This window comes from Pseudomonas sp. SA233 (genome assembly GCF_054792385.1).
In genome coordinates this window covers 2,690,631-2,746,277 of the sequence record NZ_CP096449.1, presented here as the reverse complement: position 1 = coordinate 2,746,277, position 55,647 = coordinate 2,690,631, and the positions used below count along the sequence as shown (strand labels likewise).

Below are 55,647 nucleotides of genomic sequence, written 5' to 3'. Positions count from 1 at the left end.
AGCATCTTGCGCTCGGCGCGCCGGTCACTGCCGATGATGTGCCAGATGGCCCAGATTTCCAGCAGGATCACAAAGGCCGCGACGATGATCCAGATCGTTCCTATTTCCATGAGCGCTCTCCCATTTGGCATGTAATGGGTTGGGTTGCAGAGGCTGCCGAGGGTTCAGATTGATTTGGCTGGCGGCATGGCACCGCGGCCCTTGTAGGAGCGGCCTTGTGTCGCGATGGGCTGCGCAGCGGCCCCAGGTTTTTTGCCCTACAAAGGACCGCAGGGGGCTGCTATGCAGCCCATCGCGACACAAGGCCGCTCCTACAGGGAGCAGTGACAGCTCTCAATGCCGTGGTGCAGCTTCCAACGCCGCCTTCAACGCCGGCGCATCGGCAAATGCCCGCTGGCTCACCAGCTTGCCCTGTTCCAGTTGCAACCACTGCACCTGGCCATCCTGCCCTGGATAACGGCTGGCCACGCGCCCGTCGCGGTCGAGCAGCACGCGGTAGTTGTAATCGCGCATGGCGGGGATGGCGAACAGCTTGCTGATCAGCGCCGGCATGCGCTGGATGTCGGCAACGAACACCGCATCGCGCGCCTCCAGGTAACCCTTGGGCTGTTCGGCCAGCGCCGCCTTCACCAGCTTGGCACCGTCCATGTCGCGTGCCACCAGCAGGATGTGCGTGCCGGCGGCGAGGCTATAGGCCTGGTCGTACTGGTCGAGCAGCGTCCACGGGGCGAGCTTGTCGCCCTGCTCCAGGGCATTGGCCAACAATGGCATCAGGCAAAGCAACAGGGCAGCGGCGTACTTCATCAAGGTATCCTCAGTGACAGGAGCATCAGCATAGCGGCAACGGGCCAAGCCAGACAGGTTGCCTGAACACGACCTGGAATACGACACGGCCACCCGGGAGATTGTCTTTCCCCCGGCCACCCGCCACACTCTCAAGGCCAGCCAGGAAGCGGAGTCCAGAGTGCCCACGCCACGCCAGTTCAGCAAGAAGACCAGTACCAGCAACATGCTGCGGCTGAAGTCCACCAGCGCCAATGCCCAAGCCCCCTATCGGGTCGATTTCGTATTGCTCGAACACTTCTCCATGGCCAGCTTCACCGTGGCCATGGACGTGCTGGTCACGGCCAACCTGCTGCGCGCCGACAGCTTTCGATTCACCCCACTGTCGCTTGCAGGCGACCGCGTGCTCAGCGACCTGGGGTTGGAGTTGGTGGCTACCGAGTTATCCGCCGAGGCCTTGAAGGAGTTGGACCTGCTGGTGATCTGTGGCGGCCTGCGCACGCCATTGAAGTACCCCGAGCTTGACCGCCTGCTGGGCGATTGCGCGGCCCACGGCATGGCCCTGGGCGGGTTGTGGAACGGCGCGTGGTTCCTCGGCCGCGCAGGGGTGCTGGACGACTATGGCTGCAGTATCCACCCCGAGCAACGCGCCAGCCTGTCCGAGCGCAGCCCGCAGACGCGGATCACCCCGGCCAGCTTCACTCTCGACCGCGACCGCCTCAGCGCTGCCAGCCCCAATGGTGCCATGGAGCTGATGCTCGGCCTGGTGCGCCGGCTGTATGGCGACGGCCTGGCCGAAGGCGTAGAGGAGATCCTGTCGTTCTCCGGTGCCCGCTATCGCCAGGTCGGCCCGGGCGCGAAGAAATCCATGAGCTTGCACCTGCGCACCATCGTCGAGCTGATGGAGAACAACCTCGAGGAAACCCTCAGCCTCGACCAGTTGGCCGCCTACAGCGGGCGCTCGCGCCGACAGATCGACCGCCTGTTCCAGGCCCAGTTGGGCACTTCGCCGCGGCGTTACTACATGGAGTTGCGCGTCACCAAAAGCCGCCGTCTACTGCAGTATTCCGACCTGTCGGTGATGGAAGTGGCAGTGGCCTGCGGGTTTGTTTCGGTGTCGCACTTCAGCAAATGTTATGCGGCTTACTTTGGCTACCCGCCGTCGCGTGAGCAGCGGTTGGGCGAGTGAGCAGGGGAAAATGGCAGGAATGTGTGGCCTGGCGAGGCCTCTTCGCGGGCGCGCCCGCTCTCATAGAACAACACATGACTCATTGGTTCGGCGAGGTCCTGTAGGAGCAGCCTTGTGCTGCGAAGAGGCCGGGGCTGACAAAGCCTGTCTATTGGCTGTACCGGCCTCTTCGCAGCACAAGGCTGCTCCTACAAAGGACGCGTCAGACGAGCGATATTGGTTCTCTGCGCGACAGCGCAGCCCAAAGGGCTGGGCAATCCCCCACAGGATCACCAAAGCATCCACGCGCGATCCCGGCGAGAGCGGGCTCACAAACCCAAGCGCAACGCCTCCCCCACCCCCGCCCCGCGCAAATCGTCCACCGCGCTGACCAGAGCAAAGTTGTAGGCCCCATGCGACCAGTACCGCGCCTCCAGCTGCCCGTCCACGCGCTGCCCGTCCGGCATGCGCCGATAATGATCACCTGGTGAGCGCAGGAACAGGCTGATGCGCTGGCCCTTGCCATCCTCGAACACCAGCAATGCCGCCGGCCCCTGCTCGTTGCTTAGCAGGCGCGCGCCCACCGGCTTGAAGCCGTAGCCCGCCAGGTCCGGCAGGTGGCCAACGCGGCTGAAGTGGCGCCCCAGCCAGTCGCGCAACTGGCCTGGGTCGCTGGCCTGGATATCCAACGCCTGGCTACCGGCAAACAAGCGGTGCGCCTGGACGGCATCGGCCATCGGCAGCTCGGCACGCGCCAAGGTCGCATCGCGCACTTGCCAACCTCCCAGGCCACCTACGCCAAACGCCAGCAGCAGCACCGCCGCCGTGGCCCAGCGGCGCTGGCGGCGTTGGCGCACTTGCCGGCGCAACTGCCCCAGGTCCAGCTGCGCCGCCCCGGGCACTTCGCCGAACCCGGCCAGCGCCGTACGCAGGCGGCGGGCGTCGGCACGCCAACCCTCGACCTTGGCCGCAGCGTGCGGGTTGGCCGCCAGCCAGGCTTGAACCTCGGCCCGGCGCGCAGGCTCCAGGCGCTCGTCGACATAAGCGTGCAGTTCGTCTTCGCTGGGGATCAGGCGCGTCATTTCAGTCTCCGCAAGGCCGGGGGCTGGGGGCTGCCCTCGGTCAGTTCGCGCAAGGCATTGCGGGCGCGCGACAGGCGCGACATCACAGTGCCGATAGGGATGCCCAGGGCCTGGGCGGCCTCCTTGTAGCTCAAACCTTCAATGCTGACCAGCAGCAACAACGCACGCTGTTCTGCCGTGAGCCGGGCGAAAGCCTGCAGGTCGGCCTGGGCCAGGACAATGGCCTCGAGGTTGCCGCCAACCGGCTCGTCATCGCGCTCGCCGCGACCGAACCAGGACAGCCATCGCGCGTGCAGCCGCTCGCGGCGCTTTCCATCAAGGAACAGCCGATAAAGGATGGTGAACAGCCAGGCCCGCAGGGCATCGGCATCACGTTGCTGGTCGCGCCGGCTCAAGGCCCGCTCGACCGTGGCTTGTACCAGGTCGTCGGCGCTGCCCGGCTCGCGGGTCAGCCACACGGCAAAGCGGCGCAGGCGGGCCAGCAGCTCGCGCCACTGGTGGTCGTCCAGATCATGCATGGCAAGGTCCCGGCCTCTGGGGTTGTCAGTGTAAGAGGCAGACGCCTGCGAGGAAAATCTATTCCCGGCCAGGGAATAAGTTTTTCCCTGCGCCGTCGTACCGGCACCTTCACTGAACCGGACAATGACCATGAACTCACCTCTGCACGGCCCGGCCAAGGCCCTGCGCCTGGCCGCCATCGGCGTCGTGATGCTGGGCGCGGGCGCCGCCTTTGCCTATGCCGCCGGCTGGGTTGGCGATACCCGCCTGACCCCACAACGCATCATCGACACCTTCGAAGCCCAGGCCGGGCATTACCCGGGTTACCGCAAGAACCACGCCAAGGGCCTGTGCGTCAGCGGCTACTTCCAGCCCAGCGGGCAGGCCGTCAGCCTGTCCACGGCGCGGGCGTTCAGCCAGCCGCGGGTGCCAGTGATCGGCCGCTTCGCCATCGGCGGCGCCAACCCGTTCGCGCCGGATACCGGCATACCGGTGCGCAGCTTGGCCATCGAGTTGAGTACCGACGACGGGCAGGTCTGGCGTACCGGCATGAACAACCCGCCGGTGCTGGCGGTGAGCACGCCACAAGCCTTCTATGAACAGGTACTGGCGGGGGCACCCGACCCGGCCACCGGCAAACCGGACCCGGGCAAACTGCAGGCGTTTTTCGCCGCCCACCCGGAAAGCGCGGCGTTTCGCCAATGGGCGGCGGGGTACAAGCCCAGCAACAGCTTCGCCAGCACGCAGTACCACAGCATCAACGCCTTCCGCCTGATCGACGCAAGCGGCGCGCCCCACCCCGTGCGTTGGCAACTGGAGCCGCAGACAGCGTTTGCCGCCCTGCCTGCCCAAGTCGATGATAAACAGTTCCTGCAGCACGACCTGCAGCAACGGCTGGCCCAGGGCCCGCTGCGCTGGACGCTGCGCCTGGTACTGGCGGAACCCGGCGATGCAGTGGACGACCCTGCCAGCCCGTGGCCTGCCGACCGACGCAGCGTGGACGCCGGCACGCTGGTACTGGAACAGGTCGACGGCCCCGAGCAAGGGGCCTGCCGCGACATCAACTTCGACCCGCTGATTCTACCCCGGGGCATCCAGGCCTCTGCTGACCCGATTCTCGCCGCCCGTTCGGCCGCCTACTCGGAATCCTTCAACCGCCGCAGCCGCGAATCGCTCGACACCGGAGCCCACCCATGAAAACCGACGCCTTCCACCCCCTCGCCCGCCTGTTGCACTGGCTGATGGCCGTGCTGATCCTGGCCATGTTGTTCATCGGTGTGAGCATGGCCGCCGACCTGTCGCCGCGCCACCCCGTGCTGATCGGGTTGCACAAGGCAACCGGCCTGGCCCTGCTGGTGCTGGTGCTGCTGCGCATCGCCGTTCGCCTGGCCCTGCCCCACCCAGCCCTGCCGCGCGACCTGCCTGCACTGCAACGCTGGGCCGCCGGGGCTTCGCACCTGGTGCTCTACGGACTGATGCTTGCCATGCCGCTGCTGGGCTGGGCCATGCTGTCGGCCGGTGGCTACCCCCGCCCCCTGGGCTTGCCGGCCATTGCCCCCCATGACCTGCAACTGTATGCAGTGCTGCGCCAGGCCCATGGCTGGGCTGGCTACTTGCTGTTCGCCACGGTGCTGGTGCATGTGGGTGCAGCCTTGATGCACGCGTGGGTGCGCCGCGATGGCGTGTTGCGTAGCATGTGGCCTGGCCCGCTGCGCCGCAGCCAATGACGCTCGGCAGCCCGGGGGCTCGACACCGATAACGATTCCCAACAAGATCGGCTTTCTATTTGCCGTACCGCCCTGGACTGCCCTATGAATGTCGCAAAGGATCCTGCCACACTCGCACCCGCCAGTACCCTGGACTTGCGCCCCCTGCTGCTGGCCAACATGGCCTGCACCATGTCGATGATGGCCTTCGTCGCCCTGATCGGCCCGATCGCCCGCCAGCTCGGCATGGCCACCTGGCAAGCCGGGGCCGCCGTGACCGTGGCGGGCGTGGTCTGGGTGCTGCTGGCCCGGCCTTGGGGGCGCGCCGCAGACCGTCTGGGCCGTCGGCGCATCCTGCTGCTGGGCAGCGCCGGCTTCACCCTGGCCTACTGGCTGCTGTGCCTGTTCGTAGAAGGTGCGCTGCGCTGGCTACCGGGGGCGACCCTGGCCTTCATAGGCCTGATGGTCGCGCGCGGCTGTATCGGCGCCTTCTATGCTGCCATCCCGGTGGGCTGCAATGCGCTGATCGCCGACCATGTCGAACCGCAACGCCGGGCCCGGGCCATGGCCTCGCTGGGGGCGGCCAACGCCGTCGGTCTGGTGGTGGGGCCGGCGCTGGCAGCGCTGCTGGCGCGGCATAGCCTGAGCCTGCCGTTCCATATCATGTCGCTGCTGCCGGCCAGTGCCTTTCTTGTCCTGCTTTTCACCCTGAAGCCGCAGGCGCTGCCGCACAGCCATGCTCCAAGCCCGGTGCGGCTGAACGACCCACGCCTGCGTCGGCCCTTGCTGGTGGCGTTCAGCGCCATGCTCAGTGTCACGGTATCGCAGATCAACGTCGGTTTCTTTGCCCTCGACCGCCTGCACCTGGGCCCTGCCGAGGCTGCCCAGGCCGCTGGCATCGCCCTGACCACGGTGGGTGTGGCGCTGATCCTGGCGCAGGTGCTGCTGCGCCAGCTGGAATGGCCGCCGTTGAAGATGATCCGGGTCGGCGCCACGGTTTCGGCCCTGGGCTTTGCCTGCGGCTCGCTGGCCACCACGGCGCCCTGGCTGTGGGCTTGCTACTTTGTCGCGGCGGCGGGCATGGGCTTTGTCTTCCCGGCGTTTTCGGCGCTGGCGGCCAATGCCATGCACGCCTCCGAGCAAGGCGCCACAGCCGGCTCCATCGGTGCTGCCCAGGGCATGGGCGCAGTGATCGGGCCGCTGGCCGGCACCTTGGTTTATGCCGTCGATCCACGCTTGCCATTCCTGGCGGTGGCGGCGCTGTTGCTGCTGGTCGGGTCATGGCCGATGCCGCGCGATCAGCGGGCCTGACAAGCACAGCGCGCAAGCGCGCAGAGTGTGTTTTAATGCGCATCGCTCATTATTATTGACACCTCTGATTACAAGGCGGCTATGGACACGGGGACGCGACTCAAACTGGTGCGTGAACGCAACAACCTCTCCCAACGGGAACTGGCCCGCCGCAGCGGGCTGACCAATTCGACGATCTCGCAGATCGAGCAGAATCGCGTCAGCCCTTCGGTCAGCTCCCTGAAAAAACTGCTCGAAGGCATTCCGATGAGCCTGGCGGAGTTCTTCAGTTTCGACGAGCCGGTGCGCGAAGAGCGCTACGTGTTCCGTGGCGGCGAGCAGCCAGACCTGGGCCGCAACGGCCTGCGCATGCTGCTGGTTGGCGCCAGCGTCGAAGGCCGGCAGATGCGCATGCTGCGTGAACTGTATGCACCGGGTGCCGATTCGGGCGAGCCGATCGTGCATGCCGAGGGTGAGGAGTGTGGCCTGGTCACACGCGGCACCGTCGAGTTGTGGGTCGATGGCCAGGTGAGCGTGCTCAACTCGGGCGACGGTTACTACATCCCCACTACCCTGCCGCACAGTTTCAAGAACATCGGCCCGGACGAGGCCGAAATCATCAGCGCCAACACCCCGGCGAACTTCTGACTGCTTTATGCATGGAGATGGCACCGGCTTTGCCGGTGTTCGCGGCTGAAGCCGCTCCCACAGGAAACGCGCCAACCCTGTGGGAGAGGCGCCTTCAGGTAAGGCTGTCGACACCCTGACGCAGGGCCTCTTCGACAAAGTCCAGGCGGTCCTGCCCGAAGAACATCTCGCCACCGACAAAACAGGTCGGCGCGCCGAACACCCCGCGCTCCACTGCAGCTTCGGTCGCGTGCCTGAGCGCGGACTTCACCTCGTCATCACCCGCCAGCGCGCGAAATGCCTGCGGGTCGAAGCCGCCCTGGCTCAGCGTGTCGTCGAGGACGGCGATGTCGCCCAGATTGCGGCGCTGCGCAAACAGACCATTGAACAGCACCGCCAGCAACGCATCGAACCGCTCCGGCGAACGCAGTTGGGTGCCCATTGCCCCGCGCATCAGGGTCAAGGTATTGACCGGGAACCCCGGCGGCAACCCGAACGGTACCCCGTAGCGCTCGGCGAAGCGCGCCAGGTCGGTGAACATGTAGCGGCCCTTGGCCGGGATCATCACCGGCGAGGCGTTGCCGGTGGCCTGGAAAACCCCGCCCAGCAGCATCGGCCGGTAACGCAGCGTGGCACCCTGGCGCGCACACAGGCCAGGCAGTTGGGTCCAGGCCAGATAGCTGGCCGGGCTGCCCAGGTCAAAAAAGAAATCGACAGTCTTGTTCATGTGGTTACGGTCCTTGCTCGGTAAAGGGGATTACCAACGTTCCATCCAGGGGCGCAGGTCCAGCTCGAAGGTCCAGGCGTCGCGGGGCTGGGCGTGCAGGAACCAGTAGCTGTCGGCGATGTGGGCCGGGTCGAGGATGCCATCCTGGTCCTTGAGGGCGTAGCGCTCGGGGAAAGTGTCACGGATGAAGGCGGTGTCGATGGCCCCGTCAACCACCACGTGGGCGACATGGATGTTCCGCGGCCCTAGCTCGCGCGCCATGCTCTGGGCCAGGGCGCGCAAAGCGTGCTTGGCCCCGGCGAATGCCGCAAAGCCCGCCGCGCCACGAGTGCCAGCGGTGGCGCCGGTGAACAGGATGGTGCCACGCTCGCGCTGGACCATGCGCCGGGCCACCGCCTGGGCGGTGAGGAAACCGGCAAAACAGGCCATCTCCCAGATCTTGAAGTATTTGCGTGGGGTTTCCTCAAGAATGCTACAGGGCACATTGGCACCGATATTGAACACAAACGCTTCGATCGGGCCGATATCACGCTCGATGGTTTCGACCAGCGCCGCCACCTCCTCCTCCTTGCGCGCATCGGAGCCAAACCCGTGGGCCTGGCCGCCGGCAGCACGGATTTCGTCCAGCAGCGGCTGCAACTTGTCAGCCTGGCGCCGGGTAACACAAGCAATGTAGCCCTCACGGGCAAAGCGCTTGGCGATCTCGCCGCCGGTAGCATCCCCCGCGCCAATCACGAGCACCACTTTTTGTTGTTCTGCCATGCCTGCCCCATTAGTGAATGATCGTTTAGTAAACGAACGCTATGTTATGATCGCCGCCATCGTCAAGCCCGCCTGCAGAGGCAACTGAATGCGCTACACCAACGAACACAAGCAGCAAACCCGCGAGCGGCTGCTGGCCAGCAGCGGCGCGCTGGCCAAACGCGGGGGCTTTTCCAGCACCGGCGTAGCCGGGCTGATGAAGGCGATCGGCCTGACCGGCGGAGCCTTCTACAACCACTTCCCGTCCAAGGACGACCTGTTCACCGAAGTAGTGCGGCAGGAATTGTGCAACAGCCCGCTGGCGCGCCTGGCCAACCAGGGCGCCAGTCGCGAACGCCTGGGCCGTTGCCTGCAGCAGTACCTGAGCCTGGCTCACCTGCACAATGCCGAGGGTGGCTGCCCGCTGCCGCCATTGGGGGTGGAGATTGCCCGGGCCGAAGCACCGGTGCGTGCAGTGGCCGAGCATTGGCTGGTGGAGCTGCACCAGGCATGGAGCGCGACCCTGGAAGACAGCGAATTAGCCTGGGTGCTGATCAGCCAGTGCGTCGGTGCCTTGCTGGTCGGGCGCATGCTGGCCACGGAAAGCGTGCAGTCGCAGGTACTGGACGCCAGCCGCCACTTTGTCGAGAAGTCCCTGCATGAAGCGGATTAGTTTACTGCTGGGGCTACTGATGAGCTTGCCTGCACTCGCCGAACAGGCCTGCCCGCCAGGGCAGTACCAGGTGTGCCTGATGGGGTGTTTCTGTGCGCCCATCGACCCCGGCCAGGCCGGGCAAATTTTCAAGGACGTGGAAGTACTGGCTTCGTCCAGCCTGACCTACGCCTTGCAGCAGGCCCGCGACGAAGCCACCGCCAGCGGCGTCGAGCCGATCCCGTTGCATATCCGTGCGCAACTCGAACCTTGGTACGACTTTGCCGTGCTCGACGCGGCGCGCTTCCGGGTGGGTGACGAACAGCAGATGAGCGCGGCCAATGCGCTGCTGCAGAACCCCGATGTGAACGCCGTGACGCTGATCGACACGATCATCTTCCGCCGCCCCGCCGATGCCGAGGACAACGTGGCGTTGTGGGCACATGAGCTCAAGCATGTGCAGCAGTATCAGCAGCTGGGTGTGGAAGAGTTCGCCCGGCGCTACACGCGCAACTACGACGACCTGGAAGCGCCGGCCTACAAGATCGAGGCCGAGGTAGGCAAGGCGCTGCGCGAGCGTGGTTCAGGACAGGCCAGATAAGCCAGGGGCTGCTTTGCAGCCCTTCGCCGGCAAGCCAGCTCCCACAGGGACTGCACAGGCCTTGAGAGCTGTGCAGTCGAGGTGGGAGCTGGCGTGCCGGCGACAGGGCCCTGTCAGGATGCCGCCGAAGCTTTTTCAGCCACCTGCTCACGGCTGGCATAACGCTGCGCCAGCACTGCACAGACCATCAGCTGAATCTGGTGGAACAGCATCAGCGGCAGGATCATCGCGCCAATGCCACTGCCGACGAACAGCACCTGCGCCATTGGCACCCCGGTGGCCAGGCTCTTCTTCGAACCGGCGAACAGGATGGTAATGCGGTCCTCCAGGTCAAAGCCCAGCAGCTTGCCGAGCAGCCGGGTACCGTACAACACCACCGCCAACAAGATTCCGCACACGGCAAACAACCCGGCCAGGTGCTGCGGCGATACCGTGTGCCACAGCCCGGTGACCACCGCCTCGCTGAACGCGGTGTAGACCACCAGCAGGATCGAACCCTGGTCCACCACCTTGAGCCAGCGCGCATTGCGCTTGACCCAGGCACCGATCCAGCGCCGGGCGACCTGCCCGGCCACGAACGGCACCAGCAGCTGCAGGGTGATCTTCAGCACCGCATCCAGACCAGAACCGGTATCACCGCTGGCCCCCAGCAACATCACTACCAGCAACGGCGTGAGGAAGATACCCAGCAGGCTGGATGCCGCCGCACTGCAAATGGCCGCCGGCACGTTACCACGCGCCAGCGAAGTGAAGGCGATGGCCGACTGCACGGTAGCCGGCAAGGCACACAGGTAGAGCACGCCCAGGTAAAGTTCGTTGCCCACCAGCGGCACGAACAGTGGCTTGAACGCCAGGCCCAGCAGCGGGAACAGCACGAAGGTGCAGGAGAACACCAGCAAGTGCAGGCGCCAGTGCCCCGCTCCGGCAATGATCGCCTCGCGCGACAGCTTGGCGCCGTGCAGGAAGAACAGCAGGCCGATGGCCAGGTTGGTCAGCCAACCAAAATACACTGCGCCGTCGCCCGAGCAAGGCAGCACGGTGGCAATCAGCACCACCCCGAGCAAAGCCAGGGTGAAATTGTCGAATAACATGCGCAAATACTTCATCACAGTTTCCGTCTTGTCATTGTGCAAGGGCAGACGATAAGGTCTTCGGTTTTTCGCCGCTAACGCCGGAACCCCCACCGGTGTCGCTCAACGGACACGCTCCAGCACAGGACCCGCTCATGCCCCTCTCCCGCCTGGCTGCACTTGCAGCCGCCATCACTCTCACCCTGGACTACAGTGCCGCCCAGGCCGACGACCAGTTGCAGGCCAAGGTCGACCAGATCATCCGCCCGCTGATGCAGGAGCAAGGCATCACCGGTATGGCCGTGGCCATCTATGCTCGCAACCACGCGCACTACTTCAGCTATGGCGTGGCCAGCAAGGCCGACAATGTGCCGGTCAGCCGCGACACGCTGTTCGAGATCGGTTCGCTGAGCAAGACCTACACCGCCACCCTGGCCGCACTGGCCAGTGCCGAAGGCAAGCTGGACCTTGATGCCCCGGCCAAGCGCTATCACCCGGCCCTTGCCGGCGCCCCCATCGGCGACGCAAGCGTGCTGGAGCTGGGCGCCTATAGTGCCGACTGCCTGCCGTTGCAGTTCCCGGATGCGGTGCAGACGGCGCAGCAGGTGGTCGATTTCTTCCGGCACTGGCAACCCCGCGCCAAACCCGGCACCCAGCGCTGCTACTCGAACCCCAGCCTGGGCTTGTTCGGTGACCTGGCCGCCCGAGCGCAGCATCAGCCGTTCTCCACGCTGATGAGCGAGGGCCTGCTGAAACAGATGGGCCTGGAAAACACCTATCTGCAGGTCCCGGCCAGCGCCCAGGGGTTGTATGCCCAGGGCTACGACAGTGCCGACAAGCCGGTGCGTGTCGGCCCCGGCCCTTACGCCGACGAAGCCTACGGCATCAAGACCAGCGCCAGCGACCTGCTGCGCTATGTGCGCCTCCACATGCAGCCGGAGAAGTTGCCACCGGCGCTGGCACAAGCCACGGCCATCACCCAGCGGGGCTACTTCCAGGTCGGCGCCATGACCCAGGGCCTGGGCTGGGAGCGTTACCCCTACCCGGTCACGCTGGCCACACTGATCGATGGCAACGGCCCGCAGCTAATCCGTGAACCGCAGGCAACCACACGCTTGCAACCAGCCCTGCCGCCGCTGCCGGCAGCCTGGTACAACAAGACCGGCTCGACCAATGGCTTCGGCGCCTACGCCGCGTTCGTGCCCGCCGAACAACTGGCCGTGGTGTTGCTGGCCAACCGAAACTACCCGAACGAAGCCCGGGTGCGCGCAGCCTTCGACATTCTCTCCGGGCTGTAGTGCGGGCAGCGATTGTCGAACAAAACGACACAATGTAGTGAGCAAAAATATTCACTACAAAATGGTTGACGCCGTTCATCGCCCTTGGGCATGATGAAGCCGTCTCCCTGATCGGGAGCGGTGGCAAGGGTGTTCCAGACGGCCTGCGCGGTAACGCAGGCCGTCCGTGGAGAGGGAAACTGTCCAAAAGGCAGCGTGAGAAAGCCCCTGTTGCGATGCTGCTGTAGCAGCCTTGGTAGTGCGCTACACCGTGGTAGCGCCAACTGTGAAAAATCACCTACGAATGGGTAATGGGGGCTTTATGATGAACTTGAACAACAATCCGACTATCGACCAATTGGCCCAGCTGTTCGCCGTACGCAAGGACAGCCTTGACGACCATCTGCTGTGGGTAAGCCAGACCGGTGAAGTGCGCCTCGACCGCCTGCCACCGAACACCGTCGAAGATGAATTCGAAGAGCACCTGCCCAGCATGCGTGCCCGCTTCAAGGTCTACCGCCGTGGCCAAGGCTACGTCGGCAAGAAGGCCGCCGCCGACACCGAATTCGTCGGCCGCGTTCTGCAGACCCTGCAACAAGAATGGCCCGCTGCCCGTGAGCAGCAGGCAGTCAAGGTGATCGAACCGCTCAACTGAGGGTTCCCACCTTTACCTGAGCCCGGCCCTCACAGGCCGGGCTTTTTCATGCCTGGCGCCGCTGGCTGCGGGGTTCCGGCAGCGGCAAGGCGCCGGTTGCCATCGCCCGGGCGCGGTCTACACCCCACACCAGGGCGCGAGTCATGGTCTCGCCTGGGCGTGCGGGGTAATACTCCTCCAGCAACGCTCGCCCATCACCGGCGTACAACCCCAAAAACAGTTGGGTCGCCCCCAGGCGCGACAGGCGCACCTGCACGTCGAGCGTGGTGCCGTCACTGAGTGCTTCGTCGTGGCAGCGGCTGTGCAGCTGTGCGTCGGCCCATTGCCAATAAGTCTCTTCCCTGACTCGCATGAGCATTCAATCCTCCGTTGCTGGAATGCCGCGCAAGAAAACCACAGCCTTGGCCATCCTGCGAGTGCTACCCGGCAATGCCATGAGGCGGATCAAGAAATGGCAATAAAAACCCCGCCATTCGGCGGGGTTTTGCTGGAGCGGGATCACTTCTTGAGCGGAACCCGCGGCATGAAGCGGCCTTTTTTGCTGCGCTGCAGGTGTGCAGGCTGGAGCTGTTCGGAATCATCCAGCGTCATGTGGGCGAAGCCCAGGCGAAATGCCGCTTGGCCGCAACGCACCTGGCTGTTGATCGGGAACGCGTCGTTCAGGTCTTCGAAAAAGGATTCGCTCATGCCCTGTCTCCCTCCAGTGGCGGACGCGTCGGCAACCAGAACAGTTGCTCTACCAAACGCGACCTGTGAAAGTGAGACTAGCTGGTCATTTGCGGACCGCCCAGACCGAAGCCTTGGACCCGACCAGCGGCAGACGCTCTACTTCAGGCGCACCGCTGTACCGGTAGCAAATACCACGACCATGCCGCCCTGTACCGACGGCATGCTGATCTCGAAATCCACCCCCACTACCGCATCGGCTTGCAACTGGCGTGCCCGCGCCTTCAGTTCTTCGGTGGCCTGCTCCCGGGCTTCGCGCAGTGCGCTTTCCAGGGTTTGCGAACGCCCGCCGAAGAAGTCGCGAAAACGTGCAAAGAAATCGCGCACGAAATTGATGCCCTGCACCGATTCGGAGCTGACCACACCCAGGTATTCGGCAATCGGGCGGCCTTCGAGCTGGCTGGTGGTGGAAATGATCATGGGTGCGCTCCATTGGCCGGCAAAAGAGACCGATTCTAACAGAGCGCAAATCCACTCGCAGATATGCAGTCATTGTGGGAGCGGGCGTGCCCGCGAAGCAGGCACCGCGGTGGTTGGCACGGGCTTCGCCCGTGTTCGCGGGCACGCCCGCTCCCACAGAACAACACATGACTCATTGGTTCGGCGAGGTTCTGTAGGAGCAGCCTTGTGCTGCGAAGAGGCCGCTACTGACAAAGCCTGTCTGTTGCCTGTACCGGCCTCTTCGCAGCACAAGGCTGCTCCTACAAAGGACGCGTCAGACGAGCGATATCTGTTCTCTGCGCGACAGCGCAGCCCAAAAGGGCTGGGCAATCTCCCACAGGGATTGCGCTGGCTTGCGATTTTCAGTCGGGCAGTGGTTGAAGGATCAACTACGCGCTAACCGCGCGCAGCCGTTGGCCAATGCGGGCGCCAAACACGTTCACCAGCAACCCGGCCATCACCAGCAATGCGCCCCAGCCCTGGGTCGCGGTCAGACGCTCGCCCAGCAACAACGCCGACGAACTCAGGCCAATCACAGGCACCAGCAGCGAGAACGGCGCCACCTTGCCGGCCGGGTGGCGCGACAGTAACTTGCTCCACAGGCTGTAGCCGAGCATGGTGGCGACAAACGCCAGGTAAGCCAGGGCCAATACCGAACTCCAACTGATATTGGCAATGGCGTGGCCGATGCGCTCCGGCCCCTCCAGCCACCAGGACAACGCAAGGAACGGCAGTGGCGGGATCAGCCCGCCCCAGATAACCAGCGCCACCAGGTCAACCGAGCCAAAGCGCCGGGTGATGATGTTGCCCATGCCCCACATGGCGCCGGCACACAGGGTCAGCACCAGCGCCAACATCGGTACATGGCCGCCGTCTTCGCTGCCGATAAGCGCCAGGCCGCTGGCGGCCACCAGCAGCCCCAGCACGCTGGCCAGGCGCAGCCGCTCGCCAAGGAACAACGCGGCAAAGCCGAGGGTGAAGAACGCCTGCGACTGCAGGATCAGCGAGGCCAGCCCTGGCGGCATGCCGCTGTACATGGCTTGGAACAGGAAAGCGAACTGGCCCAACGAAATGGTCGCGCCGTAGGCGATCAGCCAGCGCCAGGGCAACTTCGGCCGCTTGACCAGCAAGATCGCCGGGAACGCCACCAGCAAGAAGCGCAATGCCCCCAGCAACATCGGCGGCAAGCCATCGAGGCCAACCTTGATGACCACGAAGTTGACTCCCCAGGCGACAATCACCACCAGGGCGATGAGCAGATCCTTGAGTGGCATTGCGACATCCTTCTTCAAGCTTTCTAGACATATTTCGTTACAGCATAAGGCTATTCCTTTGACAGGGACCAGCACAGTTGCGGCCCAGAGGTGCGCAACAGTGACTGTTATCGTGCAAGGGTTGCCGAGCTGATTGGTGGAGCGCGTCAGCTCCGGTATCCAGGTGCGACCTTTTCCAGCATCCGCAACAATGCTGCCCATGCCAGCTGCAACGCATCCGGATCCGCCAGTTCGCCCTGTTTCAACCCTCGTCCAGGCTCATTGAACTGCCGCTCGGTATGCGCGCACACTTCGGCCGGCGGCAAAATCACCTGCCCGGCACTCTGCGCCGCCAACTGGATCTCGCAGGCCTTTTCCAGGTAGTACATGCGCAGGAACGCTTCGGCCACGCTGCGCCCGGTAGTCAGCAGGCCATGGTTACGCAGAATCATCACTGGCTTGTCGCCCAAGTCGGCTACCAGCCTTCGCTGCTCATCCATGTCCAGCGCAATCCCTTCATAGGCGTGGTATGCCACCTTGCCATAAAACTCCATGGACATCTGGTTGAGCGGTAGCAGCCCACATTCCAGCGCCGCCACCGCACAACCTGCCCGGGTGTGGGTGTGCAACACACAATGGGCATCCTCGCGGGCAGCATGGATGGCGCTGTGGATGACGAAACCGGCCGGGTTGACCGGGTGCGGCGTCGCTTCAACCGGCCGGCCCTGCAGGTCGATCTTCACCAGGCTGGAGGCCGTGATCTCATCGAACAGCAAGCCGTACGGATTGATCAGGAAGTGGTGCTCCGGCCCCGGCAGGCGCAGGGAAATATGGGTGAAGATCAGGTCGCTCATGCGGAAATGGGCGATCAGCCGATAGCAGGCGGCCAGCTCCTGGCGCAGGCTTTGTTCCGTTGTGGTCATCATCGTCATACCTTTGCAGTACGCTATTTGCTGGCCCACGCATTGAAGCGTTGCTCCAGCTCTTCGCCATGGTCGACCCAGAATTCCACATTCATCGCCAACGCCCCCTGCAGGTTCTGCGGCGAAGTAGGCACCCAGCTGGCCAGGGACGGGTCTAGCTTCGCCGCCGCCTGGGTGTTGGTCGGCCCATAGGGAATCTGCTGCACATAACGCACCTGGGTGTCCGGCTGGTTGGCGTAGGCAATCAGCCGCTTGGCCTGGTCGACATGCCGCGAGCCTTTGATGATCGCCCAGTAATCCATGCCATACAGGCTGCCAGGCCAGACCACCGCCAGCGGGCTGCCCTGCTGGGCCGCCACGGCGATGCGCCCGCTATAGGTCGAGGTCATCACCACATCTCCCGCCGCCAGCCACTGGGCAGGTTGGGCGCCGGCGTCCCACCACTGGATATACGGCTTGAGCTCGCTGAGTTTGGCAAAGGCACGCTCGACCCCTGCCGGGGTGGCCAGTACCTGGTACACATCCTCGACCTTCACCCCATCTGCCATCAGGGCGAACTCCAGGTTGTACACCGCACGCTTGCGCAGGCCGCGCTTGCCAGGGTACTTGTTCACGTCCCAGAAGTCGGCCCACGACGCAGGCGCCTGTGCCAGCTTGTTGCGGTCATAGGCAATCGCCACACTCCATACCAGTGCGGCCGAGCCGCAGGCCTGTGCGGCATCGGCAATCAGTTCATCCGCATGGCCCATGCGCTGCCAGTCCAACTGCTCGTAGACGCCCTCGTCGCAGCCACGCATCAGGTCAGGCCCTTCGATCTGCACCACATCCCAGTCGACATTGCCGGTGTCGGCCATTACCTGGATCCGTGCCATCTCGCCGTTGTACTCGCTCTGGATCAGCTTGCTGCCATCCTGGGCACTGAACGGTTTGAAGATCGCCTCGTCCTGAGCTTTCTGGCCAGCACCACCATAGCCGACCACGACCATCTGCGGTGCCGCTTGCGCACTGCCCAGGCCCATGGCCAGCAACGCTGCGCAAAGGCTGCTTACACGTGGGAATACCTGCATCGTAGTTGCCTCCTGCCGGTGCCCGAGGGGCCCGTTTTCTTGTTGTTGTGAGGTCACGCCCTCGCCACGAGGGTGAGAAAAACCTAGTCGCCGACCAGTAAAAAAACAAGTTGATTTTTTACTGGGGCTACACTTTTATAAAAAAACAAGAACAACATCGCACCGGAGCCGCCTGTATGCAGACCGCCTTCCCTCATCTGTTCGAAGCCTTGCAGATCCGCGGCAAACGCTTGAAGAACCGCATCATGTCCACCGGCCACGACACCTGCCTGCCTACCGACAACCTGGTCAACGACAAGCTCATCGCCTACCAGCGCGCCCGCGCCGCCGGTGGCGTCGGCCTGATCGTGCTGCAGGTGGCCGGGGTGCATGACAGCGCTCGCTACACCTCGCATGTGCTGATGGCCACCGACGATGCCTGCATCGACGGCTACCGCCAGCTTGCCGAAGCCTGCCATGAGCATGGCACCGTGGTGCTGTCGCAACTGTTCCACCCCGGGCGGGAGATCATGGAGTCGGCGGACGGCTTGCTGGCGGTGGCCTACTCGGCGTCCGCGGTACCCAATGAACGCTTCCGGGTGATGCCGCGCGCGCTGGACCAGGCGATGATCGACGAGATCGTCCAGGGCTATGCCAGCGCTGCCCGCCGCCTGCACCAGGCCGGGCTTGATGGCGTTGAAGTGGTGGCCAGCCATGGCTACCTGCCTGCGCAGTTCCTCAACCCGCGGGTAAACCAGCGCTTGGATGGCTACAACGGTGAGCTGGAGCAGCGCCTGCGGTTCCTGCGCGAAGTGCTGGCCGCCGTACGCGCGGCTACCGACGAGCAGTTCATCATCGGCCTGCGCATCAGTGCCGACGAGCGCGACAGCCAGGGGCTGAGCGAGGACGAATCGCTGGCCGCAGCGGTTGCCTTGCAAGGCCAGCTCGACTACCTGCACATCGTTGCCGGGACGTCGGCGTCCCTCGGCGGCGCCGTGCATATCGTGCCGCCGATGGCCATTCAACCGGCCTACCTGGCCCGTGAGGCCGGCACCTTCAAACAACACCTGGGCATCCCGCTGTTCGTCACCGGGCGTATCAACCAGCCCCAGGAAGCCGAACTGATCCTGGCCCGTGGCCAGGCCGACGTCTGCGGCATGACCCGCGCGCTTATATGCGACCCGCAGATGCCCAACAAGACCGAGCATGGCCAGGTCGAGGACGTACGTGCCTGTATCGCCTGCAACCAGGCCTGCATCGGCCATTTCCACCGCGGCCTGCCCATTTCCTGCATCCAGCGACCGGAGACTGGCCGCGAGTTGCAGTACGAGCAACTGCCACCCACCACCCGCCCCAAGCGCATCCTCGTGGCCGGTGGCGGGCCCGCCGGCATGAAAGCCGCCGCCGTGGCCGCTGCGCGCGGGCATCAGGTCACGCTGTACGAGGCTGGCCCGCAGCTCGGTGGCCAGGTGCTGCTGGCCCAGTTGCTGCCACGGCGCAGCGAGTTCGGTGGCGCCAGCACCAACTTGCAACGGGAAATGGCCCTGGCGGGCGTGGAAGTGGTGCGCAACACCCGGGTCGACCGCGCACTGGTCGAACGGGTACGCCCCGACCTGGTGATCGCCGCCACCGGTGCCACCCCCTACTGGCCGGCCTTCGAGCGCACCGGTGATCTACAGGTGGTGGATGCCTGGCAAATACTGCGCAGTGAAGCAAAACCGGGCCGCTCGGTACTGGTGATCGACTGGCGCTGCGACTGGATCGGCCCCGGCATCGCCGAACGACTGGTACGCGACGGCCACCAGGTGCAGCTGGCGGTCAATGGCACCCATTGCGGCGAAAGCCTGCCGCTGTACGTGCGCGACCAACTGGCCGGCGAGCTGCATCGCCTGGGTATTCCCATCACACCGTATGCCCGCCTGTATGGCTGCGACGACAACACGGTGTACCTGCAGCACACCGCCAGCGGCGAGCCGATGATCTTCGAAGGCATCGACACCCTGGTACTGTGCCAGGGCCATCAACCGGAAGACCGCCTGGCAACGGAGCTGGCCGGCCTGGTCGAGGTGCGCCGCATTGGCGACTGCCTGGCGCCGCGTACCGCCGAAGAAGCGATTCACGATGGCCTGACGGTTGCCTGGGCGCTCTGAGGCTGTACATACTGCGGCTTTTACGATGGACCGACGTGCATGAGCCAACTCCCCCAGCCCCCCGCCAGCGAAGCCGGGGGCGCCGCGCCGCAGTTTCTCGGCAGCCGCATTCGCGGCCTGCGCAAGCGCCGTGGCATGACCCTGGCGGAGCTGGCCGCGCACAGTGAGCTGACCGCCGGCTACATCAGCCAGCTGGAGCGCAACCTCTCCTATCCATCGATTCCGGCGCTGTTCAACATCGCCCGCAGCCTGGGGGTGACCATCCAGTGGTTCTTCGCCAGCGAAGCCATCACTGCGCCCGAAGACCAGGGCTATGTGGTACGACGCAACAGCCGCCTGAGCGTGCATTACGAAGACGGTATCGTCGATCAACTGCTCACGCCCCAGCCCAACCGTCAGCTGGAAATCCTGCATTCGCGCTTCCCTCCGGGAAGCTACAGCCAACAGAGCTACAGCCACGACGGTGAAGAGGCCGGCTACATACTCAGCGGCAGCTTCGAGCTGTGGGTGGGCGAGCGGCATTTCCAGCTGGGTGAAGGGGACAGTTTCAGCTTCTCGAGCCAGGAACCGCACCGCTACGGCAACCCCGGTGAAGTCGATGCCGTGGTGATCTGGGTGATCACGCCGCCAACATTCTGAAGCATGCTCGCTCCCCAATATCCAGCAACAGGGTCTACCTTGTTAACCGAACTTTAGAGGAGCACAACCATGAAGCAGATCCTGATCATAGGCGCGGGCTTTGCCGGCCTGTGGAGCGCGCTCAGCGCCGCCCGCCAGCTTGACCTCCATGGCCGCAAGGATGTCGAGGTCACCTTGCTTGCACCCCAGGCCGAGCTGCATGTGCGCCCGCGCTTCTACGAACCCGACGTACATACCATGGCCGCGCCGTTGCAGGAGCTGTTCGATGCCGCCAACGTCCGCTTCGTGCAGGGCACGGCCTTTCATATAGATGAAGCGGCCCGCCGTGTGGGCTATCGCACCCGCAGCGGAACCCAATGCACCCTGCCCTACGACCGCCTGATCATGGCCTGCGGCAGCGTGCTCAACCGGCCCGACATGGTGGGCATCGAGCATGTGTTCGATGTCGACAAGCTCGACAGCGCCGCGCGCCTGGAAACCCACCTGAAATCACTGGCCAACCTGCCCGACACACCGGCGCGCAATACCGTGGTGGTGGCCGGTGGAGGTTTTACCGGCATCGAGACCGCCACCGAACTGCCGGCCCGCCTGCGCGAAATCCTCGGCGAGGACGCGGCATTGCGCGTGGTGGTGGTCGACCGTGGCGCGAGGATTGGCGCGGCCCTGGGTGACGGCATACGCCCCGCCATCGAACAGGCCTCCGAGGCCCTTGGCGTGGAGTGGATATGTGGTGCCACGGTAGCCTCGGTCGATTCTGCCGGCGTGGTGCTGGACAACGGCCAGCGCATCGACGCCAGCACGGTGATCTGGACCGTGGGCTTCAAGGCCAACCCGCTCACCGAACAGATCAGTGGCGAGCGCGACCGCCAGGGCCGCTTGCATGTCGATGGCAATCTCAAGGTGAAAGGCAATGATGCCGTGTACGCGGCGGGTGATGTGGCCTACGCCGCCTGCGACGAGGCTGGCAATCATGCGGTGATGTCCTGCCAGCATGCGATTCCGCTGGGGCGTCATGCGGGCAACAATGCGGCGGCCGAGCTGATTGGCGTGGCCCCGAAGACCTACAGCCAGCCCAAGTACGTGACCTGCCTGGACCTTGGGGCCTGGGGGGCGGTGTATACCGAAGGGTGGGAACGCACGGTGTCGCCACCGGAGGACAAGGCCGAAGCCAAGGTGTTGAAGGCGCAGATCAATACCGTGTGGATCTATCCGCCGGCGGCCGAACGTGCTGCAGCACTGGCAGCGGCTGACCCGGCTATTCCAGTCGCGTGACACCAGGCCGACGCGGTCATTGTAGGAGCGGCCTTGTGTCGCGATGGGCCGCAAAGCGGCCCCAGGATTTCAGCGTTGACGCCGAGAATTCTGGGGCCGCTTCGCGGCCCATCGCGACACAAGGCCGCTCCTACATTCGACCGCGTACCTTCGATCAGGCAGCAGCAAACAGCTCGTTGGCAATCTGCGCCTGGGCAGCATCGATCGCCTGGCTGCGGTGCTCAGGGCCATAGGCCAGGCCATGGGCGCGGACGATTTCCAGGTCGGTGATGCCGATGAAGCCCAGGAATACCTTGAGGAAGTCCTCATGCCCGGCGCCAGTCGGCTGGCCAGCGTGCAGGCCACCGGCGGTAGACACCAGCACTACCTTCTTGTTGCCGCACAGGCCTTCCGGGCCGGCTTCGGTGTAGCGGAAAGTCTTGCCGGCGACGGCAACGCGGTCGATCCAGGCCTTGAGCTGGGTCGGCACGGTGAAGTTGTACATCGGCGCACCAATCACCACGGCATCGGCAGCCAGGAACTCTTCCAGGGTTTCCGCGCTCAGCTTGGCTTCGAAGGCCTGGGCTGCGTCGCGCATGTCTTCCGGGGTGCCAGCCGCTACCAGGGTAGCCGCGGAGAAGTGGGCGATGGCATCAGCGGCCAGGTCGCGGTACACCACTTCCACGCTCGGGTCGGCGGCTTTCCAGGCTTCGACCACTTCACGGCTCAGTTGGCGGGAGGCGGAATTGTCGCCCAGGATGCTCGAATCGATGTGCAACAGTTTCATGGGATTCTCCTGTGAATGAAGACCGCGACATTGGGCGATCACGATGGGGAGAATCCTACCGACATCAACAATGGCTGATAAGTCAGCAAAAATGCGTTAGTTTGTCCTACTGGTGGAACAGTGAGACATGCCCATGCAAGACCTCAACGACCTTTTCTACTTCGCCCGCGTGGTCGAAGCCGGCGGTTTCGCCGCAGCCGGCCGCCAGCTGGGCATCCCCAAGTCGCGCCTGTCGCGGCGTATCGCCGAGCTTGAAGAACGCCTGGGCACGCGCCTGCTGCAACGCACTACACGGCAACTGAAGCTCACCGCAGTGGGCGAGCGCTACCTGCACCACTGCCAGGCCATGCTGCTGGAAGCCGAAGCCGCCGACGAAGCCGTGGCCAGCATGAGCAGCGAACCGCGCGGGCGCTTGCGGGTGTCGTGCCCGGTGGCATTGGCCCACGCCTTTCTGCCGGATGTGATCAGCCGCTTTCTTGCGCAGTACCCGCTGGTGCAACTGGACATGGTGCTGCTCAACCGCCGGGTCGACCTGATTTCCGAAGGTATCGACGTGGCCCTGCGGGTACGCGACCTGGGCGATGAAGACCCGGCCCTGGTCACCCGCCGCCTGCGCCAGGCGCAGATGCAGCTGGTTGCAGCGCCCGGTTTCGCCGACCACATCCGCGAACCGGGCCAACTGGCATCATTGCCGGTGCTGGGCGCTGCCGAGGCGGACCGGCTGGTACACTTCCGCCTGTTCGGTCCCCATGGCAAACAGCAGGAAATCGCCCTGGAACCGCGCCTCGCCATCGATGATTTCGTAGTACGTAATGCTGCTGTACGGGCAGGCCTCGGGTTTACCGCGCTGCCCAGCATGTTCTGTGAAGAAGAACTGGCGCGCGGCGAACTGGTGCGCCTGCTGCCGGACTGGTCGCTGCCGGGTGGCTACCTGCAGGCGGTGTACCCGCACCGGCGCGGCTTGCTGCCTGCGGTACGGGTATGGATCGACCACCTGGCGGCGTCGTTCGAGGCCTGTGGAGAAAGGTATGTCTGAGCGAAACATGAGCGAAGCCCAGGTGGCAGCGTTCTGCCTGAGCCTGCCGGGTGCGCGGGAAGACTACAAATGGGGCGGCATCCGGGTGTTCTCGGTGGCGGGCAACAAGATGTTCGCGGTGCTCGACCTGGCGGGTGCGGGGTTGTCGTTCAAGGTGGCCGACGAACTGTTTCTTGGCTACTGCGACCGCCCGGGGGTGCGGCCTGCGCCGTATCTGGCACGGGCGCGGTGGATCAGCATGGCATCGCCCTACCCCATGGGGCGTGAGGAGCTGTGTGATCTGTTGCAGCGCTCGCACCAGCTGGTGGTGCGGCGGTTGCCAAAGCGGTTGCAGGTGGGATTGCTATTGTGAATTCCCTGTGCTGGCCCTTTCGCGGGTAAACCCGCTCCCACAGGGTTCTCCACTGGTCTGAAGTCTTGTGCTGTACCTGTAGGAGCGGGTTTACCCGCGAAAGGGCCGGCACAATCACATATCAACTGAAGGGCAGATACCGCCCGCCAAGAAAGAGCCAGTCCGCCCAGAACACCTGGTGCACCAGCACAATCCCCCAGAACACCAGCTGGTACGACACCTTGCGGGTCTTGTGTCGATACAGCTGTTGCGCCAGCAGTGCCCCAGGCCAGCCGCCCAGCAGCTCACTGGCATGCAGCACCTTCTCGGGCGTACGCCAGGCCTGGGTACGCGCCTGCTGTTTATCCTGCCAATACAGCAGCAGGCTGATCAGGCTCATTGCCGGGTACAACGCCAGCGGCCACCAGGCCTGGTCGACCCAGGCCATGCGCGCCGCGCCCAGGCCCGGCAGCAGGCACAGCAGGCCCAACACCAGCAGCTTCAGGCGCACATTACGTACGCCCTCCACCCTTTGCCCCCGTGCCACCTCAGCCATGGGCCGTCGCCCAGTCAACCCAGCCGAACTGCCAGGTCGCCAGAATCAGCAGGCCGAAGGCAATGCGATACCAGGCGAACGCCGCGTAGCTGTGGTTGGCAATGAACTTGAGCAGGCCACGCACGGCAATCATGGCAAAGATGAACGAGGTCACGAAGCCGATGGCAAATACCGGCAGGTCGCCGGGCTGGAACAGGTCGCGGTACTTGTAGCCCGAATACACCGCCGCACCGACCATGGTCGGCATCGCCAGGAAGAACGAGAACTCGGTCGCTGCCTTGCGCGACAGGCCGAACAGCAGGCCACCGATGATGGTCGAACCGGAGCGCGAAGTGCCCGGGATCATCGCCAGGCACTGGATGAAGCCGATCTTCAGCGCGTGGCTCCAGCGCATGTCGTCCACGTGGTCCACCTCCACACGGTGCTCGCGGCGCTCGGCCCAGAGCATGATCACCCCGCCCACCACCAGCGCAGCCGCCACGGTGATCGGGTTGAACAGGTATTCGTGAATCAGGTCGGCGAACAGCACGCCCAGCACCACTGCCGGCAGGAACGCCAGCAACAGGTTACCGGTGAAACGCCGCGCCGTGGGCTGGCTGGTCAGGCCGAAGACCACGTCGAAGATCTTGCCGCGAAACTCCCACACCACCGCCAGGATCGCCGCCAGCTGAATGATGATGTTGAAAGCCATGGCCCGTTCGCCACCAAACCCGATCAGGTCGGCGACGATGATCTGGTGACCGGTACTGGAGATTGGCAGAAACTCCGTCAGCCCTTCGACCACGCCTAAGATGATTGCCTGGAAGGCAGTCCAAAAATCCATCGTTCCCCCGATGGAGCACTGCTCGTTGCAGGCCCCTTGTTCTTGATTTGCTTGAAATTGCCGCGCGCGGCCCGGCTGTTTTACAGCGACTGTTGGGCGTAATGCCAGTAGAAAAGTTCACGCCGCCTAAAGGTTTCATCTTGCGCGGCCGAAATCCTAGCAGAGCGCCTTCGCAATCACCTTGTACAAACTGCTGCAGACTATTGAATGGATAGCACTTAGCCATTAGTCGTGTGGGGGCCTCGCGCAAAGCATGTTTGGATGCGCCTGAATAAAAAGAACAATGCGGGAGCTGTGGTATGAAAACCCTGAGATCGATGTCTATCAGCCGCCGTCTGTGGCTGATCCTTTTGGTGGCGGTGGCCATGCTGGTGGTATTGGGCCTGCTGATGCTGCGCCAGATCCACGGTGACCTGTACCAGGCCAAAGCGGAAAAGACCCGCCACGTGGTACAGACCGCAGCCGGTGTGCTGGCCTATTACCAAGGCCTGGAGGCAGCCGGCACACTCAGCCGCGAAGCGGCCCAGCAACAGGCGCTGCAAGTGGTACGCGCGCTGCGCTACGACCAGAATGACTACTTCTGGATCAACGACCTGGGGCCGAAGATGATCATGCATCCGGCCAACCCCAAGCTCGACGGCCAGGACCTGTCGGCCATCCGCGACCCCGACGGCTTTGCCGTGTTCAACGAGATGGTCGCCCTGGCCCGGCAGCAGGACGCCGGGCCGGTCAACTACCGCTGGCCCAAGCCTGGCGCCAGCGAGCCGGTGGCCAAGACTTCCTACATCCAACTGTTCAAGCCCTGGGGCTGGATCATCGGCTCAGGCGTGTACGTCGATGACGTGCAGGCCGAATTCACCCGCCAGTTGCGCGACGCCTCGCTGGTGGGCGTGGCCATCGCCCTGCTGATGGCGCTGGTGGTCATGCTGATTGCGCGCAGCATCGCCCGCCCGTTGCAGGAAGCAGTGCAGGCCATGGGCAACATCGCCAGTGGAGAAAGCGACCTGACTCGACGCCTGGACACTCACGGCCGTGACGAAATCACCCACCTGGGCGAGCACTTCAACCGCTTCAATGGCAAGCTGCAAGGCGTGGTCGGCCAGTTGCAAGGCGCGGCCCATGCCCTGGCCCGGTCCGCCGGGCATGTCGGCGACAACGCCGGTGCCGCGCAGCAGCACAGCGCCCAACAGTCGCTGCAGATGGACCAGGTGGCCACCGCGGTCAACGAAGTGACTTACGCCGTGCAAGACGTGGCCAAGACCGCCGAGCAGGCCGCCGGTGAAATGCGCGCCGCGCAACAGCAGGTGGCACACGGCCAGGAGGCCATTCACGGCAGCCTGGCGCAGATCGACCGGTTGTCGCTGACCATCGACCAGGCCGTGCAGGTGATCCGTGAACTGGCAGGGCACAGCACGCGCATCGGTGGTGTGCTGGATGTGATCCGCTCCATCGCCGAACAGACCAACCTGCTGGCGCTGAACGCGGCCATCGAGGCGGCGCGGGCCGGCGAGCAGGGCCGTGGCTTTGCCGTCGTCGCCGACGAGGTGCGCCTGCTGGCCCAGCGCACGGCGCAGTCGACGGCCGAGATCCATACCATGATCGAGCACCTGCAAAGCCAGTCGGACGCCGCGGTAAAAGCCATCGATACCAGCAGCGAGGCCTCGCGCCAGACGGTCGAGCAGGCCCGCGAGGCCGGTGCCAGCCTGGATGCCATCAACCAATCACTGAACAACCTCACGGCGTTGAACGCCTCCATCGCCAGCGCCACCTTGCAGCAGTCGCACGTGGTAGAAGAGATCAACCGCAACGTGCTGGATACTGCCGGGTTGTCCCAGCAGACCGCCGATGCGGCGCGCCAATCCAGTGATGCCGGGATGGCGCTGGGGCAGCTGAGCGAAGAGCTGGAGCAGTTGTTGCGGCAGTTCCGGGTATAAGGTTGATAATGCCGGGGGCGCTTTGCGCCCCTTTCGCGACACAAGGCCGCTCCTACAGACGATCGCGTCCCCCTGTAGGAGCGGCCTTGTGTCGCGATGGGCTGCAAAGCAGCCCCAAAGGCCCCAACGCCCTACACCTTCTCCGGCCGACCCGCTACAATCGCGCCCCTCCCCGCAGTCTCCAAGGATCGCCGATGTCCGGCCTTGAACTCATCGCCGCCGTCCTCGGCGTCACCGCTGTCTGGCTCACGGTCAAGCAGAACGCCTGGTGCTGGCCCATTGGTCTGGTCATGGTGCTGATCTATGGCTGGCTGTTCTACGAGGTGAAGCTGTACTCCGGCATGTTGCTGCAACTGGCCTATGCCATCCTGCAGGTCTACGGCTGGTGGCAATGGAAGCGCCCGGGCCATGCTGAAGACGCCCGCCAGGTCACCCGCCTGCAGCGCCCGGCATTGCTCGTCGGTTTGGCCGGCGGGGTGCTGTTGAGCGCCACCTTGGGCGCGGCGATGGCCACCTGGACCGACGCCGCCCTGCCCTGGCTGGACGCCACCCTGACCGGCTTCAGCCTGGTGGCACAACTATGGATGGCGCAGAAGCGCCTGCAGTGCTGGCCGCTGTGGGTAGTGGTAGATATCGTCTACGTGGGCCAGTACCTGCACCAGCAGTTGTACTTCACCGCCGGTTTCTTCGCCGTGCTCACACTGATTGCCGTGCGCGGCTGGCTGGAATGGCGCCGTGACCCGGCGTTGGTGCAGCCATGAGCGCGGCACAATCCATGAAAGTACTGGTGCTGTGCGGCCCGGAATCCAGCGGCAAGAGCTGGCTCAGCGGTGTGATCCAGGCGCATTTCGGCGGCGTGGTGGTGGCCGAATACGTGCGCCACTTCATCGATCAGGAACGCCGCGACACCTGCTATGCCGATATCCCTGCCATCGCTCGTGGTCAGCTGGCCTGGGAAGACCAGGCCCGTGAGCAGACACCGTCGCTACTGATTCTCGACACTCACCTGCTCAGCAACATGCTCTGGAGCCACGCCCTGTTCGGCGACTGCCCGGCCTGGCTGGAACAGGCGTTGCTGGCGCGGCATTACCACCTGCACCTGCTGCTGAGCCCGCAAGGCGTGGATTGGGTTGCCGATGGCCAGCGCAGCCAGCCCGAACTGCGCGACCGCCAGCGCTTTTTCGACGACAGCCTGCACTGGCTGCAACGGCATGAGCAAGCGTACAAAATAATTGAGGGCAATTGGCCACAACGCCAGATGCTGGCACTGCAAACAGTCGCTAAGCTCATTGATAGCAATGCGCCATCCTGCCCCGCCGAGTGTTAATCCACCGACACACCCCTTTTAGGCGAAGGCCCTGAAAACATGGGGTCTTTCCGTGCATCGAAGGTAGTGTCAAGGTGCTGATACACTTCTGCAAAAACCCTTCCAATCAAGGCCAACACTGGCTTTGCCTGCACCACTCGCGGCTGCCTGTTTCAGCCCTGAGACAGAATATGCCGCAGCTTGTCATGGTGACTACCCTAACCTTTTGATCTGAAACCGCTTCTCGAAAGCGGCACACCTTCTGCTCCCTCGTTCACATCGCTGAACAGGGCCAGCGCTCATTGAAGGAGTTGCCGTCGTGAGGAAAACTGACAAACGCCTTTATCACCTGCTGCTGATGGGCTATGTGCTGGGTTCGTTGAGCCTGACGGCCCAGGCCGACAACGGCATCATCGTGATAACCCGTGATGTGCAGACACGCAACGCTATGGTCCCGCCGTTAAGACCCGACCCCAACCCCACCACCGTCAATGCCAATCCTTCCGCTCACATCCTCAAGCAAACCAACGAACTGAGTGATGGCGACTTCGCCAACATCAGCAGCGGTGCGGGCATCAGCACCCTGATTACCCAGCAGACCAACAACCTGGGCGGCAACCTCAATAACCAATCCCAACTGCCCAACCTGGCCGGTGGCCGCGGTACAGGCTCGGGAAATGGCATCTCGAACATGGTCAACTCGAGTGTGCAGCGCGGCCTGGCGCCGCTGCAGATCCTGACCGGAGGCAAGTGAGATGAAGCACACGCTGCTGATCCTGGTCACGCTGTGCAGTACATCGGCCTTCGCGCAATCCCCGGTCCCTGTGATCAACAACGCCGACATCGACAGCTCGGGCAGCCGTTACCAGGGCAACCTGTCGGTCAACCAGGCAGCCGGCGACCAACAGCAACAGGCCAACGCGCGCGCCTTCGCCGCAGGGCCCGAGGCTGGCGCCACCACGCAGATCCGCCAACGGCTGAACGCCCCCGCAACTTCAGCGATGGACGCGCGCGCGACCATACAGGGCGACGCCTTCAGCAACGGTAGCGGCGCCCTGGGGGTCAACCAGAGCGCCGGCGCCAACACCCAGCAAGCGAACGCACTGAGCATCAGCCTCGGTGCCCAGCCGCAAAGCATCGACGACAGCGTCCTCATGCAACAGAACGTGGCGCTGCTCAACAACTCCGGTCCGATTGACACTTCAACTGGCAATCGCCAGGTCACCACCAGTGACCAGGCCTTCACCGGTAGCCGTGGAGTGATTCAGTTGAACCAGAGTGCCGGGGTGGGAAACCGAATGGCCAACACCTTGAGCATCCGGGTCGCGGATTGACCCATCCAGTTAAGAACAACACTTAACCTAAAAGTACGGAGAATCACCATGAAACCCTCGATGGCAATCAAGCCTCTGGTTTTCGCAATTGCTGCGGTCATGGCTGTTGCTGTACAAGCTGATCAGAACGACCGGCGTGGCGGGCACCACAATGGTCACCACAATAACGGGCATCACACCCCTCCTCCCACCCGGATCCCTGTGTATGCCACAGCCAACGCCATGGACAGCCAACGCAGCACGGGTAACACCATAACCAACCAAGGCACCATCAACGAAGCCGAAATGAGCAGCTCGGCCACGGGTGCAAGCGGCAACGTGGGTGTCAACGTGGCAGCCGGTAACGGCAACCAGCAGGACAATGCTGCGGCTATTGCCAATGCATCGTCCGAGTCCAGCCTGGACAACAGCTTCGTGTTCGGCACCGCCGAAGCCACCGCTGACGTTCGCCAGTTCAGCAACAACAACCGTGTCGACAACTGGTCCACCCAGAACTCGGCAGTCATGGCCGGCTCGGCCGATGGTGCGGAGGGTAACGTCGGCATCAACATCGCTGGCGGCGACCTGAACCAGCAGAAGAACACCATGGCCATCGCCAACACCGGTGCCCCGCTGGGCAATGCCACTGCCACCGCCTCTGCCGACCAGAACGGCCCAGGCCTGACGGTGAACAACGGCGCCGACCGCACCTACCGGGTGGACACGCTGACCATCACCACCACCAAGAGCGGTTCCAGCTCGCGTGAGGGCACGTTCAATTCGACCGACGACCGCAGCTCGTCATCGAGCTTCAGCGTGGCCGGCTCGCGAAGTGCCAGCTCCAGTGGCTCCAGTGGCTGGAACTCCAGCGGTTCGAGCAGCATGAACGCCAGTGGTTCGCACAGTTCCACTGCCAGCGGCTCCAACAGCTGGAATGCCAGTGGTTCGATGGCCGGCAACTCCAGTTCGTCCAGCAGTGCCAGCCTGAGCGCCTCCCTGGCTGCGGCAGCCGATGCGACCCGCACCACGACCACCGATTACGGCCGTCACGAGCGCACTCGCACCGACAGCTTCGATGCCTCGCTCAATGCATCGCTCAATGTGGATGTCGACCACTCGCGGGAAAGCTCTTACGACAAGTCGTTCGAGAAGGCATTCGACTCGTCGTATGACAAGGCTCGCCAATCGAGCTACGAGAAGTCTCGCGACTCCTCGTATGAGAAGGCTCACGAGTCGTCCTATGCCAATGCATCGGAATCGGCGTTTGAAAAGTCTGGCGAGAAATCGTCTCAATCGTCGAACGACGTGTCGAAGAGCTACAGCGAAAGCAGTGCCTACGACTTGAGCAATACCGTGTCCTTCCAAGTGCTGACCCCTACCGGATGGGCAAACCCTGTTACCAACACTGCAACCCTTAGTGGTTCGGTGAATGGCGGCAGTGGCAACCTGGGCGTGAACGTGGCAGCCGGTGCGGGCAACCAGCAGAGCAACTCGCTGGCCATCTCCAACACCTCGTTCTGATCGCTGTGCTTGAGGCCCCCTTCGGGGGGCCTTTCTTCAACAGAACCGGAAGGCATCCGATCATGCGCATCATTGCCCTGGCGTTTATGCTGTGCCTGGCCAGCATGAGCGAAGCTGCACAAATGCCGCTGTCCGTCCTGCCGGGCGGCGCTGTGGTGTTCAAGCCCATCCAGAGCATACGCGAGCGCAAGTTCGCCGACCTGGTGCAACAGAAAACCGACTTCAGCTGCGGCGCCGCCGCGCTGGCCACCATCCTGCGCCAGGCCTACTGGCTGGATGTGGACGAGCAACAGATCATCGAAGGCATGCTGGCCCACGCCGACCAGGACCTGGTGCGCACGCAAGGCTTCTCGATGCTCGACATGAAACGCTACGTGGAAAGCCTGGGGATGCGTGCCCGCGGCTACCGGGTGGCGCCCGAGACCCTGCACAGCGTGCGCATCCCGGTCGTGGTGCTGATGGACGTGCGCGGCTACAAGCACTTCGTGGTCATGCAGAAGGTCGACAAGGGTTGGGTGTATATCGGTGACCCGGTACTGGGCCACAAGCGCTACAAGGTCGAAGATTTTCTCAAGGGCTGGAACGGCATCATCTTCGCCGTCATCGGCCAAGGCTACGACAAAAACAACATCCTGCTCGACCCGCCCCTGCCGCTGACCGCCAAGGGCCGGGTGAACAACTTCACGCCGGTGCAGGATGCAGAGCTGCTGGACTTCGGTTTCATCAAAAGCGACTTCTTCTAACGACTCTTGCAACGACAAGGAGCACGAGGCTCCGGGGAGCACCCCAATGAAGAACCCATTCTGGCTCGCGATCGCATGCCTGGCCGTCAGCCTTCCCACCCATGCCGAAACGTTCAAGCCCATCGAGCTGAAGGACCATGAGTTGGCGACCCTGCGTGGCCGCTACGTGATGCCGGGGCGGATCGTGAGTTTCGGCATTGTCATGTCCAGCACCTGGCAGAATGCCAAAGGGGACGTGATCGGCGCCACGAGCACGATGCAGATTCAGCAGTCGACCATCAAACCGCAATTCTATGTGTCGTTGATCGACGAAAGCGGCACTGGCACAGCGTCAGCTGGATCCACCGCACCAGGTACCGGTACCGTCACGGGCGGTGCCGGCCTCAACACCACAGAGGGTGTTACCCAGGTGGTACGCGCCGCTGGCGACAACAACACCGCCTTCAACAATGTCGCCATCAATGTCTCCAAGGCCAACCAGGCGCCCGCCGTGCAGCCACAGGGCCAGGCACTGGCCAACGGCCAGACTCTGACGGGCGAAAACGGCGCAGGTGCGCTGAGTGTGTCTGCCAGCGGCGTAGGGGTGCAGTTCAATATCAATGCCAGCAACAACCAGGGCAGCAGCGTACAGCGCCTGGCGCAGGGTGGCCTGATGCAGAATTCGACGCTGCTGGGCAATGGCAACCGGGTGAACAACGTCACCACGCTCAATGTGGTGATGCGTGAAAGCGTGCCTACAGCCGCTTCGCTGAATGGTAGCCTCGATCAGCTCAAAGGTCTTCGCACATTCGGATACTGATCTACGCTGAGTCTCATCAAAAGAAGTCGGCAGGGACGGCAATTCCATGCACCGATCTTTATCGCTCAAAGCTTTTGTGTGTTTGACCACCTTGGCCCCGGCCACATTGCTCTACGCCGCCTCCGACCCACAGGTTGAGGCCCTCAAGCAGGAACTGATGGAGCTGAAGCGTCGCTACGAAGCCCAGCAGCAAGCGCTGATGGTGCTGGAGCAGCGCGTACGCCAGGTCGAGGAAACCCCGGCAGCACCACCGCCCAAACGCCTGGTCAGGTCCCCGGCCGAAGGGGTCAAGGGCGCACAGACGGTGGCATCGGGTGCACCGGGCACCACCGGCAGCTCCTATGGCCAGGCGCTGACCGCCGACGCTGAACCGGCACAGAGCGTGTCCAACCTGTATGACGAGGCCAGCGGCTTCTTCGGCGGCGGCAAGTTCAGCTTCGAGACCGGTGTCACCTATACCCACTACGATACTCGGGCGCTGGTGCTCAACGGCTTCCTGGCACTGGACTCGATCTTCCTCGGCAGTATCAACCTTGACCGGGTGAAGGCAGATAACTGGACCCTGGACATGACTGCCCGCTACAACCTCGCCCAGCGTTGGCAGTTCGACATCAACGTCCCGGTGGTGTACCGCGAATCCACTTATTCTTCCGGCGGTGCGGGGGGAGCCGGGGCGACCACCTCGGACGAAACCGTAACCCGCGACCCGGAAATTGGCGACGTCAACGTCGGCGTCGCCTACAAGTTCCTCGACGAAGACGAGACCTGGCCTGACGCCGTCGCTACCTTGCGTATAAAGGCGCCGACCGGCAAAGACCCGTATGGCATCAAACTGCGCCAGGTCGAGGGCAACGACAACCTGTCGGTACCGGAAAGCCTGCCGACCGGCAACGGCGTCTGGTCGATCACGCCGGGCATCTCGCTGGTCAAGACGTTCGACCCGGCCGTGCTGTTCGGCAGCCTGTCGTACACCTACAACATGGAAGACTCGTTCAGCGACATCAGCCCACAGGTCAACAGCAAGGTGCCCGGCGACGTGAAGCTGGGCGACTCCTGGCAGATCGGCGGCGGTATCGCCTTTGCCCTGAACGAGAAGATGAGCATGTCGTTCTCGGTGTCCGACCAGTTCGCCCGCAAGAGCAAGATAAAGCCCGATGGTGGTGACTGGCAGTCGATCTCCAACAGCGACTACAACGCAGCCAACTTCAACATCGGCATGACCTTCGCCGCCACCGACAACCTGACCATCGTGCCCAACCTGTCCATTGGTCTGACCGATGACGCGCCGGACTTTTCCTTCAGCCTGAAATTCCCCTACTACTTCTAATACTTGCCATTGGCCGGGCCCGCGCTAAAGGGCCCGGTTTTGGTTACCAGCCTTGTCCCGGACCGCCTTCCATGCCACGGCCTGTTATCATCAAGCACAGTTGCATGACGATTTAATGGCAAAAGGGATGTTTTCGTGAAGAACCTGTCAGACCACCCCCGTACCCGGCTTGTCGCCCTGGCGACCCTGGTACTGGTGATCCCACTGGGTACGCGCGCCATGCTGGGTTGGTCCAACCCGCTCGGTTACCTGTCCGACCTCGCACTCGGCAGCCTGCTGGTCTTGCTGCTGCACCGTCGGCCGTGGTGGTTGGCGCTCCCCGTATTGCTGGCCTGGGCGGCCCTCTGGGTGGCTTCGGCCGAACTGGTCAGCGCGGTTGGCCGTTTGCCCACCAGCGCTGACCTGACATATCTGCTCGACCCGCAGTTCATGGAAAACTCGACCGGTGGCGGCTTGGCCCATGCCTGGCTGCCCTGGATCATGGGCACCGGCCTGCTGGGCTGGCTGGCCATCGCCTGGCGCAGCCGTAGCCAACGCAGCCAGCCGCTGCCACGCAAGGCCTGGGCCATTCCGCTGCTGCTGTTTGGCGCCCACTGGGGCAGCCAGCAACTGGTACCTTCCGACGCCGACCAATGGCGGCAATACAACCTCAGCCACCAGTTGCTGTCGGCCGGGGCCGGCAACCTGCAGCGCCAGGTCGAAGGCTGGATGGGCCGCACACGTACCTTCACCCCTCTGGCCAGTACCGGCCTGACCCAGTCCGACCTGCATGGCCAGCGGCTGCTCGCCGGGCCAGGCAACGCCCGCAACCTGCTGATCATCACCGTGGAAGGCATCCCCGGGGCCTACCTGCGGCCCAACCGCCAGGCCCTGCACAGCCGTTTCGACGAAGAGCTGATGCCAAAGCTCAGCCAGTGGGCCGAGCGCGGCATGAACACCCCGGACTACGTGCTGCATACCCACCAGACCATCCGTGGCCTGTACGCGATGCTCTGCGGTGACTATGACAAGCTGGCCAACGGCACGCCCAAGGGCATGGAACTGCTGACCCAGAACGAACGCAACCAGGCCTGCCTGCCAGCGCAGTTGCGCCAGGCCGGTTTCACTACCCACTACCTGCAGGGTGCCGGCCTGCGCTTCATGGCCAAGGACCGCATCATGCCGCACATCGGCTTTGACTCGGTGCACGGCCAGGAGTGGTTCCGCAACAAGAACTACCTGGACTTCCCCTGGGGCAAGGATGATCGCTCCTTCTTCGAGGGGGCTCTGAACTACGTCGGCCAGCTGCAAAAGCAGGACAAGCCATGGATGCTGACCCTGCTCACCGTGGGCACCCACCAGCCCTACTCGGCGCCGTTCGAGTACATGGAGCGCTACGACACGCCGAAACAGGCGGCAGTCGCCTACCTGGACGATGCACTCGGTGCATTTCTCGACAACCTCGAACGCCAGGGCGTACTCAAGGACACCCTGGTGGTAGTGACTTCCGACGAGTCCCACGGTATCGACGGTGTGCGCCTGGCCTCGTCCTGGGGCTTCAACCTCACCCTGGCGCCGGAGCAGGCGCAGTTGCCACGGATCAAGCGGGGCACCTACGGCCATATCGACCTGGCCACCTCGCTGCTCGACTACTTTGCGCTGCCCATCCCCATGGCGCTCGGCGGTCGCTCGCTGTACCGCGATTACGACAGCGGTCGAGAAATGATCTCCTACACCAACGGCATGCTGCGCTATCACGACGGCCGGGGTGTGTTCACCGAGTGCGACTTCCAGCAGCGCTGCCGGCGTTACGCCAGCGAGGGCTTCATCGCCGACCAGGCACGTTATCTTGGCCTGGGCGACAGCCTGCTGGGCCAGCAGATCGGTGCTCTCGCCGGGGTGCTCGACCAGTCCCTGCTGCAGACACCGCTCAACCTTCGTTACCAGTTCGGCGGCCCATCGCCGATCCAGCTGCGCAAGCGCATCAAAGATGACTGGGCCGACAACCTGATCGGCGCCCAGTACCTGGAAATGCCCGAGGGTTCGCATACCCGCGTACGGGTCAAGGTACGTTCGCTGGACCCCAAGCGCGCAGCCTATATCCAGCTCAAGGCCAAGCAGCTGGAGCAGGACGTACCGCTGGGCTTGCCTTACGAAGTGAAAGTCACTGCCGACGAGCCGCTGGAGATGGAGTTCAGCTTCGACAACCCGACCGCGCGCAAGGCGTTTTCCTTCCATTTGCTGGGCTATGGTGGTGGTCAGGTGGAAATCAGCGACTTCAGTGTGATAACCGCACTGCCAGGGGAAGACGAAGCAGCGGATGAGCTGACCGAAGGGCATATCGCCCATTCGGGCTGAACGGTACCACTCATCGCCGGGCCGCCGCGACCTGTCGATTCAACCCGCCCGTGCTCGACTAGTGTGTGAATCCCCCCAATGTGGAGATAACACCATGAGCACGAGCGAAAGCAGGCACCCGGTGGTTTCCCGCAGCCAGTGGCTGGCGGCCCGCCGACAGCTGTGGCTGCACGAAAAGGCCTTCACCCACCACCGCGACGCGCTGTCCGCAGCCCGTCGCGCCCTGCCCTGGGTCAAGGTGGAGCACGACTATCGCTTCCAGGGACCGGACGGCGAACTGAGCCTGGCCGACCTGTTCGCAGGCCGCAGCCAACTGCTGGTTTACCACTTCATGTTCGCCGAAGGCTGGAGCGAAGGTTGCCACGGCTGCTCATTCCTGGCCGACCACTTTGACGGCGCCAACCTGCACCTGGCCCATCACGACGTGTCGCTGGTGGCGGTGTCACGTGCGCCGTATGCCGAGTTCCAGGCATTCCGCCGGCGCATGGGCTGGCAGTTCCCCTGGTATTCGTCACATGGCAGCGGCTTCAACGAGGACTTTGGCGTCAGCGTCGGCAGCGAGGGCCAGCGGCAGTACAACTATGAGCCATATGAGGGCGATGAAAGCGAGCTTCCCGGGCTGAGTGCGTTCTACCGCGAGCCGGACGGCAGCGTGTACCACACCTACTCGACCTATGCCCGCGGGCTGGACATCCTGGTCAACACCTACAACTTCCTCGACATCGCGCCACTGGGGCGCAACGAGGCTGGGACCATGGACTGGGTGCGGCACCACGACCGTTATGAAGGGCAGCCGGATAAGCCTAACTGCTGCCACAAATAACGTGAGGCAACACATATCCCTTATCACTCGCTTGGCACGTCCTTTGTAGGAGCAGCCTTGTGCTGCGAAGAGGCCGGTACAGGCAACAGATCTGCATAGCCAGTACGGGCCTCTTCGCAGCACAAGGCTGCTCCTACAAGGGCCGCGCAGCGGCCAAGCATTCTCAAGTGCAGCACATAGTCTTCAGCCGCGCACACCTAGCATCCCGCGCTCGACGATGAAGTCGATCACCGCCTGCAGCCCCTCGCCCTTCTTCAGGTTGCTGAAGGTCCATGGCCGCTGCGGGCGCATGCGCTGGGTATCGCGCTCCATCACCTCCAACGAAGCCCCCACATAGGGCGCCAGGTCGGTCTTGTTGATCACCAGGAAGTCCGACTTGGTAATCCCTGGCCCACCCTTGCGCGGGATCTTCTCCCCTTCGGCCACGTCGATCACGTAGATGGTCAGGTCGGCCAGCTCAGGGCTGAAGGTGGCACTCAGGTTGTCACCGCCGCTTTCGACGAAGATCACCTCGAGGTTGCCAAATTTGCGTGCCAGTGCTTCGACCGCCGCCAGGTTCATCGAGGCGTCTTCACGTATCGCCGTGTGCGGGCAGCCGCCGGTTTCCACGCCGACGATGCGCTCCGGCTCGAGGGCCCCGGCTTCGGTCAGGATGCGCTGGTCTTCCTTGGTGTAGATATCGTTGGTGACCACTGCGATCTGGTAATGGTCGCGCATGGCCTTGCACAAGGCTTCGAGCAGCGCCGTCTTGCCGGAGCCGACCGGGCCGCCGACACCGACGCGCAGGGGTTGTTGATAGCTTTGCATGCAGGCAGTCCTCAGGAACGGAACAAACGGGTGTATTGGGTTTCGTGTCGCGATGAGGCAATGGCCAGCAACGGCAGGCCGCCGCCAAGCTGGTCATCGCCCAGGCCCAGTGCCTGGTCGAGGGCCGCGGGCAGCCCTGCCCCCAGGTCGCGCAGCAAGGTCTGGGCGGCCTGCTGGCCGAACGGCACCAGCTTGACCCCGGCCATTACCGCGCCCTCCAGCCAGGCAAAACCATGGCCCAGGGCCAACTGACGCAGTGGGATCGCCCAATGCGCAGCCAGCCAGGCCATACCGCCCAGCTGGGTGAGTTCTAGGCTGGCCCGCCAGGCCGGCGCCTGGCCCAGTTGCCAGCCGTCCAGCAGCCGTGCCAGCGCCGCGCCGCGCTGCTGTTCTTCCAGGCGCAGCTCGGCGGTTTCACGGTTGGCCAGCAGAAAGCGGCTCCAGTGGCCGAAGGCTTCGGCGTCCTCGGCCTGGCAGGCGTGGTACAAGCGCGCCAGCACCGGCCAGTCGAGGCAGGCCAGGGTGTCGTCGATCTGCTCGCGCTGCCAGGCAGCGAAACCATCCACGTCCCGTACCCAGCCCGCCTCGACCGCCCACTCCAGGCCTTGCGAGTAGGTGAAGCCACCCACCGGCAAGCCAGGGCTGGCCAGCTGCAGCAGGCGCAACAGCGCCAGGTCGCTGTCCATCAACCAGCCAGTACCAGCGCGGCGCCGGCCAGCAGGCCGCCGCCAAAGGCCTTCTGCAGGCCGCTATGCCTGCGCAACAGGCAACCGACCGCAAAGCCGGCCGCCAGCAACAGGCCGCTGACCGTGACGAAGCCGGCGCTGAACTGCCAGAACGCGCTTGGCGTGGCTTCCACGCCATGGGCCCAGCCATGGAACAGGGCGAACACCGGCATCGCCATCGCCAGCAGCAGCTGGCGGCTGGGCAGCAGCACGGCACCGGCAGCCACCAGCAGCGACGCGGCAATCAGGGTTTCCATACCCAGTACATCGCCGAACAGGTGGCCGCACACCGCGCCGCCGAACATCGCCGCCAGGGTTGCCAGGGGTAGCGTCAGGCTGCGCCGGGTCAGCGCGGCGAGCACACCGGTGCCCAGCAGCATCAGCAGGTGGTCAAGACCGGTCAGCGGGTGCAGCAGGCCGTCCTGCAGCGGGTTGGCGTCGTGCCCGGGGTGGGCGAAGGCAGGCAGAGCCAGCATCAGCAGAAACAGGGCGAAAGTCTTTTTCATCGGTTGCTCCAGGCAGTTCAGGAATGGGCAGGCAGGCGCACGAACGGGTGATCGTGGCCGTGGGTGTGGCTGTGGCTGTGGCTGTGCGGTGCGCTCTGATAGGCGCCCGCTTCAGGCTCGAACGGTGCCTGTTCGGCCTCTACCGTCAGGCCCAGGCCACGCAGCATGTCGTCCAGCACGTGGTCGTGCTGGAAACGCAGCAGGCCGGGTTCGATCTGCAGCGGCACATGGCGGTTGCCCAGGTGATAGGCCGCGCGGGCCAGCAGGTGCGGGTCGGTGCAACGCACCGTGGACACCGCCTCGGGCGCCGCCAGCACGCGGATCAGCTGGGTGCCCTCGGCATCGGCCAGCAGTTCGCCTCCGCGCAGCAGGTGGCCGCGTTCGAGCATCAGCCCGGCCTCGCGACCATCATCCAGGGTCACCCGCAGGCGGCTCTTGATGCGGCTGTCCACGTCCAGGGTGACGGTGCCGGTTTCGCCCAGCGTGCCGGGCTCGGTGATACGGCGGGTCAAGACAATCATCGGTGCTCCTTCAGAACAGGAAGTAACGCTGGGCCAGCGGCAGTTCGCGGGCCGGTTCGCAGACCAGCAGTTCACCGTCGGCACGCACCTGGTAGGTCTGCGCATCGACCTCGATCAGCGGCTGCAAAGTGTTGTGGACCATGTCGGGCTTGCGCACCCGGCGGCAGCCGTGGGCCACGCCGATCAGGCTGCGCAGGTTCAACTCCTCGGCCAGGCCACGGTCCATCGCCGCCTGGGGCAGGAAGGTCATACGCGTGGCATGCCGCGCCGCGCCCAGGGCGCCGAACATCGGGCGGTAATGCACCGGTTGCGGCGTGGGGATGGAACCGTTGATGTCACCCATGGGCGCGGTGACGATCATTCCGCCCTTGATCACCAGGGCCGGCTTGACCGCAAAGAACGCCGGCGCCCACAGCACCAGGTCGGCCAGTTTGCCGACTTCCACCGAGCCCACTTCGTGGCCGATGCCGTGGGTCAGTGCCGGGTTGATGGTGTACTTGGCGATGTAGCGCTTGACCCGGAAGTTGTCGCTGTAGCTGGTGTCCGGCGCCAGTGGCCCGCGGCGCAACTTCATCTGGTGGGCCACCTGCCAGGTGCGCAGCACCACCTCGCCAACCCGGCCCATGGCCTGGGAGTCGGACGAAGTCATGGCAAAGGCGCCCATGTCGTGGAGAATGTCCTCGGCGGCGATGGTTTCGCGGCGGATGCGCGACTCGGCAAAGGCCACGTCTTCGGCGATGCTCGGGTCCAGGTGGTGGCAAACCATGAGCATGTCCAGGTGCTCGTCCACGGTGTTGACCGTGTACGGCAGGGTCGGGTTGGTCGAGGACGGCAACACGTTGGCCTGCCCTGCCGCGCGGATGATGTCCGGGGCGTGACCGCCACCAGCACCCTCGGTGTGGAAGGTGTGGATGGTGCGGTCGCCGATCGCCGACAGGGTGTCTTCGATGCAGCCGGACTCGTTGAGGGTGTCGGTGTGGATCGCCACCTGGATGTCCATTTCCTCGGCCACGCCCAGGCAGCAGTCGATGGCTGCTGGTGTCGAACCCCAGTCTTCGTGCAGCTTGAGGCCCACGGCGCCGGCTGCGATCTGCTCGCGCAGCGCTTCCGGCCGCGAGGCGTTGCCCTTGCCCAGCAAGCCGATGTTGATCGGCAGGCTGTCGGCGGCCTGGAGCATGCGCGCCAGGTACCAGGGGCCGGGCGTGCAGGTGGTGGCATTGGTGCCGGTGGCTGGCCCGGTACCGCCGCCGATGAAGGTGGTGACACCGCTGTTCAGCGCCTCGTCCACCTGCTGCGGGCAGATGAAGTGGATATGCGAGTCGACACCACCGGCGGTGACGATCTTGCCCTCGGCCGCGATCACCTCGGTGCCGGGGCCCACTGGCACGTTCACGCCCGGCTGCACATCGGGGTTGCCAGCCTTGCCGATCACCGCGATACGCCCGTGCTTGATACCGATATCGGCCTTGACGATGCCCCAGTGGTCGATGATCAGGGCATTGGTCAGTACCAGGTCCATGGCTTCGGCAGCCAGCATCTGGCCCTGCCCCATGCCATCGCGGATGACCTTGCCGCCACCGAACTTTACCTCTTCGCCATAGATGGTGAAGTCGTGCTCCACCTCGACCCACAGCGCGGTGTCGGCCAGGCGCACGCGGTCGCCCACGGTGGGGCCGAACATGTCGGCATAGGCCTGGCGGGAAATGCGGCTCATGCCCTGCCCTCCAGTGCGCCCATCACCTTGCCCTGGAAGCCGTAGACCTCGCGCTTGCCAGCGTATGCCACCAGTTGCACGGTACGCGCCTGACCAGGCTCGAAGCGCACGGCGGTACCCGCGGGGATGTCCAGCCGAAAGCCCAGCGTAGGCGCGCGCTCGAACACCAGCGCCTCGTTGACTTCGTAAAAGTGGTAGTGCGAGCCGACCTGCACCGGCCGGTCGCCATGGTTGGCCACGCTGACGGTGACTGTCGCGCGGCCGCTGTTCAGCTCGATGTCGCCGGCGGCGACCTGGATTTCACCTGGGATCATGCGGGGCTCCTGGGCAATTTCAGACGATAGGGTCATGCACGGTCACCAGCTTGGTGCCATCCGGGAAGGTCGCTTCGACCTGCACGTCGTGGAGCATTTCGGCGATGCCAGGCATTACCTGCTCGCGGCTCAATACTTCACGCCCCAGGCTCATCAGCTCGGCGACGGTGCGGCCATCACGGGCGCCTTCGAGCACGGCGGCACTGATCAACGCCACCGCTTCCGGGTAGTTGAGTTTCAGGCCACGGGCCAGGCGCCGCTCCGCCAGCAGCGCGGCGGTGAACAGCAGCAGTTTGTCTTTCTCTCTCGGGGTCAGCTCCATGGCGCTCTCTCAGGTGGCCCAGATACGCGGCGGGCAGGCCGGCAGGCCGAGGACGGCCGGGCGCAGCACATGCCACAGGCGTTGCAGGGTGCGTTGCAGGTGTTGGTTGTCATGGTCGAGCACGCGGATCACCAGCAACGACCCGAGCAGGGTCGCGCCGGCCGGGTTGGCCATCTCGTCGAGCAGCGGGCGCACCAGATCCAGCACGGCCTGGTCGGCGGGTGCGGCGCAGAAGGTGGCCAGCAGCGGATGCCCGCCAAGCTTGCTCAGGCGCCCGCCTTCGACGCGCAGGCGCTCGTGCAGGCCCACTTCGTCGGGCAGTTCGATGTGCAGGCGGCTGTCGAGGGCACCCTGCTCGAAACGCTCGTTCATCACCGGGCGCCCCAGGCACAGGGTTTCCCAGGCCAGCAGGCGCGCCCCCGGATCGAGGGTGAAACGGCTGTCGAGGCTGGCGCGGGCGCCGGAGAAGAAGATGCTGTCCTGCGGCAGCCACTCCAGGGTGCTGTCGGCGCCCAGGTGGAAACGCTGGACCAGCCGCGCGGTCGGGCCGATGCTGCGGTAGAACTTGCTGGCGCCGGGCATGGTCAGCAGCGCGTGGCTGCCCGGCTCCAGCTGGATATCCAGCTCCAGGCGGTCGCCAGCGACGATCCCACCAGGAGGGTGCAGCACGTAGACATGGCACGGTGCACCTTCCGGATAGAACGGTCGCTGCACCAAAAGAGGTCCGAAATGCCGCCACGCACCAAGGCGGGTCACCTTGTCGCGTTTGACGAAGCGCAACTGCAGGTGAGCGCTCCAGCCGGCATCGTCGTGTTGTTGTTCGATCTGCTCCGCGAGCGACATCCTGCGGCCCCTGAAATCCGTGGCCTGCTGGCCGTTTAGAGTGGCAGGCACGCACGGCTACGGCGTGCGCGCCCTGACCACTCGATCAAATTCGCAGGCTGGATATAGCAGGTTGCGGGCCAACTCCGCAGGTGAACGAAGATGAAGGATTTGCCATGGCCGCTCTGGCATCGGGCATAGAGGGAGATGGCGCACAAGGCAGGGGCGTGCTTCGGCCCTGTTTCGGTGCTGTGATCTCAAGGCAAAAATTACCCGATGCTGCGACACGGCCTCTGTGGGAGCGGGTTTACCCGCGAAGAATCCAACCCAGTGCATGGCACGGGCTTCGCCCGTGTTCGCGGGTGAACCCGCTCCCACAGGGTTAGAGCAAGCCCTTTATACAGCGACAAGGCCTCAGTAATCGAAGCGGTCCACCGCACGCCGGCGTTCGTTGTCATCACGCCGGTCATAGATGGCCGTGGTCTGGATATTGGCGTGATGCGCCAGCTTCTGCGCAATGGACAGGTCGTGCTCTTCGATCACCCGGGTGATGAACGCGCGACGGAAGTCGTGCGGCATGATCTTCACGCCCACCTGCGCACCACGCTGGCGGGCGATGTAGTAAATGGCATGCTTGGTGATGCGTGCCCGGGTTATATGGCTGCCACGGCGGATGCGGTTGAACAGGAACGGGTCGTCTTCGGCCCCTGCGGGCAAGTCCTGGCGGCGCAGGTCCAGCCACGCCTGCAACTTCTCGAACGCCCATGGCGGGGCGTACTTGATCAGCTGGCGGTTGCCCTTGCCCAGCACCTGCAGGCTGCGCGCCTCGAAGTCGACCTGGTCCAGGTCGATGTCCACCGATTCCGACTTGCGCATGCCGGTGCCGTACAGCAAGGCGATGATGGCCGCGTCACGCACACCCTGCGGCCGTGGATCGGCCGCACACACATCCATCAGCTCGCGAATCAGGCTGCGGCGCAGGTTGCGCCCCGGCGGCAGGCGGCTGCCGGTGGCCGGCTTGACCTCGCGAATGCGCAGCAACTGCTCGTGATCGATCAGGCCCTGGCGCCAGGCTTCGTTCATCACACCGCGAATGGCGTTGACGTACAGCGACGAGCTGTTGGGGGCGTAACCATCCGCACGCAGCGCCGCCACCAGGGCGATCACATGGCCGGGCTCGAGCCGATGCCAGGGCACATCGACGATATTGCAGTCGACAAAACCCAGCCGATCGGCGGCGTCCTGAAGGATGTAGCGCATGGTTTGCTGGCTGGATGGGGCCAGGCGGGCCATGTACTGCAGCAGCGGATTTTTCGAGAGGTCGGACAAAACGTGAATCCTGTAGCGAAGCGTTGGCCAGCGGCGAACCGGCCAGACCCTGAAGCAAGTCAATACGACATACAAGCAGGTCCAAATAACAGCGGAATACACATGTCATTCGGACCCGGAGAAGTGCCATCACCTTGATATACAAGGGGTTCGGAGCTGGCACGGATCGTGATCTTACCCCAATTGAGCCCACTGAACGAACGAAGGTCAGCCCATGCTTGTGCAGCCGATCGATTCACGCCCACGTCAGGCCGTCTGGGGCCTGGGTTTCCGCCCATTCTTCCTGGGTGGCAGTTTGTTTGCGCTGCTCGCCTTGCTGTTGTGGGGCGGCGTACTGGCCGGTGCGCTGGAGCCCACGCCCCCCGGTGGCATGCTCGCCTGGCACCGCCACGAAATGCTCTATGGCTTTGCTGCCGCCATCATCGCGGGTTTCCTGCTGACCGCCGTGCAGAACTGGAGCGGCATCCCAGGCTTGAACGGGCGCGCGCTACAGGGTTTGTTCCTGCTTTGGCTGCTGGGCCGGGTGAGCTGGTTCCTGCCACTACCGGGCAGCGTGCTGGTAGTGATCGAGGGCAGCTTCCTGCCGCTGGTGGCGCTGGCGCTGGCACGGCCGATCGTGCAACGGCGCTTGCGTAACAACTACCCGATCGTCGGCCTGGTGCTGTTGATCGCCGCCTGCCAGTGGCTGACCCTGGTCGGCTGGCTGCGCCAGGACGAACTGTGGCAGCGCCGCGGGGTGTTTGCCGGGTTGTGGCTGGTGGCCGCGATGATGACCGTGCTTGGCGGGCGGGTGATCCCGTTCTTCACCCGGCGCGGCCTGGGCAACATGGCACCGGCCCCTGCCCGCCCCTGGCTGGACCGGGCCTGCCTGCTGCTGAGCGTGGCGGTACCGCTGGCCTTTGCTTCGGGTTTGGTCGATACGGCGCGTATCGGCCTGGCCGTGCTGTTCGGCACCTTGTTTGCCCTGCATACGGCCCGCCTGACCTTGTGGCATGACCGCGGCCTGTGGCGTGTGCCCCTGCTGTGGTCGCTGCATCTGGCTTATGCCTGGATTGCCATTGCCTGCCTGGGCATGGCGCTGTGGCATGCCGGGGTGGCGCTGGGCCCGAGCCTGGTGACCCACGCCCTGACCGTTGGCGCCATGAGCGGCTTGATCCTGGCGATGATGGCACGGGTCAGCCTGGGCCACACCGGCAGGCCGCTGCAGGTACCGACCAGCATTGCCTGGGCCTTTGCCTTGATCCAACTGGCGACGCTGGCGCGGGTGGTGCTGCCGCTGTTCACGCCGCTGGGGGTGAGCCTTTCAGTAGTTTGCTGGAGCCTGGCGCTGCTGCTGTTCCTGCGTCACTACCTGCCCATCCTGCTGCGGCCACGGGCTGACGGTATGCCTGGCTAGCCTTGATGCCCAGATTGGGGCCGCGTTAACCTCCCGGCGCCGGCCACCACCCCGGGAACATCTGCTGCACCCGGGGTTCGGCGAAGCGCTCGTCGATCAAGACCAGAACGCCACGGTCCTGGTCGCCCCGGATGACCCGGCCTGCCGCCTGGATAACCTTGCGCACGCCCGGGTAGAGATAGGCGTAATCGAACCCCGCACCAAACTGCCGCCCCAGGCGCTGCTTGAACTGCTCGTTGACCGGGTTGACCTGGGGTAGCCCGAGGGTGGCGACAAACGCTCCGATCAGCCGTGTGCCCGGCAAGTCCACCCCCTCCCCGAATGCACCACCCAGCACCGCAAAGCCCACCCCACGGCCATCCGCCACAAAGCGATCGAGAAAGCCCTGGCGGGCCGCTTCGTCCATGCCTGGTTCCTGAACCCACATGGGTATCTGCGCATGTCGCTCGGCCAGCAGCCCGGCCACCTGTTGCAGGTACTCGAAACTGCTGAAAAATGCCAGGTAGTTGCCCGGCATGCGCTCGTACTGCCTGGCAATCAGCTCGACGATCGGCGCCAGCGAAGCCTGGCGTTGCTGGTAGCGGGTGGATACCTGGCTGGCAATGCGCACTTCCAGCTGTTCGGCGCGAAACGGCGCGGCCACTTCCAGCCAGGCAGTATCAGCCGGCATGCCCAGCAGGTCGCTGTAAAAATGCCGTGGGCTCAGGGTTGCAGAGAACAGCGTCACGCTGCGCGCCGCCTGCATGCGTGGGCCCAACAGGCGCGCCGGGGTGACATTGCGCAGGCACAGGGTGGCCAACCGCCGCTTGCGTGGCCCCTGGCGCTGGCTGATGTCGAACAGGAAGTGCTCGTCGAACAGCTCGGCAACCCGGCTGAACTGCAACGCCTGGTAGAAGAACTGCAGCACCTGCGGGTCCATTTGCGCAGGCGTCTGGTTCATCTGTTCCTGGATCAGCCCGATGCATTGCTGCAGGGCACGCAGTAAAGCATCTGGCAGCGACTCGCTGGCCTGGTACGGCGCGCGCTGCTCCTTGTAGAGGGCGTTCCACTGCCGGTTCAGCCGGTCCAGCGCACTGACCAGCCCAGGCGGTTTGCTCTGGCGCAGGGCCTGCAACTGCCCCTGGTCGAGGCTGGCGCTGTACATGCCGCGGCCGCGCTCGACCAGGTTGTGCGCCTCGTCCACCAGCACCGCGACCTGCCACTGGTTGGCCTGGGTCAGGCCGAACAACAAGGCATGGGCATCGAAGTAGTAGTTGTAATCCGCCACCAGCACGTCTACCCAGCGCGCCATCTCCTGGCCCAGGTAATACGGGCATACCTGGTGCGCCAAGGCCACTTCGCGCAGCTGGGCGCGGTCAAGCATGGGCAACGCTGCCGCCGCAGCGCGCGCGGCCGGCAGGCGGTCGTAAAAGCCTGCGGCCAAGGGGCAGGATTCGCCATGGCAGGCCTTGTCGGGGTGCTCGCAGGCTTTGTCGCGGGCGATCAGCTCCAGCGTGCGCAAGGCCGGCTGCGGCGTGGCATCGGTGATCTGGCGCATGGCATCCAGGGCCAGGGCCCGGCCCGGGGTCTTGGCGGTGAGAAAGAACAGCTTGTCCAGCTGCTGCGGCACCATGGCCTTGAGCAGGGGGAACAAGGTACCGAGGGTCTTGCCAATTCCGGTACTGGCCTGGGCCATCAGGCAGCGGCCAGTGCTTACCGCCTTGTACAGGGTTTCCGCCAGTTGTCGCTGGCCCTGGCGGAACGCCGGATAGGGGAAGCCCAGCGCTTGCAGGCCCTGGTTACGCTCGGCCAGGCGCTGCTCCTGCCCTTGTGCCCAAGCCAGAAAGCGTTGGCACTGGGTTTCGAAGAAGGCCTGCAGTTCGGCTGCCGTGCAGTGTTCACTGATCAGCGTCTGGCCATCGCTGTCCACATCCAGGTACACCAGCGCCACCTCGATGCTCGGCAGTTGCCGAGCCTGGCACATCAACCAGCCATAGACCTTGGCCTGCGCCCAGTGCAACTGACGATGGTTGGCCGGCTGGCGCGACAGGTCGCCACGGTGAGTCTTGATCTCTTCCAGGCGGTTGCAGGTGGGGTCGTAACCGTCGGCGCGGCCACGTACTTTCAAGGTTTCGAACTGGCCTTCGAGGGTAATTTCCGACTCATAGCCCGCAGCGCGTCGCGCCACCACCCGACGGTGCCCCTCGATCCCCTCCTGAGCGGTGGGTGATGGGGTGAAGCGCAGGTCCAGGTCGCCGACCTTGGCGCTGAACTCGCACAAGGCCCGTACCGCCACGCTATAGCTCAAGGCGTTTCGCTCCAGCGTACATGGCACACCGCGACAGGCAAACCGTGCGCCCGGCAGAACTCCAGCCAGCGCAGCTGGTTGTCCTGCAGGCGGTCGCCGGGCCCCTTGACCTCGACCATGCGGTAGCGGCCTTGCCCGGGCCAGAACTGGATCAGGTCGGGCATGCCGGCGCGGTTGTTTCGGATGTCCTGCAGCAGGCGCAGGAAGCACTGTTTCAAATGGGCCGCCGGCAGGCAGGCCAAGGCTTGTTCAAGTAATTCTTCACTGAGCACGGACCAGAACACGAACGGCGACTGCAGCCCTTGCTTGGCGGCGTAGCAATCCAGAATCGCCCGGTGATGGCTGCCATCGTCGAGCCGCCCCAGGCAATGTTCGAACAGAGCACTGCGGCGTTGCTGGAAGTCGCCGTCGTGCAGGTCCTGCGGGGCGGCCTGAAACGGGTTGAAGAAGGCGCCGGGCACCGGGGCGAAGACCGCCTCCCAGCACAGCAGGCCGAACAGGCTGTTGAACAGCGTGTTCTCCACGTAATGCACCGGCCCACCGGCTTCGGCCAGGTACTGGCGTACCGCCTCCTCCACGCCCAGCGCTGCCTGTTCCCGGGGCAGCTCCAGCTCGATCAGCTCCAGCGGCGCGACACGCTGGCGCCGCTGTGGCGGGCCACCGAGCTTGCGTGCCAGGCGTGGCAACATGCGTTCCAGCGCCTGCACTTCCAGGGCGTTGGCCGGTGCCGCGGCCAGTTGCAGCGCCAGCGCATGGGCTTGGTGCCACTGCTCGCTGCGCTCCAGCACCCGCACCTGGCGGATGCGCGCCTGGGCGTGGCTGCACTGCGTGTACACAGCCATGGCCTGCGCCCAGTCGCCCAGACGCTCGCATTGCTGGCCCAAGGCGAATTGCAGGCGCGCATGGCGCCGGGCCAGCCATGGGTTGTCGCTGTGCAGGTCCTGCATGGCTGCCAGGATCGACAGCGGGTCGTCGCCTTGCTCAAGGCGCTCGGCGCAACGGTGCAATGCCATGGCCAGGTCGACTTCGGCACGTTGTTGAAGGGCACGCGAATCGGGGCTGAACGGCACCTGTTCGTAGCGCAACAAGCCAAGGTCGGCGAGGACGAAGTCCGACCAGTCCTGGTACAGGTTGCCGAAGAACAGCAGGCGCATGCGGTCGCACAAGGGTTGCAGGCACCAATGGAGGATGCGCATGCCACTGTCCGGGAACCACTCGGCCAGTGACCGGCCTTGCAGGCCCAAGGGTTGTAGTTGTGCAAGCAGGTCATGCTTGGCGGCGCGAGGGCGGCTCAGCTGCGGGGCAAAACAACGGGCAAGTTCGTCCTTGCGCAACAGGGCGAACAGTTGCTCCAGTTCCAGTTGCGCGGGCTCCCGTACCCAGCCGAGGGCCAGCAACGGCTGCAGGGCCTGCCCGGTATCGCCGATTTCGGCATAGTCGAGGCGGTCGCTGCGAAACAGCTCGCCCTTGCGCATGACCATGCGCACCATCAGGGCCTGCGCCGGGGCGTCCAGTTGGCTGAAGGTGTGGATGAAAGCGAGTTCCTGATCGTCGAGCAGGTCTTCGTAGCGCTGTTCTACCCACAGCAGCACCTGGCGGAAATTGTGCAGGTAGTAGAACGGGTCGTCTACGGAATGGGCGATCACGGGCTGGGGTCAGGCGGCTGGAAGGGATACTGGTTATACATACAGACCAGTAAGCCTGGCAAGTGCCGTGGGTCAGTTCGGTGGCGCTGTCTGTGGAGCGGCCTTGTGTCGTGATGGGCTGCGCAGCAGCCCCGGCGAACTGGCCCGCACGGCGGCGGTGTCGGCCTGTGCGAATACGTGCAGAACATTGCCCTGTTCGACTACATCCCGGTGTCGGCCTCATAACAGCACAAGGCTTCTCCTACAAAGGATGCGTCAGGCTAGCGATATCTGTTCTTTGCGCACAGCACCGCCCGACATCCCCCGACGGCTCAAGGTGTAACCCCGGCGGGCCGGCCACATCGCAGTTCCAGCACCTGGGCCAGGCGCTCTACCGCCTGTTGCAGCTCCCCCGGGTGATCACCCAGCCACGCCATCGCCAGGCACTGCTGGTAGCGCCCCTGCAAGCTGAACTGCTCGCCCGGCATTGCATGCAGCGCTGAACCCGCCAACGACGCGGCAATATCCGCCCATGGCAGTGGCTGGCGAAAGCGCACCCACAGGGTCCGACCGCCCTCCGGCGTTTCCAATGCCACCCGCTGGCCGAACTGCAGCTGCAGCTCACGCGCCAGGCATTGCATACGCTTTTGCAGGTCCGTACGTAGCCGCACCAGTTGCGTCTCGAGCTCGCCTTTGCCCAACATGTGCGCCAGCGCTTGCAGGCGAAGCGGTGCAAGCCGAAACGCACGCTCCGTGAAAGCCTTGGCCAGCCCGGCATCATGGCCCAGCAAGTAGGCATAGGGCGCCTCGCTCCCCACTGCGGCATCGAACGCCCCCATCACCAATAGCCAGCGGGGGTCGACCCAATCGCGCAGGCGCATATTCGGCGGCCCGCTGTAACAATGCTCACTGTCCAGGTCGTTTTCCAGCACCCATACAGAGTGCTGCCCAAGCATCTGGCCAAGCTGCTGCTGATAGTGCGGTGATACCAGCCGCCCCTGCGGCATGCCAAGGCACGACGGCATCACGAGCATGCACACCGGCTCGCTATCCAGTAGCCAGGCCAGGGCGCGCAGGTCCGGGTTGCCGCAGGTATCCAGTGGTACCTCCAACACTCGCATGCCGGCGCGGGCCAACGCGCGCAGTACCTGCCAGCAACAGGGCGAGTGCACCACCACGGTTCCTCCTTGCACGGCCAACGCCGCCAGCAAGGTCTCCAGCAACGCCTGCACATCCGGAGCCAACTGAACGTCATCGGCACGCCAGTACCGGTTGGAGGAACGGGTATAGCGTTCTGCGACGGCATTGCGCAGGCGGGCGCTGCCGGGCGCGTCCCAAGGGGCACCATTGTGCGTGCGCTGACGTGCCAGGCGCCGTTCGTGGCTGAGCAGGGTTCGCTCCAGCATCGGCTGTGCCGGCAGGGGTGCCTGCAGAGGCATGGCCGCGGCAGCATCCTTGGCAGCGCCCTGTACGTAATAGCCGGACCTGGGCAGGCATTGCACGCGGCCCTCCTCTTCCAGCAGGCTGTAGGCACTCTGTACGGTGGCCAATGACACCCGCAACCGCCGGGCCAACTCGCGCAACGACGGCAAACGGCAGGGGCCACTTCGTGGAGCCTGGTCGATCAAGGCTTCCAGGTAGCGATAGACCTTGCGATAGGCGAACTCTCCGGCGCCCGATTGCTCCATCAAGGCGGCCCCGCATGACCACGCCGCCGCCCCGCTGCCCGCCGCGGAAGCAACCTCAGCTGTAGATCGCGACGGGCCAGATGGCTCATCAGGCGCCAGGAGGCCAGCGGCAGGCCCCCGCCATAGATCAACCTGAGTTGCCCCAGCGGCAGGCCGCTGGTGTTCACCAGCCAGTTTTTCACCGCTTCAGGGCAGGGTTTACCCTGCAAGGCCCGATGCAGATATGGCAGCGCCACCAGCATGTCGGCATGCCAGCACTGCAGAAAACGCTCCAGGTTCTTCCCCTGCCTGGCAAACGGGCTGAACAGCAGGCACACCTGTTGGATCTGGTTGATGCCGTATGCCCTGCCGAACTGCAGTTGATGCACATCGCGCCGCTTGTTGGCGCCCGGCTGGCCAGCCAGCCGCAATGCCGGGCGACTTGCCTGCGGTTCGAGACTGCGCGCGTGCAGTTGCTGCAACTGCGCCGGGGCCAACGGCTCGACGAAGGCGCCCAATGGCCGGGCGTCCTGGCCCCCCTCGAAGCGGCAACCGAGCATGAGGTCAAGCTGCTGTTCTTCGAGCAACGGCGGCAGCAGGTCGTCAATGGCAATCAACCGCACCGGCGTATTCTGCGGCACCGCCCCCGCGGCCGGTTCCGCCAAGGCGCTCGATGGGCCCCCGATGCTGCCGTGCAGGCGACTGAGCCCCTGTGCCAGCGTCGCCAGGCACTGGTGCACCGCATGCGAACCCCGCTCCCCTGCCAGGCGCAAGCTGCGCCGTGCCCAGGCAAGGTACCGGCGGCGCTGGCACGCCGGGATGGCGGTGATCAATACATCCGCAGGGGTATGGGCCTGCAGCGCAAAGCCCACCGCGGCCGCCAACTCCAGGTGCAGGCGACTCCCTAGCAGCGCTTCGGGGCTGGCGTCGACCAGGTGACCGAACATCAGCATGGCGTCCCTCGCCAACAGCCAGCTCTCGGGCACGGCAGGGGCATGCCGGCTGAACGGCACTACTTCACGCCCCTTGATCATCTGCAGTTGCACCCGCGGGTCATCCTGCAAGAACAGCGCATTGAAGCCGCGTTCATGGCATTCGAGCGTGGCACTGTCAGCTACGGGCAGGCTCACTACCAGCACCCGCAGCTGGAAGGTTACCGGCGCACGCAGGGCGATACTCAGTTGTGCGGCACGCAGCATCGCCAGCAGCCGGGCGCTGCGGTGATCGTTGCCTTGCAGCACCAGCAAGCGGTAGGTGCCGATGTATTCTGGCCCGCCTGCAGCAACCAGCAGCCGTTGTATCAACAACTGCAAGGAAGCACGCTGCGCCTGTGACATATGACTGAGCAAGCGCTCGAGTACTTGCTGGTAGATATAGTGCATTGCCTGGTCGTGAATAGCAGTCACGAAATCACCTCATCAACTTCATGCAGCCAGCGCACGTTAATCAGAGAACCTGAACATCAACATGCCCTGAACTTTTCCAGAAGAAATTTCCTACAACTAATTGGAAGTAATGACGTAACCAGTCACTGTCGCCAAGACATCGAGAAAAACGCATCATAGCGACGCCCCGCCGCTGCCATACACCGCCCTGGCCTGGGCATAGCCATGCTCATTCCACGCTCCTTGCGCAAACTATCATTGAGCCATTATCGAGGGATGCAAGGCGAATAGAAGATACAGATCAGGGTAAAAAAACCATTCAGAAGAGGTGAGAAAACACATTGACCGCGAGGGAATAACAATTCAAGGCAAAATGCTTGGCGGGATATTTCGACCAACCTCCGAGTGATAGCTTAAATATAATCCGCATCTCTTTTTATTGTAGGAAATTTCCTTTTTTGAACATCAATCATGATGTACCAGGCACAAAAAACCCGGGACTCTGCCCGGGCTTCCTGATGACGCAGACCGCTGTCAGTGTTGCGCCATGTCCAGCACCACGCGCCCGCCGCATGGGCATTGGTCCATGTAGCGATGCGCCTCGACCACCTGCTCGAACGGGTAAACCTTGATGATCTGCGGTGTCAGCAACTGGTCGGCAGTGAACTGGTTGATATCGCGCAAGGCGCGCTGCAGCGCCACCTGGTCCTGGCTGATACCCAGCTCCGGCTTGCCGGTGAAGTTGCCGATGCAGTGCACATAGAACTGGATGTTCTTCTGGAACGCCGCGCAAGCCGGGAATGGCGTCTGATTCCCGCCTTGCAGGCCATACAGCACCAGGCTGCCGCGCGGTGCCAGTACATCGCCGAGCAGCGACATCTGCGGCCCACCCATGCCATCCAGGACCATGTCCACACCGCGGCCATCGGTGTACTTGCCAACCTGCAGCAGCAGGTCCTGCTCTTCGGTGACAATAACCTTGTCGGCGCCCAGGCCCAGCAGGTACTCACGCTGTTCCGGCTCCTTGGTGGCGGCAAACACCTTCAGCCCCAGGGCCTTGCCCAGTTGCACGAAGGCAGGGCCCGCGCAGTGGCTGGCATCGGTGACCAGCGCCGACTGCCCGGCTTTCGCCCGGGCCAGGTCGACGTAGGCAAAATACGCGATCAGCAGCGGCGTGTAGTGCACGCTTGCCTCGATCGGGGTAAGCACATCCGGATAACGGGTAATGGCCGAACGCGGCAGCACGATGACATCGCCATACACCGGGTGGTCGTTGGCACTGGTGGCCGGGAAGCTGGCAACCCGGTCACCCACCGCAATATCCTCGACCCCTTCACCGACCGCGGTCACCACCCCGGCCATCTCGTGGCCGATCCCCGCCGGCAGGCGCGCCTGGGACGGTGCCAGGTTCTGGCGCCAGAGCACGTCATACCAGCTGACGCCAACCGCCTCGACGCGGATTTGCACCTCGTCGGCAGCAGGTGACGGTTCGGCCTGCTCCTCGCAACGGAGCACATCGGCAGCGCCGAACTTGTGGAAACGGATCATGCGGGACATCGCATACCTCGCCTTTGTGAACCTCTAATTACCACGGACTTTATCCGGGCTTTGCCGGTTAGACCATCAGTGGTCATTAATAGTCGACATGCCTGTCATCGATTGGGCACCTGACTTTCCCTGCGATTGGTCCCCCTAAACCCGTGCAGGGTACCAGCCTTTGGCCTTAAGATTCACCTCTGCCCCACTTCAGGCGAAGCTCACCGATGAATCGAAACGACCTGCGTCGTGTAGACCTCAACCTGCTGATCGTGTTCGAAACGCTGATGCACGAACGCAGCGTGACCCGTGCCGCGGAAAAACTGTTCCTCGGCCAGCCCGCCATCAGCGCGGCGCTGTCACGCCTGCGCAACCTGTTCGACGACCCGCTGTTCGTGCGTACCGGCCGCAGCATGGAGCCCTCGGCCCGGGCCCACGAGATCTTCGCCCTGCTGTCCCCGGCGCTGGACTCGATTTCCACCGCCGTCAGCCGCGCCGCCGAATTCGACCCGGCCACCAGCAATGCGGTGTTCCGCATCGGCCTGTCGGACGACGCCGAATTCGCTCTGCTGCCGCAGTTGCTCAAGCGCATTCGCGCCGAAGCGCCGGGTATCGTGCTGGTGGTGCGCCGGGTCAATTACCTGCTGATGCCGACGCTGCTGGCCTCGGGCGAGATCTCGGTGGGGGTCAGCTACACCAGCGAGCTGCCAGCCAACGCCAAGCGCAAGGTGCTGCGCCGCAGCATGCCGAAACTGCTGCGCGCCGACAGCGTGCCCGGCGCTATCACCCTGGACGACTTCTGCGCGCGGCCGCATGCGCTGGTGTCGTTTGCCGGGGACCTGTCGGGGTTCATCGACGAGGCGCTGGAAGAGATTGGCCGCAAGCGCCATGTGGTGCTGGCGGTGCCGCAGTTCAACGGGCTGGGGAGCTTGCTGGCGGGCACCGATATTGTCGCTACGGTGCCGGACTACACGGCGGATGCGTTGACCGCGGCGGGTGGGTTGCGGGCCGAGGATCTGCCGCTGGACGTGCGCAGTTTCGAGCTGCACATGGCCTGGCGCGGGGCGCAGGACAATGACCCGGCGGAGCGGTGGTTGCGGTCGCGGATACAGATGTTCTTCGGGGATCCCGATAGCCTGTGACCGAATTCCATTAAGCCAAAAAAACCTATACATAACAAAACATAACTGACTTCGACATCCATAACCACCCATCGATTTCCAGTGATTTTCGCAGGCCGTGGGGGCACAATTGAAGTCAACCCGTTACTTTTAAAAGCGATGCCTCATTTGCCGCCTCCCGATAAGCCCCATCATTCCAGGCGATAACTCAGTGACGCCTACCTCCGCGCGTTGACTGACCCCGGCTAGAGCGCGCTGCGTTTGCGATTAAACTTTATACTTTGGACACATGAAAGGTTTTTAAATCAGGGAATGTTATGGATCTATTTTTGGCGTAGGAAATAAATCCGTACCGACGGCCCCATCACAGGGGGCAGGATGGTAATTAGGACGCTAGCATTGACTTTCATGCCCCCATCGCCCCTTGTGTTGTGAGGGTGAGTTTTGATGACATTCTCGACTGCTAGGGCCGGCCAAATCAATGCCACCAAGCACTACATAGACTTACTGCCTCTTGTTTCTTTTGGTTGAAATTTTCGTGCGCAACACTTTATAACTTTCAAAAACCCACATAATTATTGCAGAAACAATAACAACCAAGCATCCCCACTTTAATACACCTAGATAC

58 protein-coding genes and 1 pseudogene (2 of these 59 running past the window's edge) are annotated in these 55,647 nt (G+C 64.0%); 28 read left to right on the top strand and 31 right to left on the bottom strand.

The features are described from left to right. Together M1D87_RS12835 and M1D87_RS12830 are read right to left on the bottom strand one after the other, a co-directional pair. Positions 1-110 carry the 5' portion of a PLDc N-terminal domain-containing protein gene (locus M1D87_RS12835; RefSeq protein ID WP_013972488.1) on the bottom strand. The gene continues 103 nt to the left of window position 1, outside the view, so 110 of the gene's 213 nt are visible here — the first part of the coding sequence; its start codon is at positions 108-110; its stop codon lies off the left edge, out of view. Between the two features lie 223 nt (positions 111-333). Next, positions 334-804: a hypothetical protein gene (locus tag M1D87_RS12830; RefSeq protein ID WP_013972487.1), complete on the bottom strand. Its 471-nt coding sequence runs from the start codon at positions 802-804 to the stop codon at positions 334-336. Between the two features lie 160 nt (positions 805-964). Here M1D87_RS12830 and M1D87_RS12825 point away from each other — a divergent pair, with 160 nt between their 5' ends. Beyond that, positions 965-1,972 carry a GlxA family transcriptional regulator gene (locus M1D87_RS12825; RefSeq protein ID WP_013972486.1) on the top strand — a complete coding sequence of 336 codons (1,008 nt, stop codon included), beginning with the start codon at positions 965-967 and terminating at the stop codon, positions 1,970-1,972. Between the two features lie 308 nt (positions 1,973-2,280). On the opposite strand, the gene M1D87_RS12820 is transcribed toward M1D87_RS12825, so the two are convergent. Continuing rightward, complete coding sequence (locus M1D87_RS12820; RefSeq protein ID WP_039614882.1) at positions 2,281-3,033, bottom strand: anti-sigma factor family protein; 753 nt, start codon at positions 3,031-3,033, stop codon at positions 2,281-2,283. After that, complete coding sequence (locus M1D87_RS12815; protein WP_013972484.1) at positions 3,030-3,551, bottom strand: sigma-70 family RNA polymerase sigma factor; 522 nt, start codon at positions 3,549-3,551, stop codon at positions 3,030-3,032. The genes M1D87_RS12820 and M1D87_RS12815 overlap by 4 nt, the downstream gene beginning before the upstream one ends. A 124-nt stretch (positions 3,552-3,675) precedes the next feature. Between M1D87_RS12815 and M1D87_RS12810 the strand changes: the two genes are divergently transcribed. The 4 genes from M1D87_RS12810 (at position 3,676) to M1D87_RS12795 (ending at position 7,175) form a co-directional block, all read left to right on the top strand. Beyond that, complete coding sequence (locus M1D87_RS12810) at positions 3,676-4,728, top strand: catalase family peroxidase (protein WP_123083685.1); 1,053 nt, start codon at positions 3,676-3,678, stop codon at positions 4,726-4,728. After that, positions 4,725-5,258, top strand: coding sequence for a cytochrome b (locus M1D87_RS12805; protein WP_123083686.1), 534 nt, complete (start codon positions 4,725-4,727; stop codon positions 5,256-5,258). The genes M1D87_RS12810 and M1D87_RS12805 overlap by 4 nt, the downstream gene beginning before the upstream one ends. 84 nt (positions 5,259-5,342) lie before the next feature. Then, complete coding sequence (locus M1D87_RS12800; protein ID WP_232881837.1) at positions 5,343-6,548, top strand: MFS transporter; 1,206 nt, start codon at positions 5,343-5,345, stop codon at positions 6,546-6,548. Positions 6,549-6,629: 81 nt separating this feature from the next. Continuing rightward, a complete protein-coding gene (locus M1D87_RS12795) occupies positions 6,630-7,175 on the top strand; it encodes a cupin domain-containing protein (RefSeq protein WP_003248033.1) in 546 nt (181 codons plus the stop codon). 94 nt (positions 7,176-7,269) lie between these two features. Here the strand turns inward: M1D87_RS12795 and M1D87_RS12790 are convergent, their stop codons facing one another. Both M1D87_RS12790 and M1D87_RS12785 read right to left on the bottom strand, forming a co-directional pair. Then, on the bottom strand, positions 7,270-7,881 hold the full coding sequence (locus M1D87_RS12790; RefSeq protein WP_123083688.1) for a 2-hydroxychromene-2-carboxylate isomerase: 612 nt from the start codon (positions 7,879-7,881) through the stop codon (positions 7,270-7,272). A gap of 30 nt (positions 7,882-7,911) precedes the next feature. Continuing rightward, on the bottom strand, positions 7,912-8,643 hold the full coding sequence (locus M1D87_RS12785; protein ID WP_061302366.1) for an SDR family oxidoreductase: 732 nt from the start codon (positions 8,641-8,643) through the stop codon (positions 7,912-7,914). A gap of 88 nt (positions 8,644-8,731) precedes the next feature. Here M1D87_RS12785 and M1D87_RS12780 point away from each other — a divergent pair, with 88 nt between their 5' ends. Together M1D87_RS12780 and M1D87_RS12775 are read left to right on the top strand one after the other, a co-directional pair. Continuing rightward, positions 8,732-9,295, top strand: coding sequence for a TetR/AcrR family transcriptional regulator (locus M1D87_RS12780; RefSeq protein WP_123083689.1), 564 nt, complete (start codon positions 8,732-8,734; stop codon positions 9,293-9,295). Beyond that, the gene (locus M1D87_RS12775; protein WP_024087033.1) at positions 9,282-9,875 is read left to right on the top strand and encodes an eCIS core domain-containing protein; all 594 of its coding nucleotides are present in this window, start codon (positions 9,282-9,284) and stop codon (positions 9,873-9,875) included. Before M1D87_RS12780 ends, M1D87_RS12775 begins: the two co-directional genes overlap by 14 nt. Positions 9,876-9,988: 113 nt before the next feature. On the opposite strand, the gene M1D87_RS12770 is transcribed toward M1D87_RS12775, so the two are convergent. Further along, positions 9,989-10,981: a bile acid:sodium symporter family protein gene (locus tag M1D87_RS12770; RefSeq protein WP_123083690.1), complete on the bottom strand. Its 993-nt coding sequence runs from the start codon at positions 10,979-10,981 to the stop codon at positions 9,989-9,991. A 119-nt stretch (positions 10,982-11,100) separates the two neighbouring features. Between M1D87_RS12770 and ampC the strand changes: the two genes are divergently transcribed. After that, a complete protein-coding gene (ampC, locus tag M1D87_RS12765) occupies positions 11,101-12,243 on the top strand; it encodes a class C beta-lactamase (RefSeq protein WP_123083691.1) in 1,143 nt (380 codons plus the stop codon). 301 nt (positions 12,244-12,544) lie between these two features. Continuing rightward, positions 12,545-12,877 (top strand): hypothetical protein, encoded by a 333-nt coding sequence (locus tag M1D87_RS12760; protein WP_003253895.1) that lies wholly within the window; start codon positions 12,545-12,547, stop codon positions 12,875-12,877. A gap of 46 nt (positions 12,878-12,923) precedes the next feature. On the opposite strand, the gene M1D87_RS12755 is transcribed toward M1D87_RS12760, so the two are convergent. From M1D87_RS12755 to M1D87_RS12730, 6 genes are all read right to left on the bottom strand, one after another. After that, complete coding sequence (locus M1D87_RS12755; protein ID WP_023663278.1) at positions 12,924-13,235, bottom strand: hypothetical protein; 312 nt, start codon at positions 13,233-13,235, stop codon at positions 12,924-12,926. Positions 13,236-13,375: 140 nt separating this feature from the next. Continuing rightward, the gene (locus tag M1D87_RS12750; RefSeq protein ID WP_003253897.1) at positions 13,376-13,564 is read right to left on the bottom strand and encodes a hypothetical protein; all 189 of its coding nucleotides are present in this window, start codon (positions 13,562-13,564) and stop codon (positions 13,376-13,378) included. A gap of 138 nt (positions 13,565-13,702) precedes the next feature. Then, positions 13,703-14,023: a YbjQ family protein gene (locus tag M1D87_RS12745; RefSeq protein ID WP_003258990.1), complete on the bottom strand. Its 321-nt coding sequence runs from the start codon at positions 14,021-14,023 to the stop codon at positions 13,703-13,705. A gap of 410 nt (positions 14,024-14,433) precedes the next feature. Continuing rightward, a complete protein-coding gene (locus M1D87_RS12740; RefSeq protein ID WP_003258991.1) occupies positions 14,434-15,318 on the bottom strand; it encodes an EamA family transporter in 885 nt (294 codons plus the stop codon). Between the two features lie 146 nt (positions 15,319-15,464). Further along, a complete protein-coding gene (locus M1D87_RS12735; protein ID WP_061302371.1) occupies positions 15,465-16,220 on the bottom strand; it encodes a class II aldolase/adducin family protein in 756 nt (251 codons plus the stop codon). A gap of 23 nt (positions 16,221-16,243) precedes the next feature. Next, positions 16,244-17,287, bottom strand: coding sequence for an ABC transporter substrate-binding protein (locus tag M1D87_RS12730; RefSeq protein WP_232880956.1), 1,044 nt, complete (start codon positions 17,285-17,287; stop codon positions 16,244-16,246). 176 nt (positions 17,288-17,463) lie between these two features. On the opposite strand from M1D87_RS12730, the gene M1D87_RS12725 reads away from it, so the two are divergent. From M1D87_RS12725 to M1D87_RS12715, 3 genes are all read left to right on the top strand, one after another. Further along, positions 17,464-19,416: an oxidoreductase gene (locus M1D87_RS12725; RefSeq protein ID WP_322490705.1), complete on the top strand. Its 1,953-nt coding sequence runs from the start codon at positions 17,464-17,466 to the stop codon at positions 19,414-19,416. 39 nt (positions 19,417-19,455) lie between these two features. Next, positions 19,456-20,055, top strand: coding sequence for a helix-turn-helix domain-containing protein (locus M1D87_RS12720; RefSeq protein WP_015270174.1), 600 nt, complete (start codon positions 19,456-19,458; stop codon positions 20,053-20,055). A 69-nt stretch (positions 20,056-20,124) separates the two neighbouring features. Further along, positions 20,125-21,327, top strand: coding sequence for an NAD(P)/FAD-dependent oxidoreductase (locus M1D87_RS12715; protein ID WP_123083692.1), 1,203 nt, complete (start codon positions 20,125-20,127; stop codon positions 21,325-21,327). Between the two features lie 154 nt (positions 21,328-21,481). Here the strand turns inward: M1D87_RS12715 and M1D87_RS12710 are convergent, their stop codons facing one another. Continuing rightward, positions 21,482-22,093 (bottom strand): FMN-dependent NADH-azoreductase, encoded by a 612-nt coding sequence (locus tag M1D87_RS12710; RefSeq protein WP_003258995.1) that lies wholly within the window; start codon positions 22,091-22,093, stop codon positions 21,482-21,484. A 133-nt stretch (positions 22,094-22,226) separates the two neighbouring features. On the opposite strand from M1D87_RS12710, the gene M1D87_RS12705 reads away from it, so the two are divergent. Beyond that, positions 22,227-23,129, top strand: a complete 903-nt coding sequence (locus M1D87_RS12705; RefSeq protein WP_232880951.1) for a LysR substrate-binding domain-containing protein — start codon at positions 22,227-22,229, stop codon at positions 23,127-23,129. After that, positions 23,122-23,481 (top strand): MmcQ/YjbR family DNA-binding protein, encoded by a 360-nt coding sequence (locus M1D87_RS12700; RefSeq protein WP_039612966.1) that lies wholly within the window; start codon positions 23,122-23,124, stop codon positions 23,479-23,481. The genes M1D87_RS12705 and M1D87_RS12700 overlap by 8 nt, the downstream gene beginning before the upstream one ends. 121 nt (positions 23,482-23,602) lie before the next feature. Here M1D87_RS12700 and M1D87_RS12695 read toward each other — a convergent pair whose 3' ends face one another. Both M1D87_RS12695 and M1D87_RS12690 read right to left on the bottom strand, forming a co-directional pair. Then, complete coding sequence (locus M1D87_RS12695; protein WP_123083693.1) at positions 23,603-24,016, bottom strand: DUF1294 domain-containing protein; 414 nt, start codon at positions 24,014-24,016, stop codon at positions 23,603-23,605. Then, complete coding sequence (locus tag M1D87_RS12690) at positions 24,009-24,839, bottom strand: undecaprenyl-diphosphate phosphatase (protein ID WP_003258998.1); 831 nt, start codon at positions 24,837-24,839, stop codon at positions 24,009-24,011. The genes M1D87_RS12695 and M1D87_RS12690 overlap by 8 nt, the downstream gene beginning before the upstream one ends. 299 nt (positions 24,840-25,138) lie before the next feature. Here M1D87_RS12690 and mcpP point away from each other — a divergent pair. The 12 genes and pseudogenes from mcpP to M1D87_RS12630 form a co-directional block, all read left to right on the top strand. Then, positions 25,139-25,852 (top strand): annotated as a pseudogene (mcpP, locus tag M1D87_RS12685) (methyl-accepting chemotaxis protein McpP); the annotation flags it as partial. A 186-nt stretch (positions 25,853-26,038) separates the two neighbouring features. Beyond that, entirely contained in the window at positions 26,039-26,773 is a 735-nt protein-coding gene (locus tag M1D87_RS12680; RefSeq protein WP_407682546.1) for a methyl-accepting chemotaxis protein, read from the top strand. 194 nt (positions 26,774-26,967) lie between these two features. Beyond that, complete coding sequence (gene pnuC, locus M1D87_RS12675) at positions 26,968-27,534, top strand: nicotinamide riboside transporter PnuC (protein ID WP_013972462.1); 567 nt, start codon at positions 26,968-26,970, stop codon at positions 27,532-27,534. Next, positions 27,531-28,100, top strand: coding sequence for an AAA family ATPase (locus tag M1D87_RS12670; protein ID WP_123083695.1), 570 nt, complete (start codon positions 27,531-27,533; stop codon positions 28,098-28,100). Before pnuC ends, M1D87_RS12670 begins: the two co-directional genes overlap by 4 nt. 298 nt (positions 28,101-28,398) lie before the next feature. After that, positions 28,399-28,833, top strand: coding sequence for a hypothetical protein (locus M1D87_RS12665; protein WP_013972460.1), 435 nt, complete (start codon positions 28,399-28,401; stop codon positions 28,831-28,833). 1 nt (position 28,834) lies between these two features. After that, on the top strand, positions 28,835-29,413 hold the full coding sequence (locus tag M1D87_RS12660) for an adhesin (RefSeq protein WP_085719915.1): 579 nt from the start codon (positions 28,835-28,837) through the stop codon (positions 29,411-29,413). A gap of 48 nt (positions 29,414-29,461) precedes the next feature. Further along, a complete protein-coding gene (locus tag M1D87_RS12655) occupies positions 29,462-30,913 on the top strand; it encodes a heme utilization protein (protein WP_123083696.1) in 1,452 nt (483 codons plus the stop codon). A gap of 62 nt (positions 30,914-30,975) precedes the next feature. Continuing rightward, entirely contained in the window at positions 30,976-31,656 is a 681-nt protein-coding gene (locus M1D87_RS12650) for a C39 family peptidase (RefSeq protein WP_123083697.1), read from the top strand. A gap of 46 nt (positions 31,657-31,702) precedes the next feature. After that, entirely contained in the window at positions 31,703-32,455 is a 753-nt protein-coding gene (locus tag M1D87_RS12645; RefSeq protein ID WP_421091538.1) for a hypothetical protein, read from the top strand. Positions 32,456-32,501: 46 nt separating this feature from the next. Further along, positions 32,502-33,782, top strand: a complete 1,281-nt coding sequence (locus tag M1D87_RS12640; protein WP_039612958.1) for a transporter — start codon at positions 32,502-32,504, stop codon at positions 33,780-33,782. Positions 33,783-33,917: 135 nt separating this feature from the next. After that, a complete protein-coding gene (locus M1D87_RS12635; protein WP_123083699.1) occupies positions 33,918-36,119 on the top strand; it encodes an LTA synthase family protein in 2,202 nt (733 codons plus the stop codon). Positions 36,120-36,213: 94 nt separating this feature from the next. Next, positions 36,214-36,942 carry a DUF899 domain-containing protein gene (locus M1D87_RS12630; protein ID WP_061552168.1) on the top strand — a complete coding sequence of 243 codons (729 nt, stop codon included), beginning with the start codon at positions 36,214-36,216 and terminating at the stop codon, positions 36,940-36,942. Between the two features lie 183 nt (positions 36,943-37,125). Here the strand turns inward: M1D87_RS12630 and ureG are convergent, their stop codons facing one another. The 9 genes from ureG to M1D87_RS12585 all read right to left on the bottom strand — a co-directional run bounded on the left by ureG (position 37,126) and on the right by M1D87_RS12585 (position 44,002). Next, positions 37,126-37,749, bottom strand: a complete 624-nt coding sequence (ureG, locus tag M1D87_RS12625) for an urease accessory protein UreG (protein WP_010953755.1) — start codon at positions 37,747-37,749, stop codon at positions 37,126-37,128. 11 nt (positions 37,750-37,760) lie between these two features. Further along, positions 37,761-38,435 (bottom strand): urease accessory protein UreF, encoded by a 675-nt coding sequence (locus tag M1D87_RS12620; protein WP_039612955.1) that lies wholly within the window; start codon positions 38,433-38,435, stop codon positions 37,761-37,763. Then, complete coding sequence (locus tag M1D87_RS12615; RefSeq protein WP_123083700.1) at positions 38,435-38,980, bottom strand: HupE/UreJ family protein; 546 nt, start codon at positions 38,978-38,980, stop codon at positions 38,435-38,437. The genes M1D87_RS12620 and M1D87_RS12615 overlap by 1 nt, the downstream gene beginning before the upstream one ends. A gap of 17 nt (positions 38,981-38,997) precedes the next feature. Then, positions 38,998-39,501 carry an urease accessory protein UreE gene (gene ureE, locus M1D87_RS12610; protein WP_024087024.1) on the bottom strand — a complete coding sequence of 168 codons (504 nt, stop codon included), beginning with the start codon at positions 39,499-39,501 and terminating at the stop codon, positions 38,998-39,000. Positions 39,502-39,511: 10 nt separating this feature from the next. Continuing rightward, positions 39,512-41,215 carry an urease subunit alpha gene (ureC, locus tag M1D87_RS12605; protein WP_013972449.1) on the bottom strand — a complete coding sequence of 568 codons (1,704 nt, stop codon included), beginning with the start codon at positions 41,213-41,215 and terminating at the stop codon, positions 39,512-39,514. Then, entirely contained in the window at positions 41,212-41,529 is a 318-nt protein-coding gene (locus tag M1D87_RS12600) for an urease subunit beta (protein ID WP_003256924.1), read from the bottom strand. Before M1D87_RS12600 ends, ureC begins: the two co-directional genes overlap by 4 nt. 19 nt (positions 41,530-41,548) lie before the next feature. Further along, a complete protein-coding gene (locus M1D87_RS12595; protein ID WP_003256923.1) occupies positions 41,549-41,851 on the bottom strand; it encodes an urease subunit gamma in 303 nt (100 codons plus the stop codon). A gap of 9 nt (positions 41,852-41,860) precedes the next feature. Continuing rightward, positions 41,861-42,694: an urease accessory protein UreD gene (locus M1D87_RS12590; RefSeq protein WP_123083701.1), complete on the bottom strand. Its 834-nt coding sequence runs from the start codon at positions 42,692-42,694 to the stop codon at positions 41,861-41,863. Between the two features lie 393 nt (positions 42,695-43,087). Beyond that, positions 43,088-44,002, bottom strand: a complete 915-nt coding sequence (locus M1D87_RS12585) for a site-specific integrase (RefSeq protein WP_015270152.1) — start codon at positions 44,000-44,002, stop codon at positions 43,088-43,090. A 214-nt stretch (positions 44,003-44,216) separates the two neighbouring features. Here M1D87_RS12585 and M1D87_RS12580 point away from each other — a divergent pair, with 214 nt between their 5' ends. Beyond that, positions 44,217-45,398, top strand: coding sequence for an NnrS family protein (locus tag M1D87_RS12580; RefSeq protein WP_123083702.1), 1,182 nt, complete (start codon positions 44,217-44,219; stop codon positions 45,396-45,398). A gap of 25 nt (positions 45,399-45,423) precedes the next feature. On the opposite strand, the gene M1D87_RS12575 is transcribed toward M1D87_RS12580, so the two are convergent. The 5 genes from M1D87_RS12575 to M1D87_RS12555 all read right to left on the bottom strand — a co-directional run bounded on the left by M1D87_RS12575 (position 45,424) and on the right by M1D87_RS12555 (position 53,919). Beyond that, entirely contained in the window at positions 45,424-47,685 is a 2,262-nt protein-coding gene (locus M1D87_RS12575; protein WP_123083703.1) for an ATP-dependent DNA helicase, read from the bottom strand. Beyond that, entirely contained in the window at positions 47,682-49,331 is a 1,650-nt protein-coding gene (locus tag M1D87_RS12570) for a VRR-NUC domain-containing protein (RefSeq protein WP_085719895.1), read from the bottom strand. Before M1D87_RS12570 ends, M1D87_RS12575 begins: the two co-directional genes overlap by 4 nt. A 311-nt stretch (positions 49,332-49,642) precedes the next feature. Continuing rightward, complete coding sequence (locus tag M1D87_RS12565) at positions 49,643-50,998, bottom strand: aminotransferase class I/II-fold pyridoxal phosphate-dependent enzyme (protein ID WP_123083704.1); 1,356 nt, start codon at positions 50,996-50,998, stop codon at positions 49,643-49,645. Then, positions 50,998-52,383, bottom strand: a complete 1,386-nt coding sequence (locus M1D87_RS12560) for a hypothetical protein (RefSeq protein WP_421091539.1) — start codon at positions 52,381-52,383, stop codon at positions 50,998-51,000. The genes M1D87_RS12565 and M1D87_RS12560 overlap by 1 nt, the downstream gene beginning before the upstream one ends. A 513-nt stretch (positions 52,384-52,896) precedes the next feature. Beyond that, complete coding sequence (locus M1D87_RS12555) at positions 52,897-53,919, bottom strand: zinc-dependent alcohol dehydrogenase family protein (protein ID WP_421091540.1); 1,023 nt, start codon at positions 53,917-53,919, stop codon at positions 52,897-52,899. 206 nt (positions 53,920-54,125) lie between these two features. On the opposite strand from M1D87_RS12555, the gene M1D87_RS12550 reads away from it, so the two are divergent. Continuing rightward, entirely contained in the window at positions 54,126-55,040 is a 915-nt protein-coding gene (locus tag M1D87_RS12550; protein ID WP_013972367.1) for a LysR family transcriptional regulator, read from the top strand. Between the two features lie 483 nt (positions 55,041-55,523). Here the strand turns inward: M1D87_RS12550 and M1D87_RS12545 are convergent, their stop codons facing one another. Continuing rightward, positions 55,524-55,647, bottom strand: partial view of a hypothetical protein gene (locus M1D87_RS12545; RefSeq protein WP_421091541.1) — the 3' portion only. It continues 767 nt past the right edge of the window; only the last 124 of its 891 coding nucleotides appear in the window; its start codon lies off the right edge, out of view; its stop codon occupies positions 55,524-55,526.

Coding starts and splice junctions, on each gene's coding strand:
- M1D87_RS12780 (WP_123083689.1), top strand. CDS start 8,732: ATGCGCTACACCAACGAACACAAGCAGCAAACCCGCGAGCGGCTGCTG.
- M1D87_RS12580 (WP_123083702.1), top strand. CDS start 44,217: ATGCTTGTGCAGCCGATCGATTCACGCCCACGTCAGGCCGTCTGGGGC.
- M1D87_RS12715 (WP_123083692.1), top strand. CDS start 20,125: ATGAAGCAGATCCTGATCATAGGCGCGGGCTTTGCCGGCCTGTGGAGC.
- M1D87_RS12655 (WP_123083696.1), top strand. CDS start 29,462: ATGAAACCCTCGATGGCAATCAAGCCTCTGGTTTTCGCAATTGCTGCG.
- M1D87_RS12550 (WP_013972367.1), top strand. CDS start 54,126: ATGAATCGAAACGACCTGCGTCGTGTAGACCTCAACCTGCTGATCGTG.
- M1D87_RS12555 (WP_421091540.1), bottom strand. CDS start 53,919: ATGTCCCGCATGATCCGTTTCCACAAGTTCGGCGCTGCCGATGTGCTC.
- M1D87_RS12800 (WP_232881837.1), top strand. CDS start 5,343: ATGAATGTCGCAAAGGATCCTGCCACACTCGCACCCGCCAGTACCCTG.
- M1D87_RS12595 (WP_003256923.1), bottom strand. CDS start 41,851: ATGGAGCTGACCCCGAGAGAGAAAGACAAACTGCTGCTGTTCACCGCC.
- M1D87_RS12805 (WP_123083686.1), top strand. CDS start 4,725: ATGAAAACCGACGCCTTCCACCCCCTCGCCCGCCTGTTGCACTGGCTG.
- M1D87_RS12810 (WP_123083685.1), top strand. CDS start 3,676: ATGACCATGAACTCACCTCTGCACGGCCCGGCCAAGGCCCTGCGCCTG.
- M1D87_RS12565 (WP_123083704.1), bottom strand. CDS start 50,998: ATGGAGCAATCGGGCGCCGGAGAGTTCGCCTATCGCAAGGTCTATCGC.
- M1D87_RS12615 (WP_123083700.1), bottom strand. CDS start 38,980: ATGAAAAAGACTTTCGCCCTGTTTCTGCTGATGCTGGCTCTGCCTGCC.
- M1D87_RS12645 (WP_421091538.1), top strand. CDS start 31,703: ATGAAGAACCCATTCTGGCTCGCGATCGCATGCCTGGCCGTCAGCCTT.
- M1D87_RS12760 (WP_003253895.1), top strand. CDS start 12,545: ATGATGAACTTGAACAACAATCCGACTATCGACCAATTGGCCCAGCTG.
- M1D87_RS12730 (WP_232880956.1), bottom strand. CDS start 17,287: ATGCAGGTATTCCCACGTGTAAGCAGCCTTTGCGCAGCGTTGCTGGCC.
- M1D87_RS12650 (WP_123083697.1), top strand. CDS start 30,976: ATGCGCATCATTGCCCTGGCGTTTATGCTGTGCCTGGCCAGCATGAGC.
- M1D87_RS12735 (WP_061302371.1), bottom strand. CDS start 16,220: ATGACCACAACGGAACAAAGCCTGCGCCAGGAGCTGGCCGCCTGCTAT.
- M1D87_RS12755 (WP_023663278.1), bottom strand. CDS start 13,235: ATGCTCATGCGAGTCAGGGAAGAGACTTATTGGCAATGGGCCGACGCA.
- M1D87_RS12695 (WP_123083693.1), bottom strand. CDS start 24,016: ATGGCTGAGGTGGCACGGGGGCAAAGGGTGGAGGGCGTACGTAATGTG.
- pnuC (WP_013972462.1), top strand. CDS start 26,968: ATGTCCGGCCTTGAACTCATCGCCGCCGTCCTCGGCGTCACCGCTGTC.
- M1D87_RS12600 (WP_003256924.1), bottom strand. CDS start 41,529: ATGATCCCAGGTGAAATCCAGGTCGCCGCCGGCGACATCGAGCTGAAC.
- M1D87_RS12590 (WP_123083701.1), bottom strand. CDS start 42,694: ATGTCGCTCGCGGAGCAGATCGAACAACAACACGACGATGCCGGCTGG.
- M1D87_RS12770 (WP_123083690.1), bottom strand. CDS start 10,981: ATGAAGTATTTGCGCATGTTATTCGACAATTTCACCCTGGCTTTGCTC.
- M1D87_RS12790 (WP_123083688.1), bottom strand. CDS start 7,881: ATGAACAAGACTGTCGATTTCTTTTTTGACCTGGGCAGCCCGGCCAGC.
- M1D87_RS12630 (WP_061552168.1), top strand. CDS start 36,214: ATGAGCACGAGCGAAAGCAGGCACCCGGTGGTTTCCCGCAGCCAGTGG.
- ureG (WP_010953755.1), bottom strand. CDS start 37,749: ATGCAAAGCTATCAACAACCCCTGCGCGTCGGTGTCGGCGGCCCGGTC.
- M1D87_RS12620 (WP_039612955.1), bottom strand. CDS start 38,435: ATGGACAGCGACCTGGCGCTGTTGCGCCTGCTGCAGCTGGCCAGCCCT.
- M1D87_RS12660 (WP_085719915.1), top strand. CDS start 28,835: ATGAAGCACACGCTGCTGATCCTGGTCACGCTGTGCAGTACATCGGCC.
- M1D87_RS12745 (WP_003258990.1), bottom strand. CDS start 14,023: ATGATCATTTCCACCACCAGCCAGCTCGAAGGCCGCCCGATTGCCGAA.
- M1D87_RS12710 (WP_003258995.1), bottom strand. CDS start 22,093: ATGAAACTGTTGCACATCGATTCGAGCATCCTGGGCGACAATTCCGCC.
- ampC (WP_123083691.1), top strand. CDS start 11,101: ATGCCCCTCTCCCGCCTGGCTGCACTTGCAGCCGCCATCACTCTCACC.
- ureE (WP_024087024.1), bottom strand. CDS start 39,501: ATGATTGTCTTGACCCGCCGTATCACCGAGCCCGGCACGCTGGGCGAA.
- M1D87_RS12705 (WP_232880951.1), top strand. CDS start 22,227: ATGCAAGACCTCAACGACCTTTTCTACTTCGCCCGCGTGGTCGAAGCC.
- M1D87_RS12690 (WP_003258998.1), bottom strand. CDS start 24,839: ATGGATTTTTGGACTGCCTTCCAGGCAATCATCTTAGGCGTGGTCGAA.
- M1D87_RS12830 (WP_013972487.1), bottom strand. CDS start 804: ATGAAGTACGCCGCTGCCCTGTTGCTTTGCCTGATGCCATTGTTGGCC.
- M1D87_RS12820 (WP_039614882.1), bottom strand. CDS start 3,033: ATGACGCGCCTGATCCCCAGCGAAGACGAACTGCACGCTTATGTCGAC.
- M1D87_RS12670 (WP_123083695.1), top strand. CDS start 27,531: ATGAGCGCGGCACAATCCATGAAAGTACTGGTGCTGTGCGGCCCGGAA.
- M1D87_RS12750 (WP_003253897.1), bottom strand. CDS start 13,564: ATGAGCGAATCCTTTTTCGAAGACCTGAACGACGCGTTCCCGATCAAC.
- M1D87_RS12725 (WP_322490705.1), top strand. CDS start 17,464: ATGCAGACCGCCTTCCCTCATCTGTTCGAAGCCTTGCAGATCCGCGGC.
- M1D87_RS12720 (WP_015270174.1), top strand. CDS start 19,456: ATGAGCCAACTCCCCCAGCCCCCCGCCAGCGAAGCCGGGGGCGCCGCG.
- M1D87_RS12785 (WP_061302366.1), bottom strand. CDS start 8,643: ATGGCAGAACAACAAAAAGTGGTGCTCGTGATTGGCGCGGGGGATGCT.
- M1D87_RS12680 (WP_407682546.1), top strand. CDS start 26,039: ATGGACCAGGTGGCCACCGCGGTCAACGAAGTGACTTACGCCGTGCAA.
- M1D87_RS12795 (WP_003248033.1), top strand. CDS start 6,630: ATGGACACGGGGACGCGACTCAAACTGGTGCGTGAACGCAACAACCTC.
- M1D87_RS12700 (WP_039612966.1), top strand. CDS start 23,122: ATGTCTGAGCGAAACATGAGCGAAGCCCAGGTGGCAGCGTTCTGCCTG.
- M1D87_RS12775 (WP_024087033.1), top strand. CDS start 9,282: ATGAAGCGGATTAGTTTACTGCTGGGGCTACTGATGAGCTTGCCTGCA.
- M1D87_RS12740 (WP_003258991.1), bottom strand. CDS start 15,318: ATGCCACTCAAGGATCTGCTCATCGCCCTGGTGGTGATTGTCGCCTGG.
- M1D87_RS12640 (WP_039612958.1), top strand. CDS start 32,502: ATGCACCGATCTTTATCGCTCAAAGCTTTTGTGTGTTTGACCACCTTG.
- M1D87_RS12815 (WP_013972484.1), bottom strand. CDS start 3,551: ATGCATGATCTGGACGACCACCAGTGGCGCGAGCTGCTGGCCCGCCTG.
- ureC (WP_013972449.1), bottom strand. CDS start 41,215: ATGAGCCGCATTTCCCGCCAGGCCTATGCCGACATGTTCGGCCCCACC.